This is a genomic window from Pseudomonas sp. A, assembly GCF_056270345.1.
In genome coordinates this window covers 439,898-494,584 of sequence record NZ_CM149873.1, presented here as the reverse complement: position 1 = coordinate 494,584, position 54,687 = coordinate 439,898, and the positions used below count along the sequence as shown (strand labels likewise).

General features: G+C 64.3%; 52 protein-coding genes and 1 tRNA gene (1 of these 53 running past the window's edge). 34 read left to right on the top strand and 19 right to left on the bottom strand.

Going from position 1 to position 54,687, the window contains the following annotated elements:
* The 3 genes in view from potA to AC0MAZ_RS02265 are tightly spaced (each overlapping or abutting the next) and all read left to right on the top strand, a layout consistent with a single transcriptional unit that may run on beyond the window.
* Positions 1–767, top strand: partial view of a polyamine ABC transporter ATP-binding protein gene (gene potA / locus AC0MAZ_RS02275; RefSeq protein WP_110734228.1) — the 3' portion only. 376 nt of this gene lie to the left of the window's left edge; the window shows 767 of its 1,143 coding nt (coding positions 377–1,143); its start codon lies off the left edge, out of view; its stop codon occupies positions 765–767.
* Positions 764–1,684: an ABC transporter permease subunit gene (locus AC0MAZ_RS02270; protein ID WP_203649591.1), complete on the top strand. Its 921-nt coding sequence runs from the start codon at positions 764–766 to the stop codon at positions 1,682–1,684. Before potA ends, AC0MAZ_RS02270 begins: the two co-directional genes overlap by 4 nt.
* A complete protein-coding gene (locus AC0MAZ_RS02265; protein ID WP_028688537.1) occupies positions 1,681–2,574 on the top strand; it encodes an ABC transporter permease subunit in 894 nt (297 codons plus the stop codon). Before AC0MAZ_RS02270 ends, AC0MAZ_RS02265 begins: the two co-directional genes overlap by 4 nt.
* A 318-nt stretch (positions 2,575–2,892) precedes the next feature.
* On the opposite strand, the gene AC0MAZ_RS02260 is transcribed toward AC0MAZ_RS02265, so the two are convergent.
* Positions 2,893–3,348, bottom strand: coding sequence for an REP-associated tyrosine transposase (locus tag AC0MAZ_RS02260; RefSeq protein WP_475860036.1), 456 nt, complete (start codon positions 3,346–3,348; stop codon positions 2,893–2,895).
* Between the two features lie 293 nt (positions 3,349–3,641).
* On the opposite strand from AC0MAZ_RS02260, the gene AC0MAZ_RS02255 reads away from it, so the two are divergent.
* From AC0MAZ_RS02255 to AC0MAZ_RS02170, 18 genes are all read left to right on the top strand, one after another.
* Positions 3,642–4,730, top strand: coding sequence for an efflux RND transporter periplasmic adaptor subunit (locus AC0MAZ_RS02255; RefSeq protein WP_475860034.1), 1,089 nt, complete (start codon positions 3,642–3,644; stop codon positions 4,728–4,730).
* Positions 4,727–5,794, top strand: coding sequence for an efflux RND transporter periplasmic adaptor subunit (locus AC0MAZ_RS02250; RefSeq protein WP_232854993.1), 1,068 nt, complete (start codon positions 4,727–4,729; stop codon positions 5,792–5,794). Before AC0MAZ_RS02255 ends, AC0MAZ_RS02250 begins: the two co-directional genes overlap by 4 nt.
* Positions 5,791–8,856, top strand: coding sequence for an efflux RND transporter permease subunit (locus AC0MAZ_RS02245; RefSeq protein WP_475860032.1), 3,066 nt, complete (start codon positions 5,791–5,793; stop codon positions 8,854–8,856). Before AC0MAZ_RS02250 ends, AC0MAZ_RS02245 begins: the two co-directional genes overlap by 4 nt.
* Positions 8,857–9,083: 227 nt before the next feature.
* A complete protein-coding gene (gene oscA / locus AC0MAZ_RS02240; protein ID WP_016489716.1) occupies positions 9,084–9,266 on the top strand; it encodes a sulfur starvation response protein OscA in 183 nt (60 codons plus the stop codon).
* Positions 9,267–9,314: 48 nt separating this feature from the next.
* On the top strand, positions 9,315–10,322 hold the full coding sequence (locus AC0MAZ_RS02235; RefSeq protein WP_186732399.1) for a sulfate ABC transporter substrate-binding protein: 1,008 nt from the start codon (positions 9,315–9,317) through the stop codon (positions 10,320–10,322).
* Between the two features lie 185 nt (positions 10,323–10,507).
* Entirely contained in the window at positions 10,508–11,326 is an 819-nt protein-coding gene (gene cysT / locus AC0MAZ_RS02230; RefSeq protein ID WP_110734244.1) for a sulfate ABC transporter permease subunit CysT, read from the top strand.
* A 27-nt stretch (positions 11,327–11,353) separates the two neighbouring features.
* Positions 11,354–12,211, top strand: coding sequence for a sulfate ABC transporter permease subunit CysW (gene cysW, locus AC0MAZ_RS02225; protein ID WP_442964118.1), 858 nt, complete (start codon positions 11,354–11,356; stop codon positions 12,209–12,211).
* 3 nt (positions 12,212–12,214) lie between these two features.
* Positions 12,215–13,204, top strand: a complete 990-nt coding sequence (locus AC0MAZ_RS02220; RefSeq protein WP_011536261.1) for a sulfate/molybdate ABC transporter ATP-binding protein — start codon at positions 12,215–12,217, stop codon at positions 13,202–13,204.
* Positions 13,205–13,590: 386 nt separating this feature from the next.
* The gene (locus tag AC0MAZ_RS02215; protein WP_234560614.1) at positions 13,591–14,388 is read left to right on the top strand and encodes an energy transducer TonB; all 798 of its coding nucleotides are present in this window, start codon (positions 13,591–13,593) and stop codon (positions 14,386–14,388) included.
* A 30-nt stretch (positions 14,389–14,418) separates the two neighbouring features.
* A complete protein-coding gene (locus AC0MAZ_RS02210) occupies positions 14,419–15,141 on the top strand; it encodes a MotA/TolQ/ExbB proton channel family protein (RefSeq protein WP_028688527.1) in 723 nt (240 codons plus the stop codon).
* A 1-nt stretch (position 15,142) separates the two neighbouring features.
* Positions 15,143–15,544 (top strand): ExbD/TolR family protein, encoded by a 402-nt coding sequence (locus AC0MAZ_RS02205; RefSeq protein WP_232854997.1) that lies wholly within the window; start codon positions 15,143–15,145, stop codon positions 15,542–15,544.
* Positions 15,545–15,885: 341 nt separating this feature from the next.
* Positions 15,886–16,467, top strand: coding sequence for an alpha/beta hydrolase (locus AC0MAZ_RS02200; RefSeq protein ID WP_234560615.1), 582 nt, complete (start codon positions 15,886–15,888; stop codon positions 16,465–16,467).
* A 63-nt stretch (positions 16,468–16,530) separates the two neighbouring features.
* Positions 16,531–17,478, top strand: a complete 948-nt coding sequence (locus AC0MAZ_RS02195; RefSeq protein ID WP_475860029.1) for a sigma 54-interacting transcriptional regulator — start codon at positions 16,531–16,533, stop codon at positions 17,476–17,478.
* A 216-nt stretch (positions 17,479–17,694) separates the two neighbouring features.
* Entirely contained in the window at positions 17,695–18,480 is a 786-nt protein-coding gene (locus AC0MAZ_RS02190) for a MetQ/NlpA family ABC transporter substrate-binding protein (protein ID WP_050707418.1), read from the top strand.
* A gap of 553 nt (positions 18,481–19,033) precedes the next feature.
* A complete protein-coding gene (locus tag AC0MAZ_RS02185) occupies positions 19,034–19,699 on the top strand; it encodes an amino acid ABC transporter permease (RefSeq protein WP_203649614.1) in 666 nt (221 codons plus the stop codon).
* Positions 19,680–20,339, top strand: coding sequence for an amino acid ABC transporter permease (locus AC0MAZ_RS02180; RefSeq protein ID WP_232855000.1), 660 nt, complete (start codon positions 19,680–19,682; stop codon positions 20,337–20,339). Before AC0MAZ_RS02185 ends, AC0MAZ_RS02180 begins: the two co-directional genes overlap by 20 nt.
* Positions 20,336–21,109 (top strand): amino acid ABC transporter ATP-binding protein, encoded by a 774-nt coding sequence (locus AC0MAZ_RS02175; protein ID WP_254464430.1) that lies wholly within the window; start codon positions 20,336–20,338, stop codon positions 21,107–21,109. Before AC0MAZ_RS02180 ends, AC0MAZ_RS02175 begins: the two co-directional genes overlap by 4 nt.
* The gene (locus AC0MAZ_RS02170; protein WP_203649622.1) at positions 21,106–21,978 is read left to right on the top strand and encodes a transporter substrate-binding domain-containing protein; all 873 of its coding nucleotides are present in this window, start codon (positions 21,106–21,108) and stop codon (positions 21,976–21,978) included. Before AC0MAZ_RS02175 ends, AC0MAZ_RS02170 begins: the two co-directional genes overlap by 4 nt.
* A gap of 207 nt (positions 21,979–22,185) precedes the next feature.
* On the opposite strand, the gene AC0MAZ_RS02165 is transcribed toward AC0MAZ_RS02170, so the two are convergent.
* Positions 22,186–24,552, bottom strand: coding sequence for a penicillin acylase family protein (locus AC0MAZ_RS02165; protein ID WP_475860027.1), 2,367 nt, complete (start codon positions 24,550–24,552; stop codon positions 22,186–22,188).
* Between the two features lie 118 nt (positions 24,553–24,670).
* Entirely contained in the window at positions 24,671–25,240 is a 570-nt protein-coding gene (locus AC0MAZ_RS02160; protein WP_475860025.1) for a DUF6436 domain-containing protein, read from the bottom strand.
* Between the two features lie 205 nt (positions 25,241–25,445).
* On the opposite strand from AC0MAZ_RS02160, the gene bipL reads away from it, so the two are divergent.
* Positions 25,446–26,372 carry a phospholipase BipL gene (gene bipL, locus AC0MAZ_RS02155; RefSeq protein WP_475860023.1) on the top strand — a complete coding sequence of 309 codons (927 nt, stop codon included), beginning with the start codon at positions 25,446–25,448 and terminating at the stop codon, positions 26,370–26,372.
* Here the strand turns inward: bipL and AC0MAZ_RS02150 are convergent, their stop codons facing one another.
* Positions 26,373–27,125, bottom strand: a complete 753-nt coding sequence (locus AC0MAZ_RS02150; protein ID WP_475860022.1) for a DUF2059 domain-containing protein — start codon at positions 27,123–27,125, stop codon at positions 26,373–26,375.
* A gap of 121 nt (positions 27,126–27,246) precedes the next feature.
* Between AC0MAZ_RS02150 and AC0MAZ_RS02145 the strand changes: the two genes are divergently transcribed.
* Together AC0MAZ_RS02145 and AC0MAZ_RS02140 are read left to right on the top strand one after the other, a co-directional pair.
* A complete protein-coding gene (locus tag AC0MAZ_RS02145; RefSeq protein ID WP_232855005.1) occupies positions 27,247–27,870 on the top strand; it encodes a 2OG-Fe(II) oxygenase in 624 nt (207 codons plus the stop codon).
* A complete protein-coding gene (locus AC0MAZ_RS02140) occupies positions 27,857–28,360 on the top strand; it encodes a 2-thiouracil desulfurase family protein (RefSeq protein WP_475860020.1) in 504 nt (167 codons plus the stop codon). The genes AC0MAZ_RS02145 and AC0MAZ_RS02140 overlap by 14 nt, the downstream gene beginning before the upstream one ends.
* Positions 28,361–28,585: 225 nt before the next feature.
* Here the strand turns inward: AC0MAZ_RS02140 and AC0MAZ_RS02135 are convergent, their stop codons facing one another.
* Complete coding sequence (locus AC0MAZ_RS02135) at positions 28,586–29,068, bottom strand: transporter substrate-binding domain-containing protein (RefSeq protein WP_232855006.1); 483 nt, start codon at positions 29,066–29,068, stop codon at positions 28,586–28,588.
* A gap of 227 nt (positions 29,069–29,295) precedes the next feature.
* On the opposite strand from AC0MAZ_RS02135, the gene AC0MAZ_RS02130 reads away from it, so the two are divergent.
* Positions 29,296–29,772, top strand: a complete 477-nt coding sequence (locus AC0MAZ_RS02130; RefSeq protein ID WP_475860018.1) for a DUF4399 domain-containing protein — start codon at positions 29,296–29,298, stop codon at positions 29,770–29,772.
* A 58-nt stretch (positions 29,773–29,830) separates the two neighbouring features.
* On the opposite strand, the gene AC0MAZ_RS02125 is transcribed toward AC0MAZ_RS02130, so the two are convergent.
* Both AC0MAZ_RS02125 and AC0MAZ_RS02120 read right to left on the bottom strand, forming a co-directional pair.
* Positions 29,831–30,700 carry a LysR family transcriptional regulator gene (locus AC0MAZ_RS02125; protein WP_203649644.1) on the bottom strand — a complete coding sequence of 290 codons (870 nt, stop codon included), beginning with the start codon at positions 30,698–30,700 and terminating at the stop codon, positions 29,831–29,833.
* Positions 30,701–30,870: 170 nt separating this feature from the next.
* Positions 30,871–33,102: a heavy metal translocating P-type ATPase gene (locus AC0MAZ_RS02120; RefSeq protein WP_234560624.1), complete on the bottom strand. Its 2,232-nt coding sequence runs from the start codon at positions 33,100–33,102 to the stop codon at positions 30,871–30,873.
* A 111-nt stretch (positions 33,103–33,213) separates the two neighbouring features.
* Here AC0MAZ_RS02120 and cadR point away from each other — a divergent pair, with 111 nt between their 5' ends.
* Positions 33,214–33,657, top strand: coding sequence for a cadmium resistance transcriptional regulator CadR (cadR, locus tag AC0MAZ_RS02115; RefSeq protein ID WP_475860017.1), 444 nt, complete (start codon positions 33,214–33,216; stop codon positions 33,655–33,657).
* Between the two features lie 99 nt (positions 33,658–33,756).
* On the opposite strand, the gene AC0MAZ_RS02110 is transcribed toward cadR, so the two are convergent.
* Genes AC0MAZ_RS02110 through AC0MAZ_RS02100 form a run of 3 tightly spaced genes read right to left on the bottom strand, consistent with a single transcriptional unit; the run spans position 33,757 to position 36,384 of the window.
* Positions 33,757–34,728, bottom strand: a complete 972-nt coding sequence (locus tag AC0MAZ_RS02110) for a thymidylate synthase (RefSeq protein ID WP_475860016.1) — start codon at positions 34,726–34,728, stop codon at positions 33,757–33,759.
* Between the two features lie 47 nt (positions 34,729–34,775).
* On the bottom strand, positions 34,776–35,585 hold the full coding sequence (gene lgt / locus AC0MAZ_RS02105) for a prolipoprotein diacylglyceryl transferase (protein ID WP_186732418.1): 810 nt from the start codon (positions 35,583–35,585) through the stop codon (positions 34,776–34,778).
* Between the two features lie 16 nt (positions 35,586–35,601).
* Positions 35,602–36,384, bottom strand: coding sequence for a sulfite exporter TauE/SafE family protein (locus AC0MAZ_RS02100; RefSeq protein WP_050707397.1), 783 nt, complete (start codon positions 36,382–36,384; stop codon positions 35,602–35,604).
* Between the two features lie 131 nt (positions 36,385–36,515).
* Between AC0MAZ_RS02100 and AC0MAZ_RS02095 the strand changes: the two genes are divergently transcribed.
* Positions 36,516–37,262 carry an NRDE family protein gene (locus tag AC0MAZ_RS02095; RefSeq protein WP_232855011.1) on the top strand — a complete coding sequence of 249 codons (747 nt, stop codon included), beginning with the start codon at positions 36,516–36,518 and terminating at the stop codon, positions 37,260–37,262.
* 115 nt (positions 37,263–37,377) lie between these two features.
* Here the strand turns inward: AC0MAZ_RS02095 and ppk2 are convergent, their stop codons facing one another.
* The 5 genes from ppk2 to AC0MAZ_RS02070 all read right to left on the bottom strand — a co-directional run bounded on the left by ppk2 (position 37,378) and on the right by AC0MAZ_RS02070 (position 42,325).
* Entirely contained in the window at positions 37,378–38,388 is a 1,011-nt protein-coding gene (gene ppk2, locus AC0MAZ_RS02090; RefSeq protein ID WP_232855012.1) for a polyphosphate kinase 2, read from the bottom strand.
* 188 nt (positions 38,389–38,576) lie between these two features.
* Positions 38,577–38,652: transfer RNA gene (locus AC0MAZ_RS02085), tRNA-Phe, on the bottom strand.
* Positions 38,653–38,742: 90 nt separating this feature from the next.
* Positions 38,743–39,015 (bottom strand): oxidative damage protection protein, encoded by a 273-nt coding sequence (locus AC0MAZ_RS02080; protein ID WP_110734368.1) that lies wholly within the window; start codon positions 39,013–39,015, stop codon positions 38,743–38,745.
* Positions 39,012–40,079, bottom strand: coding sequence for an A/G-specific adenine glycosylase (gene mutY / locus AC0MAZ_RS02075; RefSeq protein WP_232855013.1), 1,068 nt, complete (start codon positions 40,077–40,079; stop codon positions 39,012–39,014). Before mutY ends, AC0MAZ_RS02080 begins: the two co-directional genes overlap by 4 nt.
* Positions 40,076–42,325, bottom strand: a complete 2,250-nt coding sequence (locus AC0MAZ_RS02070) for an AsmA family protein (protein WP_475860014.1) — start codon at positions 42,323–42,325, stop codon at positions 40,076–40,078. Before AC0MAZ_RS02070 ends, mutY begins: the two co-directional genes overlap by 4 nt.
* 436 nt (positions 42,326–42,761) lie before the next feature.
* On the opposite strand from AC0MAZ_RS02070, the gene AC0MAZ_RS02065 reads away from it, so the two are divergent.
* The 6 genes from AC0MAZ_RS02065 (at position 42,762) to hisF (ending at position 47,714) form a co-directional block, all read left to right on the top strand.
* Positions 42,762–44,420, top strand: a complete 1,659-nt coding sequence (locus AC0MAZ_RS02065) for an OFA family MFS transporter (RefSeq protein WP_203649679.1) — start codon at positions 42,762–42,764, stop codon at positions 44,418–44,420.
* A gap of 255 nt (positions 44,421–44,675) precedes the next feature.
* Positions 44,676–45,269, top strand: coding sequence for an imidazoleglycerol-phosphate dehydratase HisB (gene hisB / locus AC0MAZ_RS02060; RefSeq protein WP_028688464.1), 594 nt, complete (start codon positions 44,676–44,678; stop codon positions 45,267–45,269).
* The gene (gene hisH, locus AC0MAZ_RS02055; RefSeq protein WP_203649682.1) at positions 45,270–45,908 is read left to right on the top strand and encodes an imidazole glycerol phosphate synthase subunit HisH; all 639 of its coding nucleotides are present in this window, start codon (positions 45,270–45,272) and stop codon (positions 45,906–45,908) included. It begins immediately after the preceding gene.
* Positions 45,909–46,169 carry a DUF2164 domain-containing protein gene (locus AC0MAZ_RS02050; RefSeq protein ID WP_050703409.1) on the top strand — a complete coding sequence of 87 codons (261 nt, stop codon included), beginning with the start codon at positions 45,909–45,911 and terminating at the stop codon, positions 46,167–46,169.
* A 27-nt stretch (positions 46,170–46,196) separates the two neighbouring features.
* A complete protein-coding gene (gene hisA, locus AC0MAZ_RS02045) occupies positions 46,197–46,934 on the top strand; it encodes a 1-(5-phosphoribosyl)-5-[(5-phosphoribosylamino)methylideneamino]imidazole-4-carboxamide isomerase (protein ID WP_203649684.1) in 738 nt (245 codons plus the stop codon).
* A 9-nt stretch (positions 46,935–46,943) separates the two neighbouring features.
* Positions 46,944–47,714 carry an imidazole glycerol phosphate synthase subunit HisF gene (gene hisF, locus AC0MAZ_RS02040; RefSeq protein ID WP_008091498.1) on the top strand — a complete coding sequence of 257 codons (771 nt, stop codon included), beginning with the start codon at positions 46,944–46,946 and terminating at the stop codon, positions 47,712–47,714.
* 68 nt (positions 47,715–47,782) lie between these two features.
* Here the strand turns inward: hisF and AC0MAZ_RS02035 are convergent, their stop codons facing one another.
* From AC0MAZ_RS02035 to choX, 4 genes are all read right to left on the bottom strand, one after another.
* Positions 47,783–49,396, bottom strand: coding sequence for a hypothetical protein (locus AC0MAZ_RS02035; protein ID WP_475860012.1), 1,614 nt, complete (start codon positions 49,394–49,396; stop codon positions 47,783–47,785).
* Positions 49,397–49,650: 254 nt separating this feature from the next.
* Entirely contained in the window at positions 49,651–50,829 is a 1,179-nt protein-coding gene (gene choV, locus AC0MAZ_RS02030) for a choline ABC transporter ATP-binding protein (RefSeq protein WP_475860010.1), read from the bottom strand.
* Positions 50,826–51,674 carry a choline ABC transporter permease subunit gene (choW, locus tag AC0MAZ_RS02025; RefSeq protein WP_232855097.1) on the bottom strand — a complete coding sequence of 283 codons (849 nt, stop codon included), beginning with the start codon at positions 51,672–51,674 and terminating at the stop codon, positions 50,826–50,828. The genes choV and choW overlap by 4 nt, the downstream gene beginning before the upstream one ends.
* A gap of 81 nt (positions 51,675–51,755) precedes the next feature.
* Positions 51,756–52,703 (bottom strand): choline ABC transporter substrate-binding protein, encoded by a 948-nt coding sequence (gene choX / locus AC0MAZ_RS02020; RefSeq protein WP_232855017.1) that lies wholly within the window; start codon positions 52,701–52,703, stop codon positions 51,756–51,758.
* A gap of 444 nt (positions 52,704–53,147) precedes the next feature.
* On the opposite strand from choX, the gene AC0MAZ_RS02015 reads away from it, so the two are divergent.
* Positions 53,148–54,524, top strand: coding sequence for an L-serine ammonia-lyase (locus AC0MAZ_RS02015; protein ID WP_475860008.1), 1,377 nt, complete (start codon positions 53,148–53,150; stop codon positions 54,522–54,524).
* The last annotated feature ends 163 nt before the right edge of the window (positions 54,525–54,687 follow it).

Here is a 54,687-nt window from a genome sequence, read left to right as displayed (position 1 = left end):
AGGCCGAGATCGACGCCCGCGTGGCCGAGATGCTCAAGCTGGTGCACATGACCCAGTACGCCAAGCGCAAGCCGCACCAGCTGTCCGGTGGCCAGCGCCAGCGCGTGGCCCTGGCCCGTTCGCTGGCCAAGCGTCCGAAATTGCTGCTGCTCGACGAGCCCATGGGCGCGCTGGACAAGAAGCTGCGCTCGCAGATGCAGCTGGAACTGGTGGAGATCATCGAGCGCGTGGGCGTGACCTGCGTGATGGTGACCCACGACCAGGAAGAGGCCATGACCATGGCCCAGCGCATCGCCATCATGCACCTGGGCTGGATCGCCCAGATTGGCAGCCCGATTGATATCTATGAAACCCCGACCAGCCGCCTGGTCTGCGAGTTCATCGGCAACGTCAACCTGTTCGAAGGCGAAGTGGTCGACGACGCCGAAGGCCATGCGGTCATCGCCAGCCCGGAGCTGGAGCGCAAGATCTACGTCGGCCATGGCGTCACCACCTCGGTCGAGGACAAGCACATCACCTACGCCCTGCGTCCGGAGAAGCTGCTGGTCACCACCGAGCAGCCGACCTGCGAACACAACTGGTCGCGCGGCAAGGTCCACGACATCGCCTACCTCGGCGGTCACTCGGTGTTCTACGTCGAGCTGCCCGGCGGCAAGATCGTCCAGTCGTTCGTTGCCAACGCCGAGCGCCAGGGCACCCGCCCGACCTGGGATGACGAAGTCTACGTGTGGTGGGAAGACGACAGCGGCGTGGTACTGCGGTCATGAAACTTCGCAAGCTCAAGCGAGCGTTCCAGCGCCTTGTTCCCGAGGGGCGGCACCTGGTGATCGGTGTGCCGTTCATCTGGCTGTTCCTGTTCTTCATGCTGCCGTTCTTCATCGTCCTGAAGATCAGCTTCGCCGAAGCCGACGTGGCGATTCCGCCGTACACCGAGATCTATACCTATCTCGAAGGCAAGGTGCAGCTGGTGCTGAACCTGGCCAACTACGGCCTGCTGACCGAGGACGAGCTGTACATCGCGGCCTACCTCGGCTCGTTGAAGGTGGCCTTCTTCAGCACTTTGCTGTGCCTGCTGATTGGCTACCCGATGGCCTACGCCATCTCCAAGGCCAGGAAGGAGTCGCAGACCGTCCTGCTGCTGCTGATCATGATGCCGACCTGGACCGCGATCCTGATCCGCGTCTATGCCTGGATGGGCATCCTCAGCAACAACGGGCTGCTCAACAGCTTCCTGCTGTGGCTGGGCCTGATCGACCAGCCGCTGCAGATCCTCAACACCAACCTGGCGGTGTATATCGGCGTGGTCTATTCGTACCTGCCGTTCATGATCCTGCCGCTGTACGCCAACCTGGTGAAACACGACGAGAGCCTGCTCGAGGCCGCATCGGACCTGGGTTCGAGCACCTTCAACAGCTTCTGGAAGATCACCGTGCCGCTGTCGAAGAACGGCATCATCGCCGGCTGCATGCTGGTGTTCATCCCGGTGGTGGGCGAGTTCGTCATCCCTGAACTGCTGGGCGGCCCGGAAACCCTGATGATCGGTAAAGTGCTGTGGCAGGAGTTCTTCAACAACCGCGACTGGCCGGTGGCGTCCGCCCTGGCGGTGGTGATGCTGGCGATCCTGATCGTGCCGATCCTGCTGTTCAACCGTAGCCAGGCCAAAGAGATGGAGGGCCGCGCATGAAACGCTTCAGTTTCTCCAAGCTGATGCTGGTGCTCGGCTTGCTGTTCATCTACCTGCCGATGCTGATCCTGGTGATCTACTCGTTCAACGCCTCGAAGCTGGTGACGGTGTGGGGCGGCTGGTCGGTGAAGTGGTACGTCGGCCTGCTCGACAACACCCAGCTGATGGGGTCGGTGATGCGCTCGTTGGAGATCGCCTGCTATACGGCGGTCGCCGCCGTGGCGCTGGGTACCCTGGCGGCTTTCGTGCTGACCCGGGTCACCCGCTTCAAGGGCCGCACCCTGTTCGGTGGCCTGGTCACCGCGCCGCTGGTGATGCCCGAGGTGATCACCGGTCTGTCGCTGCTGCTGCTGTTCGTGGCCATGGCACAGATGATCGGCTGGCCGCAGGAACGGGGCATCGTCACCATCTGGATCGCCCACACCACGTTCTGCGCCGCCTATGTGGCGGTGGTGGTGTCGGCGCGCCTGCGCGAGCTGGACCTGTCCATCGAGGAGGCGGCCATGGACCTGGGCGCCAAGCCGTGGAAGGTGTTCTTCCTGATCACCATCCCGATGATCGCGCCATCGCTGGCGGCGGGTGGCATGATGTCGTTCGCCCTGTCGCTTGATGACCTGGTGCTGGCCAGCTTCGTCTCCGGCCCGGGCTCGACCACCCTGCCGATGGAAGTGTTCTCGGCCGTGCGCCTGGGCGTGAAGCCGGAGATCAACGCCGTGGCCAGCCTGATCCTGCTGTCGGTGTCGTTGGTGACCTTCCTGGTCTGGTACTTCAGCCGCCAGGCCGAAGAGCGTCGCCGCCGGGCGATCCAGCAGGCCATCGAAGAGGGCGCCGCGGCGAACGTCTCGCAGCCGCAGGTTCGTCGCCCGGCCCAGGCTACCGCGCAGGCCTGAGCCCTTCGCGGGCAAGCCCGCTCCCACAGGATCTGTGTGCTTCACGGTCCCTGTGGGAGCAACTGTCTTGCTCAATTTTTAGAATCTGGCGCGATCCCTGTGGGAGCGGGTTTATCGGACCGCCGCACCGCCGCGAAGCAGGCGACGCGGTACCTGGCACCGGCTATGCCGGTGTTCGCGGCTGAAGCCGCTCCCACAGCGACCGTGCAGCCCTCAAGCCACGCGCCACGCCTGTGGGAGCAACTGTCTTGCTCAATTTTTAGAATCTGGCGCGATCCCTGTGGGAGCGGGTTTACCCGCGAATGCTCCCCCGCCGAATCAAAGCCAGACCGCGTCCCAATGCGGATAGTCCCTGATACTGCTGACCAGTCCTGCCCGCAACGGATTGGCAACGATGTACCTGGCGACATGGACCACATTCTCTTCCCGGCGCAATGCATGGTCCTGATATCCGGTCTGCCAGATCGGATGATGCCTGACACCAGCCTTGTGCAGTTCAAGGCTGGAGCGCGACTTGAACCTGCGCATCAGTGTTCCGAGCGTTACCGACTTCAACTCGATCAACCAATGCAGATGATCCGGCATCACGACCCAGGCCAGTGATCGGCATGCCTGTTCCTGATCGGACCGTCGCAATTGCTGAATGAGCAGGCGCGCGTTATGGAAATCGCCGAACAACGGTTTGCGTTGGTGGGTGATAGTGGTCAGCAGGTAGAGCCTTCCAGGCTCGGAGAAGCGGCCGCGACGCAGCAGATGGGATTGGGCGACAGGCATTCGAGTCATTCCTTGAAAATACATCTCTTCTGAACGGTAGCGGTCGGAATGAAGAGCCTTGGCTGCGGATGGTTTCTGGATATGGCAAGAAGTGGTGCTGGCTTTGATGGCCCTTTCGCGGGTAAACCCGCTCCCACAGGGGCCAAGGTGCACTCGATACCTGTGGGAGCGGGTTCACCCGCGAAAGGGCCCTTCCAGCCACCACAAATTCCAGCCCAGTACCCTTTTCCAATCCCTGATCTACGCTAACAGTCGCATCCCACGAATCATCTGCGTGCAAGCAAGGAGCCCGAATGACGTTGACACGTCCATCGTCGGTCGTTTGCCTGGGGCTGCTGTTCATGCTTTCGGGCTGTGGCAAGGAAGAAGCTGCCCCGGTATTGCCCAGGGTCGCGGTGCAACAGGTGCAGCCCACCGACTTTGCCGCCCGGGTCACCTTGACCGGTGACGTGCAGGCGCGGGTGCAGACCGACCTTTCGTTCCGCGTGGGCGGCAAGATCATCGCCCGCGGCGTCGATGTCGGCGACCACGTCAAGGCCAACCAGGTGCTGGCGCGCCTGGACCCCAAGGACCTGCAGAACAACGTCGACTCGGCCAAGGCCGAGGTGTTCGCCGAGCAGGCGCGGGTCACCCAGACCAGCGCCGCATTCGTGCGCCAGCAGAAGCTCCTGCCCAAGGGCTACACCAGCCAGAGCGAGTACGATTCCGCCGAAGCCGCGCTGCGCAGCAGCCAGAGCGCGCTGAAGGCCGCTCAGGCGCAGTTGGCCAACGCCAATGAGCAGTTGAGCTACACGGCGCTGGTGTCCGAAGCCGACGGGGTGATCACCGCGCGCCAGGCCGAGGTCGGCCAGGTGGTACAGGCGACCATGCCGATCTTCAGCCTGGCGGTCGATGGCGACCGTGACGCGGTGTTCAATGTCTACGAATCGCTGCTGGTGAAGTCCCCCAGTGATGAGGGCGTCGTCGTCAGCCTGCTGGACAACCCGACGATCAAGGCCGAGGGCCGGGTCCGCGAGATCACCCCGACGGTGTCCGCCGAGAGCGGCACGGTGCAGGTCAAGGTCGCGCTGCGCAACGTGCCGGCCGGGATGCAGCTGGGTTCGCCGGTCACGGCCACCGGCAACACCCAGGGCCGGCCCAGCATCGAACTGCCGTGGGCGGCCTTGACCAAGGCGCTGAAGGAACCGGCGGTGTGGGTGGTGGGTGAGGGCGACAAGGTCGAATTGCGCAAGGTCCAGGTGGCGCGCTACCTCACCGGCAAGGTGGTGATCGCCGACGGTATCAAGGGCGGCGAGACCGTGGTGGTGGGCGGTGGGCAGTTGCTGCACCCGGGCATGCAGGTCGAGAAGGTCAGCGCCAAGGACGGAGGGGCCGCGCCATGAACCGCCAGTTGCTGATAGTGTCCGCCAGCCTGATGCTGGCTGCCTGCGGGGGCGATGAGGCGCCGCCTGAGGCGATACGCCCGGTGCTGTCGACGCTGGTCGAGCCGCAGGTACAGTCGCAGCTGGGCCGCTTTGCCGGCGCCATCCAGGCCCGCTACGAAAGCACCCTGGGGTTCCGGGTGTCCGGACGCATTGCCCGACGCTGGCTGGATGTCGGCGCCCGGGTAAGCCCTGGCGACACCCTGGCCACCCTCGACCCTACCGACCAGCAAAACCAGCTGCGCGCCGCCGAAGGCGACCTGGCCAAGGTCCAGGCGCAATGGATCAACGCCCAGGCCAATGCCCGCCGCCAGCAGCAGCTGTACGACCGTGGAGTCGGCGCCCAGGCCCAGCTGGACATCGCCCAGACCGACCTGAAGACCACCGGCGCCGCGTTGGAGCAGGCACGCTCGGCGGTCAGCCAGGCCCGCGACCAGCTCGGCTACAGCACCCTGCGCAGTGATCATGCGGCGGTGGTCACCGCCTGGCAGGCCGAGGCGGGGCAGACCGTCAGCGCCGGTCAGGCCGTGGTCACCCTGGCCCGTCCGGACGTCAAGGAGGCGGTGATCGACCTGCCGATTCCGCTCGCCGAACAGTTGAACAAGGACCTCACCTTCACCGTCGCCTCGCAGCTCGACCCAGCCATCAATACCACCGCCACGCTGCGCGAGCTCGAGCCACAGGCCGACGCCACCACCCGTACCCGTCGCGCCCGCTTGACCCTGACCAGCACGCCCGATGCCTTCCACCTGGGCACCGCGGTCAGCGTCACCCTGACCTCGGCGGTGAGCCCGCGCAGCGAGTTGCCGCTGACCGCGCTGCTCGAACGTGACGGCAAGACCCAGGTGTGGGTGGTCGATCCGCAGCAGAAAACCGTGGCCACCCGTGACGTCGCGTTGATCGAGCGTACCGCCGACAGCATCGTCCTGGCCTCCGGCGTGCAGCCCGGCGAGCGCGTGGTGACCGCTGGAGTGAACAGCCTCAAGCCCGGCCAGAAGGTCACCTTCGACGAGGACGCGCAATGAAAGGAAGCTTCAACCTCTCGGAGTGGGCGCTGAAGCACCAGTCCTTCGTCTGGTACCTGATGTTCGTCGGCCTGCTGATGGGGATCTTCTCCTACTTCAACCTCGGCCGTGAGGAAGACCCGTCCTTTACCATCAAGACCATGGTCATCCAGACCCGCTGGCCCGGCGCCACCCAGGACGAGACCCTGTATCAGGTCACCGACCGCATCGAGAAGAAGCTCGAAGAGCTCGATTCGCTCGACTACGTGAAAAGCTATACCCGCCCGGGCGAATCCACGGTCTACGTCTACCTGCGCGACACCACCAAGGCCAAGGACATCCCCGAGATCTGGTACCAGGTGCGCAAGAAGATCCAGGACATCCGCGGACAGTTCCCCGCAGGCATCCAGGGGCCCGCCTTCAACGATGAGTTCGGTGACGTGTTCGGTTCGATCTACGCCTTCACCGCCGACGGCCTCACCCTGCGCCAGCTGCGCGACTATGTCGAGGTGGCGCGGGCCGAAGTGCGCGAAGTGCCCAATATCGGCAAGGTCGAGCTGATCGGTACCCAGGACGAAGTGCTGTACCTGAATTTCTCCACCCGCAAGCTGGCCGCGCTGGGCATCGACCAGGGCCAGGCCATGCAGGCCCTGCAGCAGCAGAACGCGGTGACCCCGGCCGGGGTGATCGAGGCCGGGCCCGAGCGCATCTCGGTGCGCACCACCGGGCAGTTCGCCTCGGAGAAGGACCTGCAGACGGTGAACCTGCGCATCAACGACCGCTTCTTCCGCCTGGCCGACATCGCCGATATCGAGCGCGGCTATGTCGATCCGCCGTCGCCGATGTTCCGCTTCAACGGCCAGACCGCCATCGGCCTGGCGATCGGCATGAAGGCCGGCGCCAACATCGAGGTGTTCGGCGCGGCCCTGAAGGCGCGGATGGACCGCGTCGTCCGCGACCTGCCGGTGGGCGTTGGCGTGCACAACGTGTCCGACCAGGCGGTGGTGGTCAAGCAGGCGGTCGGCGGCTTCACCAGCGCGTTGTTCGAAGCCGTGGTGATCGTCCTGGCGGTGAGCTTCGTCAGCCTCGGCATCCGCGCGGGGCTGGTGGTGGCCTGCTCGATCCCGCTGGTGCTGGCCATGGTCTTCGTGTTCATGGAATACAGCGACATCACCATGCAGCGGATCTCGCTTGGTGCGCTGATCATCGCCCTGGGCCTGCTGGTGGATGACGCGATGATCACCGTCGAGGTGATGGTCACGCGCCTGGAGATGGGCGAGACCAAGGAGCAGGCGGCCACCTTCGCCTACACCTCCACGGCGTTCCCCATGCTCACCGGCACCCTGGTGACGGTGGCCGGCTTCGTGCCGATCGGTCTTAATGCCAGCTCCGCGGGCGAGTACACCTACACCCTGTTCGCGGTGATCGCCGTGGCCTTGCTGGTGTCCTGGGTGGTGGCGGTGTTCTTCGCACCGGTGCTGGGTGTGCACATTCTCAGCAGCAGCAAGCTCAAGGCGCACGAGGCCGAGCCCGGGCGTGTCGGCCGGGCATTCGAGGGCGGGTTGCTGTGGTGCATGCGCCACCGCTGGCTGACCATCATCGGCACGGTGCTGCTGTTCGCCCTGTCGATCTTCAGCATGCGTTTCGTGCAGAACCAGTTCTTCCCGTCGTCGGACCGGCCGGAGATCCTGGTCGACCTGAACCTGCCGCAGAACGCCTCGATCGAGGAAACGCGCAAGGTCGTCGACCGCCTGGAGGCGAGGATCAAGGACGACCCGGACCTGGTGCGCTGGAGTACCTACATCGGCCAGGGCGCGATTCGCTTCTACCTGCCCCTCGACCAGCAGTTGCAGAACCCGTACTACGCCCAGCTGGTGATCGTCAGCAAGGGCTTCGAGGAGCGCGAGGGCATGATGCAGCGCCTGCAGAAGCTGCTGCACGAGGAGTTCGTCGGTATCGGTACCAACGTCCAGTCGCTGGAGATGGGTCCACCGGTGGGTCGACCGATCCAGTACCGGGTCAGCGGCAAGGATATCGACCAGGTGCGCCGGCATGCCATCGAGCTGGCGACCCTGCTCGACAGCAACGAACACATCGGCGAGATGATCTACGACTGGAACGAGCCCGGCAAGGTGCTGCGCATCGAGATCGCCCAGGACAAGGCGCGCCAGCTGGGCCTGTCGTCCGAGGACGTGGCCAATGTGATGAACAGCATCGTCAGCGGCGTGCCGGTCACCCAGGTCAACGACAACATCTACCTGGTCAACGTGGTGGCCCGCGCCGAGGACAGCGAACGCGGCTCGCCGGATACCTTGCAGAACCTGCAGATCGTCACGCCCAGCGGCGCCTCGATCCCGCTGCTGGCCTTCGCCACCGTGCGCTACGAGCAGGAGCAGCCGCTGGTGTGGCGCCGCGACCGCAAGCCGACCATCACCATCAAGGCCTCGGTGGTCGGTGACATCCAGCCCACCGACCTGGTGGCCGAACTCAAGCCCGGCATCGATGACTTCGCCGGCAAGCTGCCGGTGGGCTACGACGTGGCCACCGGTGGTACGGTGGAAGAGAGCGCCAAGGCCCAGGGGCCGATCGCCGCCGTGATCCCGCTGATGCTGTTCCTGATGGCGACCTTCCTGATGATCCAGCTGCACAGCGTGCAGAAGCTGTTCCTGGTGGTCAGCGTCGCGCCCCTGGGGTTGATCGGCGTGGTGCTGGCATTGGTGCCCACGGGCACGCCGATGGGCTTTGTGGCGATCCTCGGGATTCTTGCCCTGGCCGGTATCATCATCCGCAACTCGGTGATCCTGGTGACCCAGATCGACGAGTTCGAGGAGCAGGGCTATTCGCCCTGGGATGCGGTGGTGGAGGCGACCAATCACCGCCGTCGGCCGATCCTGCTGACGGCGGCGGCGGCGAGCCTGGGCATGATCCCGATCGCCCGGGAAGTGTTCTGGGGGCCGATGGCCTACGCCATGATTGGCGGCATCATCAGTGCAACGCTGCTGACGCTGCTGTTCCTGCCGGCGCTGTATGTGGCCTGGTACAAGATCCGCGAGCCGCAGGAGCATTCTGCGAAAACCCAATGAGGCCCTGTGGGAGCGGGTTTACCCGCGAATGCGATGGTGCGGCCACCGCCGCATTCGCGGGTAAACCCGCTCCCACAGGCAACCTGCACGTCATTGGAAATCCGGTTATATAAACATTCTTAAACAGTATTTTTAAGAATATCCGCGCCTCACTACTATTGCCTTCAAGCCAGGCGCTAATCCCCTTCAAACCTCTGCCCGGCACCCTTACTCACAGGAGAACGAGCATGAGTGCATCTCTGCGCAGCATCGACGGTCAGGACGAAGCCACCATTCTGCGTGAAATCCAGAGCGCGCTGCGCGACCTGCGCTTCGGCGCGGTGGAGATCACCGTGCACAACGCCCAGGTGGTGCAGATCGAACGCAAGGAGAAGTTCCGCCTGCAGCAGCCCGGCAACAAGTCCGGCTGACACCGCATCACTTCAAAAACTAGAAAAATGTCAATCGGGAGCTTCACCATGTCCATCCGCCGTTATGCGCTTGCCGCCCTGGCCAGTGCCGTTTTTGCCGGTTCCGCGATCGCCAAGGACTACGAACTGCTGAACGTGTCCTATGACCCGACCCGCGAGCTGTACCAGCAGTACAACGCCGAGTTCATCAAGCACTGGCAAGCCGCTCACCCGGGCGACAAGGTGAAGATCCAGCAGTCCCACGGTGGTTCGGGCAAGCAGGGGCGCGCGGTGATCGACGGCCTGCGCGCCGATGTGGTGACCCTGGCCCTGGCCGGCGACATCGACGAGATCGCCAAGCTCGGCAAGACCCTGCCGGAGGACTGGCAGAAGCGCCTGCCGGACGCCAGCACCCCCTATACCTCGACCATCGTGTTCCTGGTGCGCAAGGGCAACCCGAAAGGCATCAAGGACTGGGGCGACCTGATCAAGAAGGACGTCTCGGTCATCACCCCCAACCCGAAAACCTCCGGCGGCGCCCGCTGGAACTTCCTCGCCGCCTGGGCCTATGGCCTCAAGGCCGGCGGCAATGAAGACAAGGCCAAGGCCTACGTGCAGGAGCTGTTCAAGCACGTGCCGGTGCTCGATACCGGTGCCCGTGGCTCGACCATCACCTTCGTCAACAACGGCCAGGGCGATGTGTTGCTGGCCTGGGAGAACGAGGCCTTCCTGGCGCTGAAGGAGGACGGCGGCGCCGACAAGTTCGAGATCGTCGTGCCTTCGCTGTCGATCCTGGCCGAGCCACCAGTGGCGGTGGTCGACAAGAACGCCGAGAAGAAGGGCAACGAAAAGATCGCCGAGGAATACCTCAAGCACCTGTACAGCCCGGCTGGCCAGAAGATCGCCGCAGAAAACTTCTACCGTCCGCGTGACGCCAAGGTCGCCGCCGAATTCGGCAAGCAGTTCCCGAAACTGGACCTGGTGACCATCGACAAGGACTTCGGGGGCTGGAAGACTGCACAGCCGAAGTTCTTCAATGATGGTGGGGTGTTCGACCAGATCTATCAGGCGCAGTAAACGCCAGGGAAAAGCGGGGCCGCTATGCGGCCCTTTCGCGGCGCAAGGCCGCTCCTACAGGAGATCGCGTGCCGTTGTAGGAGCGGCCTTGCGCCGCGAAAGGGCTGCGCAGCAGCCCCGGGATTCAGAAGCTAGCACCAGCCCGGGAGCCTTTCCGGGCTTCGTGCGTTCAACCAGGGACCTTTATGTCACGTCGCATTTCCCCCGTCATACCCGGCTTCGGGCTGACGCTGGGTTACACCTTGGTGTACCTCAGCCTGATCGTGCTGATACCGCTGGCGGCCATGTTCATCCATGCCTCGCAGCTCACCTGGGAGCAGTTCTGGAATATCGTCAGCGCGCCACGGGTCATCGCCGCGCTGAAACTGAGTTTCGGCACCGCCCTGTTCGCCGCCATCATCAACGGTGTGATCGGCACCCTGCTGGCCTGGGTGCTGGTGCGCTATACCTTCCCCGGGCGCAAGATCATCGATGCGATGATCGACCTGCCGTTCGCCTTGCCCACTGCCGTCGCCGGCATCGCCCTGACCGCCCTGTACGCTCCGGCGGGCTGGGTCGGCCAGTTCGCCACCGACCTTGGCTTCAAAATCGCCTACACCCCCCTGGGCATCACCCTGGCGCTGACCTTCGTCACCCTGCCGTTCGTGGTGCGTACGGTGCAGCCGGTGCTGGCCGACATCCCACGTGAAGTGGAAGAGGCCGCCGCCTGCCTGGGTGCGAAGCCCTTGCAGGTGTTCCGTCATGTGCTGGCGCCGGCTTTGCTGCCAGCCTGGCTGACCGGTTTCGCCCTGGCCTTCGCCCGGGGCGTGGGCGAGTACGGTTCGGTGATCTTCATCGCCGGCAACATGCCGATGAAGACCGAGATCCTGCCGCTGCTGATCATGGTCAAGCTCGACCAGTACGACTACACCGGCGCCACCGCCATCGGCGTGCTGATGCTGGTGGTTTCCTTCATCCTGCTGCTGCTGATCAACCTGCTGCAGCGGCGCATCGAAACCCCTTGAAGGAGGCCGGCAATGTCTAGTCAACCCATGAACGCAACCGCCGCCGCCAACGCCGCCCGACGCAGCAGCGCCACCTCGCGCCGGGTGCTGATCACCCTGGCCTGGATCGTCTTCGCGCTGTTCCTGGCGCTGCCGCTGGTGATCGTGGTGTCACAGGCGCTGAAGAACGGCTTCGGCACCTTCTTCGAGGCGATCTTCGAGGCCGACGCGTTGTCGGCATTGAAGCTGACCCTGCTGGCCGTGGCCATCTCGGTGCCGCTGAACCTGGTGTTCGGCGTGTCCGCCGCCTGGTGCGTGAGCAAGTACACGTTCCGCGGCAAGAGCGTGCTGGTAACCCTGATCGACCTGCCGTTCTCGGTGTCACCGGTGATCGCCGGCCTGGTCTACGTGCTGATGTTCGGCGCGCAAGGCCTGTTCGGGCCGTGGCTGCAGGATCACGATATCCAGATCGTCTTCGCCCTGCCGGGCATCGTCCTGGCGACCATCTTCGTCACCGTGCCGTTTGTCGCTCGTGAACTGATCCCGCTGATGCAGGAGCAGGGCACGCAAGAAGAGGAGGCCGCGCGCCTGCTCGGCGCCAACGGCTGGCAGATGTTCTGGCACGTCACCCTGCCGAACATCAAATGGGGCCTGATCTACGGCGTGGTGCTGTGCACCGCCCGGGCCATGGGCGAGTTCGGCGCGGTGTCGGTGGTGTCGGGCCATATCCGCGGCGTCACCAACACCTTGCCGCTGCACGTGGAGATCCTCTACAACGAGTACAACCACGTCGCGGCCTTCAGCGTGGCCAGCCTGCTGCTGATCCTGGCGCTCTTCATCCTGCTGCTCAAGCAGTGGAGCGAGAACCGTATTAACCGCCTGCGCCACAGCGCCGCGGAGGAATGATTCATGTCGATCGAAGTTCGTAACGTCAGCAAGCGCTTCAACAGCTTCCAGGCCCTGGACAATATCAACCTGGATATCCACAGCGGCGAGCTGGTGGCTCTGCTCGGCCCGTCCGGCTGCGGCAAGACCACCCTTTTGCGCATCATCGCCGGCCTCGAGACCCCGGACAACGGCAGCATCGTGTTCCACGGCGAGGACGTGTCCGGCCATGATGTGCGCGATCGCAACGTCGGTTTCGTGTTCCAGCACTACGCGTTGTTCCGCCACATGAGCGTGTTCGACAACGTCGCCTTCGGCCTGCGCATGAAGCCCAAGGGCGAGCGCCCGAGCGAGAGCAAGATCGCCGAGAAGGTCCATGAACTGTTGAACATGGTCCAGCTCGACTGGTTGTCCGACCGCTACCCCGAGCAGCTGTCCGGTGGCCAGCGCCAGCGTATCGCCCTGGCCCGTGCCCTGGCGGTGGAGCCCAAGGTACTGCTGCTCGACGAGCCGTTCGGGGCGCTGGATGCCAAGGTGCGCAAGGAGCTGCGCCGTTGGCTGGCGCGGCTGCACGAGGACATCAACCTGACCTCGGTGTTCGTCACCCACGACCAGGAAGAGGCCATGGAAGTCGCCGACCGCATCGTGGTGATGAACAAGGGCGTGATCGAGCAGATCGGTTCGCCCGGCGAGGTGTACGAGAAACCGGCCAACGACTTCGTCTATCACTTCCTTGGCGATTCCAACCGCCTGGCGCTGAGCGAAGGGCACCACGTGCTGTTCCGTCCGCACGAGGTGTCGCTGTCGCGCCATGAGACTGAGGGGCATCATGCCGCCGAAGTGCGTGATATCCGTCCGCTGGGTGCGACCACGCGGGTGACGCTGAAGGTGGAAGGGCAGAGCGAGCTGATCGAGGCCGAGGTGGTCAAGGATCACGACAGCCTCACCGGGCTGGCGCGGGGGGAGACGTTGTTCTTCCGGCCGAAGGTGTGGCAGAAGGTGGCGGATATCTGAGCCGGCGCTTGTGATGGTGAACCCGGGCATGGTCCCGGGTTTTTTATTGCCTGCGAGATTGCCGGGGCTGCTGCGCAGCCCATCGCGGCACAAGGCCGCTCCTACAGGGCACCGCGATCTCTTGTGTAGGAGCGGCCTTGTGCCGCGATCGAGGGCGAAGCCCTCGCGGTGAATTGATGCCTTGAACGAATATTTTGAATGCCTATAAGGCATCATTCTTGAGCTGTTCTGCGGCAGGCCGCGAACGACGCGGGCTATGGACAGACCATGAAAATCATTATTCCATTAAGGTCTAATTTTAAGTTTAAACATTTCTTTATGAGCTAAGCACCTGGCACCGATGATTCAGCCACACACCTGAATCAAGAACCCCAGGAGTTTTAGCAATGGGCAATGTCCAGACGGCCGTCAGGGCCTACGACCAGCCATGGCGCCCGGCATCGGGTGACCTGGTCGAGCTCGGACGCACGCTGCGCCTGCCGCTGGGCCAGTTGCGCCTGCAACGCACGCCGGTCAGCGGCCTCAAGCGTCGCGACAAGCTGGTGCTGGGCCTGCTGGTGCTGGTGCTGCACGGCGCGGCGGCGTACTGGGTCAGCCACCAGCCGACCCCCGAGCTGCCGGTCATCCCGCCGAAGATTCCGCCCATGACCATCGAGTTCGCCGCGCCCGCACCACCGGTAGTCGAACCGCCGCCACCGGCCCCTGTGGTCCAGCCGCCGCCACCGCCACCAGTGGTCGACGAACTGGCCGCCAAGCCCGCGCCCAAGCCGGTCCCGAAACCCAAGCCAGTGCCCAAGCCCGTGGCCAAGCCGCAGCCCAAGCCAGTCGAGGCGCCACCGCCGACACCGGTTGCCGCGCCAGCACCCCCGGCGCCGGCACCTGCGCCACCCGCGCCTGCGCCAGTGACCCCGGCCTCGGCCAACGCCGCGTACCTGAAGAATCCGGCGCCGGAGTATCCGCAGATGGCCCAGCGCCGTGGCTGGGAAGGCACCGTGCTGCTGCGCGTGGAAGTGCTGCCCAGTGGCAAGCCAGGGCAGATCCAGGTCCAGAAGAGCAGTGGCCGCGACGCCCTGGACGCCGCCGCGCTGGCCGCGGTGAAGCGCTGGAGCTTCGTCCCGGCCAAGCAGGGCGACGTGGCCCAGGTGGGCTGGGTCAGCGTACCGATCGATTTCAAGCTTCGTTAACTTGCGACCGCATACAGGAAGGACTTCATCATGAGCTTGTTGGCATCTCCCCTCGAATCCGTTGAAAGCGCGGTCATCTGGCTGCTGGTCGGCTTCTCCGTCGCCACCTGGGCGCTGGCCCTGGTCAAGGTCGTGCAGTTCGTGCGCTTGAAGAACCAGGACAAGCGCTTCCACCAGCAGTTCTGGGCCGCGTCCAGCCTCGACTCCGCCGCCGAGCCCGCCCACGATCTGCCCGGCCCGGCTGCCCGTGTCGCCCAGGCGGGTTTTGCGGCGATCGCGGTTGGCGAGCCAGGCCAGGCCAGTGACCTCAGCCAGGCCATCAACCACCAGGATCGCCTGGAGCGCGCCCTGCGCCAGCAGATCGTCCGCGAGCGCCGTTCGCTGGAGACCGGCCTGGCAGTGGTTGCCAGTATCGGCAGCACCTCGCCGTTCATCGGCCTGTTCGGCACCGTGTGGGGCATCATGGAGGCGCTCAAGGGCATCAGCGCGGCGGGCTCGGCGAGCCTGGAAACCGTGGCCGGCCCGATCGGCGCGGCGCTGGTCGCCACCGGCGTGGGTATCGCCGTCGCGGTGCCGGCGGTGCTGGTCTACAACTACTTCCTCCGTCGCCTGAAGCTGACTGCGGCGGACCTCGACGACTTCGCCCACGATTTCTACAGCCTGGCGCAGAAGAGTGCCTTCCGCGTGCTGGTGCACCCGGCGGTGCAGCGCCAGCACACCGGCTTCACCCAGCCTGTGAAGGAGGCCTCCTGACATGGCCTTCTCGACCCAGGACAGCGATGAAGTGTTGAGTGAAATCAACGTCACGCCATTGGTGGACGTCATGCTGGTGCTGTTGGTGGTGTTCATCGTCACCGCGCCATTGCTGACCAATGCCATCCCGATCAACCTGCCCAAGACCGAGGCCGTCGCCCCGGTGGAGCAGAAGGATCCGCTGGTGGTGAGCATCGACGGCAGCGGCAAGCTGTTCATCAACAAGGACGAGATCCAGGCCGACTTGCTGGAGACCAACCTCAAGGCTGCCAAGGACAAGGACGCCGAGCTGCGTGTGCAGCTGCAGGCCGACGATGGTGTGAACTACGGCGAGGTCGCCCGCGCGATGGCGGCGATCGAGCGGGCCGGGATCAGCAAGCTGGCGGTGATCACCGCCCGCTGACCGGCGATACCCTCTTCAGGCAAGTGCTTAGGGGCCATTTTCCTTGGCAGGGGATGGCCCTTTTTTTATGCCCGCTGAAAGCCATGCATACCCCTGTAGGAGCGGCCTTGTGCCGCGAAAGGGCCGCAAAGCGGCCCCAATGTATTGGCGACATGCACAGATCGCGGGGCCGCTACGCAGCCCTTTCGCGGCACAAGGCCGCTCCTACAGGGGAGAGGCGCAGGGCTCGAACACTGTGGCTTTGAATTTATAGTTATTAATAAATAGCTTCTTATTCCTTTACGAATATAACCCCCTCCCTATACTTGCACCCAAGCACGCAAACTTCCGGAGGCGTCCCCATGCGCAATGAGTCGATTCGTTACCTGATTGTGCCGGGCTGGCAAGGATCGCCAGACAACCATTGGCAGAGTCACTGGCAGCGCAGCCTGCCCAACAGCGCCCGGGTCGAGCAGCATGACTGGCTGACCCCGCAGCGGCGCGACTGGGTCCAGGCGCTGGAGCAGGCGATTGCCGCTGAACGCTCGCCGGTGATTCTCATTGCCCACAGTCTGGGCTGTATCACGGTCGCCCATTGGGCCGCCCAGGCCAGCCCCGAGCTGCTGCGCCGGGTGCGCGGTGCGCTGCTGGTGGCGCCGGCGGATGTCGAACGGCCGACCTGCGCACCGGCCCTGCGCAACTTCGCGCCGATTCCACTGCAGGCCTTGCCGTTCCCCAGCCAGGTGGTCAGCTCCGACAACGACCCGGCGGTGAGCGTGCCGCGTGCGCTGTACCTGGCCCAGGCCTGGGGCGCCGAGGCCGGACTGCTGGCCGACGCCGGACATATCAACGTCAAGTCGGGCCACGAGCGTTGGGAACAGGGTTTTGCCTACCTCTACCGCTTGCAGGCCCGTATCGATCAGCGCGCGCTGCGCCGCGCCTGATCCGCCGGTTTTCATCGAACGAATCGAATCCCCGGCCGCCTGCGGCCGGGGCGGGAGTATTCCATGACATTCCACACTGCTTTCGGCCAGCCGCTGCTGACCTTCCCCGAACTGGACAAGAGCCCGTTGAGCATCCGCGCCAAGGCGCTGGTGTTCGTCGATCCGCGTTCCCAGTCGCTGCGCCAGGCCCTGGAGCGATTGGCGCCACAACCGCTGCCGGTGCTGATCCGTGGCGAAACCGGCACTGGCAAGGAACTGCTGGCCCGGCAGATCCACCGCGCCAGTGACCGCGGCGGGTTGTTCGTGTCGGTCAACTGCGCGGCCATCAGCCCGACCTACGCCGATGCCGAATTGTTCGGCTACAGCGCCGGCACCCAGGGCGGCACCGCCAGCAGTCGAGCCGGCTGGTTCGGCTCGGCCAACGGCGGCACGCTATACCTGGACGAGATCGCCGACCTGCCCCTGGCGATCCAGGGCAAGCTGCTGGCGGCCCTGGAGAACCGCGAGGTAACCCGGGTCGGCGCCACCCAGCCGCAGGCGGTCGATGTGCGGCTGGTGGCCGCGTCCAGCATCGACCTGGCCCAGGCCGTGCGCGCCGGGCGCTTCAACGAGCGGCTCTACCATTACCTGCACGAGGGTGAACTCGAGCTGCCGGCATTGCGTGATCGGGTCGGCGATATCCTGCCGCTGGCCGAGTACTTCGTCGGCATCTACAGCGTGCGCCTGGATCGGCCGCTGCCCTTGATCAGCGAGGCGGCCCAGCAGGCGCTGGAGGCCCATGCCTGGCCGGGCAATACCCGTGAGCTGGAGAACGTCATCCATTTTGCCCTGCTGGTCAGTGATGGTGAGGAGATCCTTCCCGCGCATCTCGACCTTCCGGATACGAGCCCTCTGGCCAACCTGGCGCGACAGCTGGAACAGTTACGTCGTGGTGGTGAAGCGCAAACCCTTGGTGAACTGCGGCGGCTGTTGGGCGAAGCCCTGGCGCGACTGGACAAAAGCGCGTCCTAGACGACCGTCTTGCAGTGCTCTTGAGATCGAGCGCCGCGCGGGCGGCGCTCGATCTAATAGGCGCTGCAAATCTCCAATTCATAATTGGAATAAGCAGCTAATCAAAAGATATTGTTACGGAATAAAAAATCTCGGTATTGTCCGTTCACGCCCACCCGAACGGATGGGCACCCGACTCGCCATCTGCGATGGCCCAGCTTTAGAACAAGGATCACCATGAAAAAGACCCTGCTGACCACCGCCCTGGCCGCCGCCCTGTCGTTCGCTGGCCTGGCCAATGCCGCCGAGAAACTGGTGGTCGCCGCCACGCCCGTGCCGCATGCCGAAATCCTCGAACTGATCAAGCCGACCCTGGCCAAGGAAGGCGTGGACCTGCAGATCAAGGTCTTCACCGACTACGTCCAGCCTAACGTGCAGGTCGACCAGAAGCGCCTGGATGCCAACTACTTCCAGACCCTGCCGTACCTGAAGAACTTCAACGAAGGCAAGGGCACCCACCTGGAAACCGTGATCGGCGTGCACGTCGAGCCGTTCGGTGGCTACTCGAAGAAGGTCAAGAGCCTGGCCGAGCTGAAGGACGGCGCCACCGTCGCCATCCCCAACGAAGGCAGCAACAGCGGCCGCGCCCTGCTTCTGCTGCAGAAGGCTGGCCTGATCACCCTGAAGGATCCGAAGAACGCCCTGGCCACGCCGAAAGACATCGCCGAGAACCCGAAGAAGCTCAAGTTCCGCGAGCTGGAATCGGCCATGCTGCCGCGTGTGCTGGACCAGGTCGACCTGGACATGATCAACACCAACTACGCCCTTGAAGCCGGCCTGAATCCGGCCAAGGACGCCCTGGTGATCGAAGGCAGCGACTCGCCTTACGTTAACTTCCTGGTCGCCCGCCCGGACAACAAGGACAGCGAGGCTATCCAGAAGTTGGCCAAGGCGCTGACCAGCCCGGAGGTGAAGGCGTTCATCGAGAAGAAGTACAGCGGTGCGGTACTGCCGGCGTTCTGATACGCGGCCTGGTACGAGAAACGCCGACGCATTTTGCGTCGGCGTTTTTGTTTGGGCTGGCTTGATGAGGGGGCGGCAGGTCCGGCCCTAATCGCGGGGCAAGCCCGCTCCCACAGGTGCCTCACATTTGTGAGAACAAGCTGCGTGGGAGCGGGCTTGCCCCGCGATGGCGTCTTCAGCGCTGACTGGCCAGCGCCCGGCGCAGGGCCAGGAGCCACAGCAGTTGTTCATTCGAGGCAGGCAAGCAGGGGCTGTTCATCGTTGTCTTCCTTGTTGAATGTGATGGGCCGTGCAAGTCACAGTTTGAAACCCCTTGGAGGGGGATTTATTCGGAAAGATCCGTATGTCATGAAGGAAATTTCCGAACGTCACGAAGCGGTGATATAGATATGCAATAAAGATATTTATAAAAATATTTTTATACCTTTAGAGTCTAGGAATCGTGCTTACCGGCACAGCGCCACTATTGGTGAAACGACGCCGAGCCACCCTCGTGCCGATCCTGGACCTGCCCCATGCCGTACCTTCGTGACCTCGTGTCGAGGCCCCTTCCATGAGCTTCGACACCGCTTTCATGCTTAGCACACTGCCGGCCTTCTTCAAGGCCGTTGGTGTCACCCTGCAAGTCGGGGCGATCGCCATCGTCACCTCGTTGCTGGTGGCCCTGCTCAACGCGACGATCCTGGTGCTGCGCACGCCGTACCTGTGGCGCCTGGTCAAGGGCTACGTGGAACTGGCCCGCAACACACCGCTGCTGATCCAGCTGTTCTTCGTCTATTTCGCCTTGCCCGGCCTGGGCGTGAAAGTGTCGGGCTTTGCCGCCGCGATCATCACCATGACCTTCATGGGCGGTGCCTATCTCACCGAGGTGCTGCGCGCCGGGGTCGAGGCCGTGCCACGGGCGCAGCTGGAGTCCGGGCGCTCCATCGGGCTCTCCGAGGGCCAGTTGCTGCGCCATGTGATCCTGCCCCAGGCCGGCATCCTCAGCCTGCCGGCGCTGTTCGCCAACTTCATCTTCCTGCTCAAGGAGACCACCGTGGTGTCGGCGGTGGCGGTGCCGGAGATCCTCTACACCACCAAGAACTACATCGCCCTGTACTACAAGACCTACGAAATGCTCGCCGTGCTGACCCTGCTCTGCGTGCTGATCTTCCTGCCGCTGTCGCTGCTGCTGCGCTACCTGGAACGGAGGCTGCAACATGGCCAGTTCGGGCATTGAGCTGTTGCTGGTTTCGCTGCCGCAACTGGCCACGGGCGCCTGGCAGACCCTGGCGATCTCGGCCCTGGGCATCCTGTTCGCCACCTTGGGCGGCGTGCTCTACGGCGTGCTGGCGACCCTCGGCAACCGTTGGCTGAACATCCTGCTGCAGGTGTACCTGGAACTGTTCCGGGCAATCCCGGTGCTGGTCTGGCTGTACCTGGTGTTCTTCGGCTTGCCGATCTTCTTCGGCCTGAGCATTCCCAGCTTCTGGTGCGCGGTGCTGGTGCTGGGCCTGTGGGGTGCCAGCGAGGTCGGCGAGGTGGTGCGCGGCGCCTTGCAGTCGCTGCCACGCGGGCAGCGTGAGGCGGGGTTGTCGATCGGCCTTGGCGGCTGGCAGCTGTATGGCTACGTGCTGCTGCCCCAGGCGCTCAAGCGCATGACCCCGCCGACCATCAACATCTACACGCGGATCATCAAGACCAGCTCGCTGGCGGTGCTGATCGGCGTGGTCGAAGTGATCAAGGCGGGGCAGCAGATCATCGAGCGCACCTACGAATCGGTGCTGATCTACGGCGCACTGTTGTTGTTCTTCTTTCTTGTCTGCTATCCGCTGTCGGCCGCTTCCCGCGTGCTGGAGCGTCGCTGGGCCCACGCATGAATCCATTGATCGAATTCCAAGGCTTCAACAAGTTCTTCGGCCAGCACCAGGTGCTCGCGGACGTCGACCTCAAGGTCCAGGCCGGCGAGGTGGTGGTGATTCTCGGCCCCAGCGGCTGCGGCAAGAGCACCCTGCTGCGCTGCCTCAATGGCCTGGAGGAGGCCCAGGGCGGCAGCCTGCGCCTCGACGGCCAGGAGCTGCTCGGCCCCGGCACCGACTGGCGCCAGGTGCGCCAGCGGGTCGGCATGGTGTTCCAGAGCTACCACCTGTTCGGCCACATGAGCGTGATCGACAACCTGCTGCTGGGCCCGCTGAAGGTGCAGAAGCGCGAACGCCGCGAGGCCCAGGCCCAGGCCGAGGCGCTGTTGGCCCGGGTAGGCCTGCTGGACAAGCGCGACGCCTTTCCCCGCCAGCTTTCCGGTGGCCAGCAGCAACGCATCGCCATCGTCCGCTCGCTGTGCATGAACCCCCAGGTGATGCTGTTCGACGAGGTCACCGCCGCCCTCGACCCGGAAATGGTCAAGGAAGTGCTGCAGGTGATCCAGGGCCTGGCCCGCGAAGGCATGACCCTGCTCATCGTCACCCACGAAATGGCCTTCGCCCGCGCGGTGGCCGATCGCATCGTGTTCATGGAGGCCGGCAGGATCCTTGAACAGAACCACCCTGAGCGCTTCTTCACCCAACCGCAGACCGCACGCGCGCAGCAGTTCCTGGAGAAATTCTCGTTCGTCGAAAGCCTGCCCAAGACACTGCACAAGGAACTGTCATGAAGACTGCCCCGTTCGCCAAACTGCTCGCTCCACTGCTTGGCCTGGCCCTGCTGGTCGGCTGCAACAAGTCCGAAGACCCGGCCAAGCCCGCCGCGGCCTCGCCGGCCACCAGCTACCTGGAAACCATCAAGGCCCGCGACAAGCTGATCGTCGGCGTGTTCACCGACAAGCCACCGTTCGGCTTCGTCGATGAAAGCGGCCGCTACGTGGGCTTTGACACCGACATCGGCCGCCGCTTCGCCAAGGACCTGCTGGGCGATGAAAGCAAGGTCGAGTTCGTCGCCGTCGAGCCCGCCAGCCGCATTCCGTTCCTGCAGAGCGACAAGGTTGACCTGATCCTCGCCAACATGACCGTCACCCCCGAGCGCAAGGACGCGGTGGACTTCACCAACCCCAACCTGCGCGTGGCGGTGCAGGCAATCGTCGCCGACGGCAGCCCGGTACAGAAGCTCGACGACCTGGCCGACAAGACCATCATCGTCACCACCGGCACCACCGCCGATATCTGGCTGACCAAGAATCACCCGGACTGGAAGCTGCTCAAGTTCGAGAAGAACACCGAGTCGCTGGCCGCCCTGGCCAATGGTCGTGGCGATGCCTATGCCCAGGACAACCTGATCCTGTTCAGCTGGGCCAAGCAGAACCCAGGCTACCGCGTGCTGCCGCAGCTGCTGGGCGACGAGGCGCCGATTGCTCCGGCAGTGAAGAAGGGCAACACCGAGCTGCGTGACTGGGTGAACAGCGAGCTGGCCAAGCTGGGCGAGGAGAAATTCCTGCTCAAGCTGTACGACCAGTACGTGCGCAAGGAACTGAGCGACGACACCAAGCCTGAGAGCGTCATCGTCGAAGGCGGCAAGTGGCAGGGTTGAGCCTCGTCTGCTGATCGCGGGACAAGCCCGCTCCCACAACTGGCAAAGGTCAAGCGTGGGAGCGGGCTTGCCCCCACAGATGGCAAAGGTCACGCGTGGGAGCGGGCTTGCCCCCACAGGTGGCAAAGGTCGTACGTGGGAGCGGGCTTGCCCCAACAGGTGGCAAAGGTCATGCGTGGGAGCGGGCTTGCCCCGCGATGGGGCGAATCAATTACCCGGCACTAGCCGCAACGTACTCTGCGCCGGAATCACCCCCATCCGCGCCTTGTGATAGCGCCCCTCGATATAGTCCTCGGCCTGATCGCCGTAATGCCGGTCGAACGGCACGCCACTCTGCCCTACCGGGTTGATGGTCAGCGCGGCGCCTGCGTCGGCAAAGTCGATCACTCGGCGGGTTGAAGGCCCATAGGTGACCGGCCAGGGCGCCGGGCCGATCTTCGCCGACAGGTTGTTCGGCACCTCGTGGGTGCCGGGGGCGGCGAACGGGCCGACATTGAACAGCAGGTTGAGCGGCTTCTTCACCCCCAGCGGATGGTTGTGGGTGAGGGTGTGGGCCTTGCCCCATTGCCAGCTGGCCGGATCCTTGCCGAACGTCTCGCGCAGGTGCTTGAGGCTGCGTTGCCAGGCCTGGCGCACGATGGCGCCACGGTCGGTGCGTTCGCTGGCGCCGCGCTGGTTCCACCAGGGCGATGTCGGGTCCGCGGCAAGGCGCGGCAGGGCGGCGTCGATGGCGCGGGTGCTGATCAGCACCGGGAACCAGGTGTCGCCCAGCTCGTCGTGCAGGGCGGCGAACGCCAGTTCGTAGAGGAACTGGTTGAACAGCGTGGCACTGGTGGAGTCCAGCGGATAATCACCGCGCCAGGCAGCCAACTGCTCGACCAGCTCCTTCTCCTCGTCGTCCTGGGCGATATTGCGCAAGGTGCCGAGCAGCGGCGCCAGGGTGCGCGGGCCATAGTCGGTGCTGGTGTCCAGTTGCAGGGCCTGGCTGTTCTGGGTGTCCCACTTGATGTCCGGGTCGCTCAACTGGCGATCGAGCTGACGACCGCGATCGGCCAGGTTGTAGTAGCCGGGCACGGGGATTGCGCCGGGTGGCTGGTAGTTGGCCGAGACGATGTAGCCGCTGGCCGGATTCTCCTGCTGCGGATTGGCGCTGAACGGGTAGAAGCCCGGCTTGGCGGCCTGGCCGCTGGCGCCATCGAGAATGAACGCCGGGTTGACGCCGTCCGGGCGGATCGGCAGGCGCGCCGCTGCCCACCAGCCAATGTCACCCCGGGCGTTGGCCCATACCAGGTTCAATCCAGGCGCCTGGACCTTGGCCGCCGCCTCGCGCATCTTGCCCAGGGTGTCGGCGCGGTTGATCTGGTAGAAGCCTTCGAGGATCGGGTTGTCGGTTTCCAGGAACGCCCACCACATGGCGATGGGCGTCGGGCCTGCGGTATCGCCGAGCACGCTGTTGACGATCGGGCCGTGGGGTGAACGACGCAGGGTGATACTGGCGGGCTCAGCGCCCTTGACCGCGATCTTCTGCTCGGTCTTTTCCAGTGGCTGCCAGCGGCCATCGACCATCACCTGCTCGGGGTCCTGCGGATGGGCCCGCTCCGCAACCAGGTCGACGTCGTCGTTCTGGAACATGGTCAGGCTCCAGCCGAAGTCGCGATTGTGACCGAGCAGGGCGAACGGGTTGAGTGCCTGGAAGTAGCCATACAGGTTGAACCCCGGCGCCGACAGCTGCGCCTCGTACCAGATTGCCGGTACGGCAAAGCTGATATGCGGGTCGCCCGCCAGCAGCGGCCGGCCACTGCGGGTGCGACTGCCGGCCACGGCCCAGGCGTTGCTGCCTTCGAACTGCGGGATGCCGGCGTCGCCCAGGGCGTCGTGACTCAGCCGCGCCAGCTGCTCGAGGCTGCGCCAGTCGGCGGCGGCCAGGGGCGTGGCCACGGCGCCGTCGGGCTGCCAGTCGAGGTCGAAGATCTTCAGGTAGTCAGGACCGAGCTGGTCGCGGATGTAGGTCAGCGCAGGGTCGGTACGGAATGCCGCGGCGAAGCTGTAGGCGAGGTAGCCGGCGATGCTCAGGGTGTCCTCGGCGGTGAAGGGGCGTGGCGGGATGCCGAGCAGGTCGAACTCCATCGGTTTGGGATGGCCGGCCTGCCACTGGTTGATGCCGTCCAGGTACGCCTGCAGCGCCTGCCAGGCCGGCGACTGGCGGTCCTGGCGCTGCGCCATCAGGGCCGCCTGGTCGCGGATGCGCAGGCTGCGGAACAGGGTGTCGGTGGGCAGCAGCTTCTCGCCCAGCACCTCGGCCAGCTCGCCGCGGGCCAGGCGGCGCATGATCTCCATCTGGAACAGGCGGTCCTGGGCATGCACGTAGCCCAGGGCGCGGTACAGGTCCTGCTCGTTCTGCGCCTGCAGGTGCGGCACGCCGCGGGCATCGAAACGCACGCTGACCGGCGCCTGCAATCCGCCGACGGCCACCTCGCCGTCACGTTGCGGCTGTTTGCCTTGCACGTACCAGAAACCGGCGCCTGCGGCGGCCACGGCGATCACCACCGCCAGCAAGGTCAGGCTGCGCTTCATCGAGACTCCTTGTACGTTCGAGCGAAAAATGTGCGCCGATCATCGGCGGATGCGCGAACTGAGCATAGCCCCGGAAGGCACTTTCATGTCCCTCGGCGGAAAACAGCGCGTGGGCGCTTCATTCGGTCCAGGGGCAATAGCAGCCGACTGCCAGGGTATTGGACGCCTGCACCCGGCGGCCTTCATTCAGCGCCGTGAGGATCGGCTCGATGAAGCTGTTGCTGGAGTTGCACACCGCGCCTTCGCTGTAGGGGCCGAAGTAGGCGAGGTTGCCGTCGCGGTCCCAGATCGCCACGGCGGGGGTGGCCGGCAGTTGCTCGCTGCCGGGCAGGCTGGTCAGGGGCTTGAGCGCGGCGAGGTTGGCCGGCAACTGGCCGTGGCTGCCCGGGCGCTGCACGACATGGAAGCTGACGCCTTGCGGCGCGAAGTGCTCGACCAGTTCGCCCAGGTGCTGCTGGTTGCCGACGTTGCAGGGGCAGGCCGGGTCCCAGAAGTGCACCACGCGGATCGGGCCCGGGCCTGCCAGCTCGGGGGGCAGGCGCAGTTGGCTGCCGTCGAAGAAGGTGGTCTGGTTGTCGAAGGTGCGCAGGTAGCGGGACTGGAAGCTGTCGTAGGCCCACCAGAGGACGGTGGCGCAGAGTAGAGCGCAGAGTGTGGCGAATAAAGTCCTGGTGTTTCGGGTTGGCATGGGCGGTCCGCAGAGCCTTGGAGCGACACAGGCTTCTGTGGGAGCGGGTTTACCCGCGAATGCGGCGGTGGCTGTACCATCGTATTCGCGGGTAAACCCGCTCCCACAGGAGCCGGGCTGCCCGATGAGTGGGGGTGCAGCTTGCCATGACGCGGCCCAGAGCTGAATATCGCAGATCAATACTTGCTGCACACTGGATGTACCGATGCCCGCCAGCTTCAATCCCGACCCGCTGCGTACCAGCCTGTCGCCCCTCGTCGATCGCCAGCCATTGTCCGCCCAGGGCCAGGCCTACCAGCGCTTCTACGGCCTGGATCTGCCCGCGCACAGTTGGCTGGGCGGCTTCCAGGTGGCGGGCTTCGATCTGGTCGGCCAGCTCTGGCTGCCGGAGCAACCGGTGGCGACATTGTTCCTGCTGCACGGCTACTACGATCACATGGGTTTGTACCGGCATGTGATCGCGTGGGCATTGGGCCAGGGTTACGCGGTGATCGGCTGCGACCTGCCCGGCCATGGGTTGTCCAGCGGCGAGCGGGCCAGTATCGACGACTTCGGCATCTACCAGCAGGTGCTTGATGCACTGTTCGAGCAGGCCCGCCTGCTGGAACTGCCACGCCCCTGGCATCTGTGTGGACAGAGCACCGGCGGGGCGATCGCGGTTGATCACCTGTTGCATCAGGGCGAGCGCAGCCCGGTCGACGGCCAGGTGATCTTGCTGGCGCCCCTGGTGCGCCCGCGTGCCTGGCACTGGTCGAAACTGAGCTATCGGGTGCTGCGTCACTTCGTCAATGGCATCGAGCGGCGCTTCAGCGAGAACACCAACGACCCGGCATTCCTGCTCTTTCTCGAGGCCGATCCGCTGCAGCCCCGGCGTCTGCCGACTGCCTGGGTCGGGGCGCTGATGAAGTGGGTCCGGCGTATCGAAGCCGCGCCACGCAGCACGCGCCAGCCCCTGATCGTGCAGGGCGAGGCGGACGGCACGGTGGACTGGCCCTACAACCTCAAGGTGCTCAAGGCCAAGTTCGCCGAGCCGCAGATCCTCATGCTGCCCGAGGCGCGGCATCACCTGGCCAACGAGCTGCCAGGCATCCGTCAGCGCTATTTTGACTTCATCGCCCAGCGCCTGGGCTGATCACTTCAGCTCGGCGGCGTTCTGGCCCACGGCCAGGGCCGCGCGTACCGCCGCTACCGCCGCCTTGTAGTAGGCCTGGCCGTCGGTGGATTCGGCGAAGGTGGCAAATTGCTCCAGCTCGGCATCCGACAGGTCGCGATAGACGTACAGCAGGGTATTGTTCAGGTCTTCGCCGACCTGGTTCATCAGGTGTTGGCGCTGGCCATCGAGCAGGTTCTGCGCCTGACCGCCGCCGAACAGGCCGGGCAGCATCGAGCTCAGGCTGTCGGCCGCCACCCCGGCAATTGCCAGGCTGACCTCGGCCCCGGCTTCGCGGGCCGGCAAGGCCTGGGCCAGATGGCCGACGATCAGCAGGCGGTTGTCGCTGGCCTGGACCTTCGGCAGGCCCTTGGCGTTCTTGGCCAGCTGGTCCTTGCGCGTGGCCAGCAGCTCGGCGGCCACCACCTTGCGCCCCAGCGGCGACTGAAAGAACGCCAGGGCCGGCGAGGGGTTCGCCAGGTTGGTGCGCAACTGCGCCTGGGCCCGGCGGTCCATGGCCTGGGCCTGGAAGCGCTGGTTGCTGTTGTTGACCAGCGCCTGGTAGACGGCAGGCGGCAGGCTGTTGCGGTAGCGCTGCTGGGCGGCGCTCACGGCATCGTTGAAATGGGCGCGCTGGTCGGGCCAGCCGGCGGCCTTGTACAGCTGATCGAGACTGTCTGCCCAGACAGGCATGGTGCAGATCATCAGCAGAAGCAGGGAAAACAGACGGCGCATTCAGGACTCCTGTCGGCAGGCCGCTATTGTCCTAGGCGTGGCGGGGCTTTGTCGAGTCGCCAGCGGCGCTTCCTGACCAAGTGGCGCTGTGCGAGCGATTGCCGAATGGCTATGATGCGCCATGCACACTCCTTTCGAACATCCGCTGCTGTCGACGATCGTCGACGACCTGGCCACCCGTGGCTGGTCGCAGCAACCTCTCTTCCTGCCCGACGAGCTGTCGCGCGCGCTGGCGGCCGAATGCCGCCGCCGTCACGCCGAAGGCGAGCTCAACCCTGCCAGCATTGGTCGCGGTGCCGCGCAGGAGATACGCGAGGCGATCCGTGGCGACCAGATCCAGTGGCTCGACCCCGGCGAGTCGGCGGTCTGCGACCGCTACCTGGGCGCGATGGACAGCCTGCGCCAGGCCATCAACCAGGGCTTGTTCCTGGGGCTGGAGGACTTCGAGTGCCATTTTGCCCTGTATCCGCCGGGGGCTTTCTACAAGCGTCATCTCGACCGTTTCCGTGACGACGACCGGCGCATGGTGTCGGCCGTGTTCTACCTCAATGAAGGCTGGCAGCCGGAGGATGGCGGGCAGTTGCGGATGTTCCTGCAGGACGGTGTCGAACACGACGTGCAGCCGGTGGCGGGCAGCCTGGTGGTGTTCCTGTCGGGTGAAGTCCCGCATGAAGTGCTCCCGGCAGGGCGTGAGCGCCTGTCGTTGACCGGCTGGTTCCGGCGCCGTGGCAATGACCCGTTCTGAGCGGCCGAAGGTGCTGGTCAGCGCCTGCCTGCTGGGCCAGCCGGTACGCTATGACGGACGTGCCAGCGGCCATCCCGACATCTTGCAGCGCTGGCAGGCCGAAGGCCGGGTGGTGCCGCTGTGCCCGGAGGTGGCCGGTGGCTTGCCGACGCCGCGACCGCCTGCGGAGATTCCGGGCGGGCAGGGCGGCCAGGTACTGGATGGGCAGGCACAGGTGCTGACGGTGACCGGCGACGATGTCAGCGAGGCGTTTCTGGCCGGGGCCCGACTGGCGCTGGAGCTGGTGCGCCGGCATGGCATCCGTGTGGCGGTGCTCAAGTCCGGCAGCCCGTCGTGTGGCAACCTGCAGACCTATGACGGCAGCTTCAGCGGTGTAAAGGTGGCGGGGGAAGGGGTGACCACGGCCTTGCTGCGTAGAGAAGGGGTGCAGGTGTTCAGCGAGCTGGAGCTGGAAGACGCGCAGCGAGCGTTGCTTGAAAGCTGCTTGTAGTCAGCCGATTTTGCGGGTGAATCCATTCTTCAGGCCATGCGCAATCCCTGTAGGAGCGGCCTCGTGCCGCGAAAGGGCCGCAAAGCGGCCCCGGCTATCTCTGCGTCAACACTGAAATCCTGGGGCTGCTACGCAGCCCTTTCCGGCCGGTCCGACGCCTCGGCAAGGCCGCTCCTACAGGTCAGTGCGAGCTTGCATGAAAGGTGTCCGAGACAGATCGCATGATTACTGTTCGGCGCTAGTCTCGCGCGCAGCCGTAAGCCATTTGCTTTCCAGCTCAGCCAACCGCCCATCGTCTTTGATCCGCTGCAGGGCATTGGTCACCGCCGTCTCGAAGGCTGGATTACCCTTCTGGTACGGGATCACCAGTTTCTGGTTGGCCGGGGTACGAATGGCGTCGAGCTTATCGCTCAGTTTGGCGTCTTGCTGGTTGAAGGTCATGTCGAACTTGCCGCTCTCCACTCCAGGAAGCACCTCTTCGGCGGCGATCTCGACGAACTCGGCCCGCACATCCAGCTCCTTGGCCAGGGCCTGGCCCAACTCGATCTCGAAGCCGGTCAGGTGTTCGTTCTCCTTGAACGCATAGGGTGGCGCGTCGCCAAGCACGGCGATGCGCAGTTCGCCACGGTCATTGATTTCGTCGATCAGTTCGGCCTGGGCCAGTGGGCTGAACAGTACCGCCAGCAGTATGCCAATGGTCAAACGCATGGGTGCCCCTTTCTTGTTCGGCAGATGAAGTGCATTCGCCGTGGCTTTCTCGTCTGCCAGGTCGAACGCAGCCTATGACCTCCAGGTCGCGGCAAGGTTTTCTTCTGCCCTGAAATATTTCTGTCCCTGTTTTTGAACCTCTGCCGGTCGCGTTGGACTATGGTGAAGTACCGCCACACCTCGTTTAAGTGATAGCGGTCAATTGAAGTGAATCACAGGAGAAGTGAATGAAAAGCCTATTTTCGCGTGCTGCCGTCGCCGGTCTGCTGATGGGGGCGTCGGTGTTCGCCAGTGCCGCGGATGCCCTGAAGAGCCAGCAGCCACCGGAAGGCGCCAAGGTCTTCATCGTTTCCCCCGCTGACGGGGCCACGGTCGACAAGACCTTCACCGTCAAGTTCGGCATCGAAGGCATGGACCTCAAGCCTGCGGGTGACCAGACCCCGCACTCTGGCCATCACCACCTGCTGGTGGACGTGGACAAGGCCCCCCTGGCCGACCAGCCGCTGCCCACCAGCCTGATGCCGGAGAACAACGCGCCGTTGCCGGCAGGTCCGCAAGTGCTGCACTTCGGCAAGGCGCAGACCGAGGCGAGCATCACTCTCACGCCGGGCAAGCACACCCTGCAACTGGTGCTGGGTGACAAGTACCACGTGCCGTTCAAGCCGAGCGTCGAGTCGCAGAAGATCACCGTCAACGTGAAATAACCCACTGCGCCATCGCCGGCAGGCCAGCTTGCCGGCGATGAGGTCATTGCAGGCCGTTTCAGAACTGCGAGCCAACCACTTCCTGCGCCACGCCCAGAAAAGCCGCCGGCAACCGCGCCTGGCGCCGCTCCTTCAGGCAATACAGGTACTCGTGCATCACCGGCGCATCCTCCAGCACCAGCACCCGTAGCTCCGGGTTATGCGGCACCTCGTGGCGGGCAATGATGCTGATGCCGATGTTGCGTAGCACCGCCTCGCGTATTGATTCGCGGCTGCCGATCTCTAGTTGCGCTCCAGCCTTCACGTTGGCCTCCTGCATCATCTGCTCGGTCAGCTTGCGCGTGGTCGAGCCCTGCTCGCGCATCAGCAGGCAATGCCCGGCCACCACGTCGATGGACACCGCCTGACGCTGGGCCAGCGGATGATTGCGGTGCACCGCCACCACCAGCGGGTCGGTGCCCAGCACCCGGCGCACCAGGCGTGCATCGTCGAGCAGTTGCGAGGACGCGGCGATATCCACCCGGTAATCCTCGAGCATCTCCAGCACCTGCTGCGAGTTGCCGATCTCCACCGCCACCTCCACCTGGGGCAGGCGCTCGCGGAAGATCTTCACCAGGTCGAGGATGTAGTAGGGCGCCGTGGCGGCGATGCGCAGGCTGCCCTGGGCCTGGCCGCTGTTGCGCAGCTCGAACTCGATGTCGGCCTCCTGCTGCAACAGTGCCTTGACCATCGGCAGAAGGCGCACGCCTTCCTCGCTCAGCACCAGGCGCCGGCCACCGCGGTAGAACAGCTCGACGTTGTACTGACCCTCGAGATTGCGGATCTGCGTGGTCACCGTCGGCTGGCTGAGCCCGAGCTTCTTCGCCGCCAGGGTGATGCTGCCCAGGCGGGCCACCATGTAGAAGGCTTTGAGCTCGGCGCTCAGCATTGTGGATAACCTCTGGTTGAAAGATTCGCTGTGTACTCTGTAGGAGCGGCCTTGCCGAGGCGTCGGACCGGCCGGAAAGGGCTGCATGGCAGCCCCAGGATCTCGGCATCATGCAAGATCGCCGAGGCCGCATTGCGGCCCTTTCGCGGCACAAGGCCGCTCCTACAACGCTACTTGCGCAACAACCGCAGACCGTTGAACACCACCAGCAGGCTCACGCCCATGTCGGCGAACACCGCCATCCACATTGTGGCCATGCCGGCAAAGGTGATCGCCAGGAAGATCGCCTTGATCCCCAGGGCCAGGACGATGTTCTGGGTGAGGATCGCCGCGCTTTGGCGCGACAGCCTGACGAACGCCGGGATTTTGCGCAAGTCATCGTCCATCAGCGCCACGTCGGCGGTCTCGATGGCGGTGTCGGTGCCGGCGGCGGCCATGGCGAAGCCGATTTCGGCACGGGCCAGGGCCGGTGCGTCGTTGATGCCGTCTCCGACCATGCCGACCCGGTGGCCCTCGCCGTACAGGCGCTCGATGCTGGCCAGCTTGTCCGCCGGCAGCAGGTTGCCCTCGGCGCGATCGATCCCCACCTGGGCGGCGATGGCCTGGGCGGTGTGGGGATTGTCGCCGGTCAGCATGACAGTCTTGATGCCCAGCGCGTGCAGTTCGGCGATGGCCTGGCGGCTGCTGTCCTTGACCGTATCGGCCACGGCGAACAGCGCCAGCGGGCCGGAGCGGTCGAGCAACAGCACCACGGTCTTGCCCTGGCGCTCCAGCACATCCAATTGCGCCTCGAGCTGCGGGGAGCACAGGCCGAGCTCTTCCACCAGACGATGGTTGCCCAGGTGGTAGGTCTGGCCCTCGATATCACCGCGCACACCGCGACCGGCCAGGGCGGCGAACTCGCTGACCTCGCTCAAGGCCAGGCCCTGGTCCTTGGCGAACAGGGCGATGGCACCGGACACCGGATGGTCGGAGCGGGCAGCCAGGCTGGCGGCCAGGGCCTGGGCCCGACCTTCGAACAGCGGGTCGAGGACCTTGCTGTCGGTCTGCACCGGCTTGCCGTGGGTGATGGTGCCGGTCTTGTCCAGGGCGATGAAGTCCAGCTTGCGCCCGCCTTCGAGGTACACGCCACCCTTGATCAGGATGCCCTTGCGCGCCGCCGCGGCCAGGCCGCTGACGATGGTCACCGGGGTCGAGATCACCAGCGCGCACGGGCAGGCCACCACCAGCAGCACCAGGGCGCGGTAGATCCAGTCGAACCAGGCGCCGGCCATGAACAGCGGTGGGATCACCGCCACGGCCAGGGCCACGGCGAACACCACCGGGGTGTAGATGCGCGAGAACTGGTCGACGAAGCGCTGGGTCGGCGCACGGGCGCCCTGGGCCTCCTCGACGGCCTTGATGATCCGCGCCAGGGTCGACTGGCCGGCGGCGGCGGTGACACGGTACTCCAACGCGCCGGCCTGGTTGATGGTGCCGGCGAACAGCTTGTCGCCCACGGCCTTCTCGACCGGCAGGCTCTCGCCGGTGATCGGCGCCTGGTCGACGCTGGACTGGCCACTGACCACCTCGCCATCCAGGCCGATACGCTCGCCCGGCCGTACCCGCACCAGGGCACCGATCGGCACCTCGCGCACGTCGAGCTCGCGCCACTGGCCGTCAGCCTGTTGCACGGTGGCCAGGTCCGGCGCCAGTTGCATCAAGCCGCCGATGGCATTGCGCGCACGATCCAGCGAACGCGCCTCGATCAGCTCGGCGATGGTGAACAGCACCATGACCATGGCCGCTTCCGGCCACTGGCCGATCAGCACGGCGCCGGTCACGGCGATGCTCATCAGGGCATTGATGTTGAGGTTGCGGTTCTTCAGGGCGATCCAGCCCTTCTTGTAGGTGCCCAGGCCGCAGCCGAGGATCGCCGCCAATGCCAGGGCGGCAACCACCCACTCCGGCGCCTTGCCGGAGAAGTGCACGATTTCTGCGGCGATCGCCGCGATACCCGACAAGGCCAGCGGCCACCAGCGGGTCTTGGCTGCCTGCGGCGCAACGGCGCTGCCGTCGTCCTCGGCGGCCAGCGGCTCGGCCTTCATGCCCAGGCTGTCGATGGCCCGCTCGATCTCGGCGGTGCCGGCCAGCGTGTGGCGCACGCCGAGCACGCGGTTGATCAGGTTGAACTCCAGTTGCTCGATGCCGGCCAGCTTGCCCAGCTTGTCCTGGATCAGCGTCTGTTCGGTAGGGCAGTCCATGGCCTCGATGCGAAAGCGGCTGAGCTGCGCCTGGGCGCTGGCCTTTTCGGTCAGCTGCACCAGGGCCGGGGCAGCCTTGCTGGAGCAGCAGCTGTGGGCGTGGGGCTCGTGGCCATGCGCGTGGTCATGCTTGTGGTCGGGGCTGACAGGCTGGTTCATGGAATCATCCTTAACTGAGCACTGGCCTCTGCAGTTATCCGCAGAGTGGGTTGTTGCCAAGTGAACACCCTGTAGCCACTATAGGGTCAAGCCCTCTGCTGGAGATTTGCCATGAAGATCGGAGAACTGGCCAAGGCCACCGACTGCGCCGTGGAGACCATCCGCTACTACGAACGTGAGCAACTACTGCCCGAGCCTGCCCGCAGCGACGGCAACTATCGGCTCTACACCCAGGCCCATGTCGAACGGCTGACCTTCATCCGCAACTGCCGCACCCTGGACATGACTCTCGATGAAATCCGCAGCCTGTTGGGCCTGCGCGACAGCCCCGACGGCTCATGCGGCAGCGTCAATGCGCTGATCGACGCGCACATCGAGCATGTGCAGGCGAGGATCGACGGGCTGGTGGCGCTGCAGGCGCAGCTGGTGGAATTGAGGCAGCAGTGCAATGCGCAGGGGGCGGAGTGCGCAATTCTGCAGCAGCTGGAAACCAATGGGGCGGTGACGGTGCCGGAGATAGAGCATTCCCATGTGGGGCGCAGTCACGGGCATTGACCTGATGAAAAGCATTCGCGGGTAAACCCGCTCCCACAGGTGCGGTGCATGGCCTGTGGGAGCGGGTTTACCCGCGAAAAGGGCGATTCGATCTCTGGATCAGACCGCCATCGGCGCCGTCATCGGCGCATGGTGCTCATAGCCTTCCAGCCAGAAGTCGCTTGGCTCGATCTTCTCCAGCCACTCCGGCTCGTACCTGCCGGTCTCGGCGAACGCCGGCACCCGGTCGCTGATCACCAGCTTCGGCGCGGCCAGCGGTTCGCGCTTCATCTGCTCGCCCAGCATGTCCAGGTGGTTCTCGTACACATGGGCGTCGCCGATGAAGTAGGTGAACCAGCGCGGGGTGTAGCCGGTCAGGCGGCCGAACAGCGACAGCAGCGCCGCGCCTTCGGTGAGGTTGAACGGCGTGCCCAGGCCCAGGTCGTTGGAGCGGATGTAGAGGGTCAGGGAAATTTCCTTGGTCTCGACATTCGGGTGGAACTGGTACAGCAGGTGGCACGGCGGCAGGGCCATTTCATCCAGTTGGGCGCAGTTCCAGCCGTGGAACAGGATGCGGCGGCTGCCCGGGTCGTTGGCGATGGTGTCCAGGCACTGGCGCACCTGGTCGATGGCCTTGTACAGGATGACGAACGCCTGGCCGTCCTCTTCGTCCTGGGCGATGCGGCGAAAACCTGCCTGCTCGGCCATCTCGATGGCTGCCGGGTTGCTCAGCGGGATGCGCTTGTAGCCCGGCCACTGGCGCCATTGCACGCCGTAGATCTCGCCGAGGTCGTCATGGCCCTGGCGGAACGGGTTGGCCAGCCACTGGGCGTTCTCGTTGGCGTTCTGGTCCCAGACCTTGCAGCCCAACTCGCGGAACTCGCCGGCGTTCTTCACGCTGCGCAAAAAGCCCACCATCTCGCCGATCGCCGACTTGAACGCCAGCTTGCGCGTGGTGATGGCCGGGAAGCCTTTCTGCAGGTCGAACTTGAGCATGGCGCCCGGCAGGCTGATGGTGCGGATGCCGGTGCGGTTTTCCTGCAGCGTGCCGTTGTCGATGACGTCACGGACCAGATCTAGATACTGTTTCATGGCTTACCTGTAGCAAAAACGGCAGGGAATCACCCCTGCCGTGGAAATCAGACGGTGGCCTTGGCCGACGGTTTACGGTTGTAGGCCCACCAGATCAGGAAGATGCCGCCGACGACCATCGGCACGCAGAGCAACTGACCCATGGTCAACCAGCCGAAGGCGATGTAGCCCAGCTGGGCGTCGGGTACCCGCACGAACTCCACGATGAAGCGGAAGATGCCGTAGAACAGCGCGAACATGCCGGAAACGGCCATGGTCGGACGCGGCTTGCGCGAGTACAGCCAAAGGATGACGAATAATGCCACACCTTCGAGGGCGAACTGATACAGCTGCGACGGGTGACGCGGCAGCTGGGCCGGGTCGCTGAACGGCGGGAACACCATCGCCCACGGCACGTCGGTGGCCTTGCCCCACAGTTCGGCGTTGATGAAGTTGCCGATGCGTCCGGCACCCAGGCCGATCGGCACCAGCGGCGCGACGAAGTCCATCAGCTCGAAGAACGACTTGTTGTTGCGCTTGCCGAACCACAGCGCAGCCAGCATCACGCCGATGAAACCGCCGTGGAACGACATGCCGCCTTTCCACACCTCGAAGATCAGCGTCGGATTGGCCAGGTACTGGTGCAGGTCGTAGAACAGCACGTAGCCCAGGCGCCCGCCAACGATCACCCCCATCGACAGCCAGAACACCAGGTCGGAGAGTTTCTCGCGGCTCCAGGTCGGATCGAAGCGGTTCAACCGGCGCGAGGCCAGCAGCCAGGCGCCGCCGATGCCGATCAGGTACATCAGGCCGTACCAGTGGATTTTCAGTGGACCGAGGGCCACGGCCACCGGGTCGATCTGCGGGTAAGGCAGCATTGTCTTTCCTCTAGGTTCAGATAAGGAAGCTGAGTCCGACGCAGAACAGCAGCGCGGCGAACAGGCGCTTGAGCACACGCGGCGACAGCTTGTGCGCCAGACGCGCGCCGTAGCGGGCGAAGAACATGCTGGTGGCCGCGATGCCGACCAGCGCCGGAAGGTAGACGTAGCCCAGGCTGTGGGCCGGCAGGTGTTCCTCGTGCCAGCCCAGCCAGATGAAGCCCAGGGCACTGGCCAGGGCGATCGGCAGGCCGCAGGCCGACGAGGTGGCCACCGCCTGCTGCATGGGCAGGCTGCGCCAGGTGAGGAACGGCACGGTCAGCGAACCGCCACCGATGCCGAAGATCGCCGAGGCCCAGCCGATCACCCCGCCGGCGGCGGTCAACCCAGGCTTTCCGGGGATGCCGCGGCTGGCCTTGGGCTTGAGGTCCAGGGCCATCTGCGCGGCGATCACCAGGGCGAACACGCCGATGATCTTCTGCAGCATCGGACCCTGGATCAGCGAGGCGGTCTTGGCCCCGACCAGCGCGCCGAGCAGGATGCCCACGGTCATCCAGGCGAAGATCGGCCATTGCACCGCGCCCTTGCGCTGGTGCTCGCGCACGGCATTGATCGAGGTGAAGACGATGGTCGCCAGCGACGTGCCGACCGCCAGGTGGGTCAGCACCGAAGGGTCAAAGCCCTGCAGGGTGAAGCTGAACACCAGCACCGGCACGATGATGATGCCGCCACCGACGCCGAACAGCCCGGCCAGCACCCCGGCGCAGGCGCCCAACAGCAGATAGAGAGCGAATTCCATTCGTGGCCCCAGTGGAAAACAATCCGGCATGGTAACGGAAGCCAAGCCCGGCGCTCTAGTGAACTCTGTGTCAGATGATGGATAGCGGTCGGCGGCGCGGGTAGAGTGGCCGAAAACACAGGGGACAACCTATGTGCCTGATCGTATTCGCCTGGCGGCCGGGGACGGCCCGGCCGCTGATCGTCGCAGCCAACCGCGACGAGTTCTATGCCCGGCCAACCCAGGCCCTGGCCGCCTGGGAGGATGCCCCAGGCGTGCATGCCGGGCGGGACCTGGAGGCTGGCGGAACCTGGCTTGGCGTGGGGCCGAACGGGCGCTTCGCCGCGCTGACCAACATCCGCGACCCGCGCCAGCCACCGGGGCCGCGCTCACGGGGCGAGCTGGTGGCGGCGTACCTGCAGGGCGAACTGGGGGTCGAGGCCTACCTGGACCAGGTGGCCAGCCGCAGCGAGCAGTACTCGGGGTTCAACCTGTTGGTGGGCGATGGCGGGCGGCTGGGCTACCTGCATGCCCGCGAGGCCGCGCCGCGCTTGCTGGAGCCTGGTGTCTACGGGCTGTCGAATGCCGGGCTGGATACGCCGTGGCCGAAGCTGGTCAAGGCGCGCAGTGGGCTTGAGGGATTGCTCGAGGCCGCCGATCCGCAACGGCTATTGGCCCTGCTGGGCGATGCGCAGCCCGCGCCGGACGGCGAGTTGCCGGAGACCGGCGTGGGGCTGGCCACCGAAAGGCTGCTGTCGAGCGTGTTCATCGCCAGCCAGAACTATGGGACGCGGGCGAGCACGGTGCTGATCGTCGATGACCAGGGGCGGCGGCAGATGGTCGAGCGCAGTTTCGGACCGTATGGTGGGCACTTGGGCGAGGTGGATATAGACGTTTGAAAGCATGGGGCGCTTTGCGCCCCTTTCGCGGCACAAGGCCGCTCCTACAGGGGGCGCGTATGATTTGTAGGAGCGGCCTTGCGCCGCGAAAGGGCTGCGCAGCAGCCCCAGCGATTCAGCCTGCCAGCACCGCCGGCTCATCCTCCTCGAACCCCCGCGAAGCCCGCCCGACCAGCAGCGGATCCGGCGCATGCGCCACGCTGTGGTCCTTGCCCGGATAATCCAGCGAATGCAGGAAGTGGCGAATGCAGTTGATCCGCGCCCGCTTCTTGTCGTCCGACTTGATCACCGTCCATGGCGCATCGGCGGTGTCAGTATGGAAGAACATCGCCTCCTTGGCCGCGGTGTAGTCCTCCCACTTGTCCAGCGACTTGATGTCGATGGGCGACAGCTTCCAGTGCTTGAGTGGATCGTCACGACGGGAGATGAAGCGGCGCAACTGCTCCTCGCGGTTCACCGAGAACCAGAACTTGAACAGCAGGATGCCGCTGTTGCACAGCATGCGCTCCAGCTCCGGCGCCTGGCGCATGAACTCCAGGTATTGCAGGGGCGAGCAGAAGTCCATGACCTTCTCGACCCCGGCGCGGTTGTACCAGGAGCGGTCGAAGAACACCATTTCACCGGCCGTGGGCAGGTGCTGGACATAGCGCTGGAAGTACCACTGGCCCTTCTCCTGCTCGGAGGGCTTCTCCAGTGCGACGATGCGCGCGCCGCGCGGGTTCAGGTGCTCCATGAAGCGCTTGATGGTGCCGCCCTTGCCGGCGGCGTCACGGCCCTCGAACAGCACGACGATGCGCTGGCCGGTTTCCTTCACCCAGTTCTGCACCTTGAGCAGCTCGATCTGCAGGTCATGCTTGGCCTTCTCGTAGTCCTGGCGGCGCATGCGCGTGCGATAGGGGTAGTTGGCCGGCAGGCGGGCCGAGGTGCTGTCTTCGTTGCTGCCTTTGCGGGCATTGGCCACTTCCAGGGCGGCGGGCTGCTGGCTGACCTGGGTGATGGTCTCTTGCGCGGCGGTGCTGGTGGCCGGCTTGCGCTGGCGTGGGCGACGAGGGCGAGGGGCTGGCTTGGGGCTGCTGTCGGCCTCGGCGGGCGCTGGCAGGAGGAGGGTGGCGGATTCTTCGCTCATGGAGGTCCTTGCGGGGGTCGGTCGAATGTCCACCTTCCATCCTATGCAGGCGCGAAGGGAGGCATTTTGATATCGATCAACCAGGGGCGAAGGATTCCTGGGGTAAAACTGAAGACAACAAAAAACCCGCACTAGGCGGGTTTTTTGTGTCGCTTCGGGTAACTTTGCAACCACCAGAAGCTTGAAGGTGGTGCCCAGAGACGGAGTCGAACCGCCGACACGAGGATTTTCAATCCTCTGCTCTACCGACTGAGCTATCTGGGCGACGGGGTGAATTAAATAGATTTTCTCAGAGGCCGTCAACGACTTTTTTCTAAAAAATTTAAATTAATTCCGTCGCTTACGATTCGTGGGTCAATTCGAGGGCGGAACGTAGCCTTCGGCCTGGGCGTAATCCTCACCGGCGAAGAACTTGTCCATCTCGGCCTGGATGAATTTGCGGTCCTCGGCATTCATCATGTTCAGGCGCTTCTCGTTGATCAGCATGGTCTGGTGGTCCTGCCACTCCTTCCAGGCCTTCTGCGAGATGTTTTCGAAGATGTCCTGGCCCTTGGCGCCCGGATAGGGCGGGCGGTCCAGGCCGGGGAGTTCTTCGTTGTACTTGCGGCACTTCACGGTGCGGGTCATGGCTTCTCTCCTGCAATCAATTCGTCGGCCGCGCGTTGCAGCAGCTTCTTGACCGGGGCGGCGAGGCCCAGGCGCGGCGGGGTGGCGAGGTTATACCAGAGCCAGTCGGGCTCGGCCACGTGCGAGCCGACGGGCTCGACACGCACCAGCCAGGGTTCGATGGCCAGCTGGAAATGGCTGAAGGTGTGGGTCAGACCGTCCAGGGCCTGGCTGGCGCTCAGGCGCAGGCCGTGCTGGTAGGCGAGGTCGTCGAGCTGTTCCAGGCTGTCCAGCTCCGGCAGGCTCCACAGGCCGCCCCACAGGCCGGTGGAGGGCCGGCGATAGAGCAGGATCGCGCCTTCGTGGTTGGTCAGCAGCGGCATCAGGGTCTTGCGCTGGGGCAGGGCCTTGCGCGGCTTGGGCTCGGGATAGCGGGTCTCCTCGCCGTGCAGGTGGGCTTCGCAGCCGCGCTGCAACGGGCAGATCAGGCAACTGGGCTTGCTGCGGGTGCACAGCGTGGCGCCCATGTCCATCATCGCCTGGGTGAAGTGGTTGACCCGGGTCATCGGTGTGAAGCGCTCGGCGGTGGCCCATAGCTGGTTGGCTACTTTCGGCTCGCCGGGGTAGCCTGCCTGCGCGGTAAAGCGGGCCAGCACGCGCTTGACGTTGCCGTCGAGGATCGGCGCGCGGATGCCCATGCTGATACTGGCGATGGCGCCTGCCGTGGAGCGCCCGATGCCGGGCAATTCGGTGAGTTGCTCGACGCTGCGCGGGAACTCGCCGCCATGCTGCTCGACGACGATCTTCGCGGCTTTTTGCAGGTTACGGGCGCGGGTGTAGTAGCCCAGGCCCGTCCACAGGTGCAGCACCTCGTCCTCCGGCGCCTCGGCCAGGGCCTGCACGGTCGGCAGGGCCTGCATGAAACGGTCGAAGTAGTTGAGCACGGTGCTGACTTGCGTCTGCTGCAGCATGATTTCGGAGACCCACACCCGATACGGGTTGATGCCCTGTTGCCAGGGCAGGTCGTGGCGGCCGTGCTGGTCGTACCAGTCCAGCACGGCGCTGGAGAACTGCTGGGGGCTCATCGTTTGAACAGCCCCTTGAGCGCATCTTTGAGTTCCGGGCTCACCTTGTCTCCGAGTTTCTCTTCGAGTTTTTCATCGATCTTGTCCTTCAGGCGGTTGCCGGCCAGCTTCGCGGCGACCTTGCCCAGGCCGTCCTGGTCCAGGCGACAGGCCTTGGCGCCCAGCTCCAGTGGGCCGCGGCAGCGCAGCGGCACTTCGACGCCGGTGAAGCGCTCGTTGACCTGGCAAGCCGGGTCGGGCATGGCGCGCTGGTCGCCCTCGACGATCACGCCGACGTTGTAGTCCATGCCCAGCACGCGCAGGTCGAGGTCGCCATGGCCGTTGACGGTCAGGCCCGGGATGCGCGCCTTGAGGTCCGGGTTGCTGGCCACGCCGTTACGCACCACCAGGCTGCCGCGCAGTTCCTGGAACGGTGTGTCCTTGCCCCGCTGTTCGCCGCTGAGCTGCTTGCGGTTGAGGGTGGCGATGGCCTGGCACAGTTGCTGTTCCAGGTTGGCGTTGACCAGCACGCCGTCGTTGATGGTGAAGCTGGCGTTGCCGTTGAGCGTATCGACCAGGGCCTTCTGGCTGTTGCCGGTGGCGGTGAGGTCGCTGTTCAGGGTCAGCAGGCCCTTGACCGGCGGCGCCTGGTCCGGGCTTTCGCGCTTGATGAAGTGCTCCACCGGCACGCGATTGATCTTGGTGTTCACGCCGATCTGCGGCACGGCGGGGCGCACATCGACAGTGCCCTTGGCCTCGAAGGTGCCGTTGTACAGGCCGCCGCGCAGGGTCTGCAGGGTGACCAGGCCGGCCTGGCCGCTGGCGGTCAGCTGTGCGTCGCTGATCGGCAGTTTGTCCAGGGTCAGCGCGCCGAACGACAGGTCGGCCTGCAGGTCCAGGGCGCGCAGGCGGTCGACCGGCAACAGCTTGTCGTTGCTCCAGGCCACCTGGGTCGGTGCGTCGGGCAGCGGTGTGGTGCCCGCGCCAGCGACGGCGGTGGCCTCCTGCTGCTTGACCTCGGCCTGGCGTGCCGCCGTGGCGCCCTTGGCCTCTTCGCTTTTGGCCGGCAGGTAGCGATCGGCGTTGAACGTGTCGGCTTTGAGGCGCACACGCAACGCTTGCTTGGCGAAATCGTCCACGGCGACACGGCCGGTGAAGGTGCTGTCGTCCAGCTTCACTGCCAGGTCTTCCAGGGCCAGGCTGCTCTGCGTGCCCTGCAGGCGGGTGACCAGCTCCAGTTTCTTGAACGCCGCCGGGTCGGCGGTGGCCGGCAGCGGGTGGCCGATGCCGTCGAGGAAGGTGCGCAGGTCGAACTGGGCGATGGACAGGCCGCCGCTGACCTGCGGGGCCTTGTCCAGATCACGCACGTTCAGCTCGCCCAGGGCGCGCAGCTGGTTGGCCGAGACCTTCAGGCCGCTCCAGGACGCGACATTGGCCGCCAGGTCGACCAGCACCTGCCCTTGGGCGACGAAGGTCAGGGTCTTGCCGGCCAGCGGCTCGCCCGAGGTCTCGCCGGACAGGCGCATGTCTTCCAGGTTGTAGCGCTTGAGCTTGCGGTCGAAGCGCAGCTCGCCGGTCAGCTCGGTGCGCGCCTTGATGTTCGGCTGGCTGGCACTGAGGAAGGCGCTGGCCTTTAGTGCGATGTTCGCGCCTTCGTGCACGGGGCCGGTGCTCAGCTGGATGCTTTCGGCGCCGTAGGTCTGCCCGGCCTTCTCGTCGGTGTAGAGCACGCGGGCGTTGTTGACGGTCAGGCTGTCGATATCAAGCTTGACCGAACGTTCGCTGGCCTCTGGTTTGGCGGGTGCGGTGTCCGACGCCTCGGCGGGCGTGCTGGCAGGTGCGCCGGCGACGGTCGGCTGCGGCAGTGGCTTGCCGATGTCTTCCCAGTTGCCGTGACCATTGGCGTCGCGGGTCAGGGTCAGGTTGAGGCCTTCGACCCGCACATCGCTCATCTGCACTTCGCGGCGCAGCAGCGGCAGCACGCGCACCGACAGGCCGAGCATCTGCAGGTCGGCGAACGGCACCTTGGGGTTGTTCAGCGTGGCGATGCTCGCCTCGTGCAGCTCCAGGCCCAGCCAGGGGAACAGGCTCCAGCCGATGTCGCCGTTGAGGGTCAGCTCCACATGGGCCTTGTCGCGGGCCAGCTTGCGGATTTCGTCTTTGTAGTCGTTGGGATCGAAGAGGTGGCTCAGGGCGAAGCCCAGCGCCACGATGATCAGCAACAACCCGAGAAGCCCCAGCCCCAGGATTTTGCCGAACGCTTTCATGGGCGAGTCCTTGTAGTCCGATTTAGAAATTCAGCGGCGAGTATAGCGCCGTGGCACTTGGCTCTGCGTATCCGACATTTCGACAGTGGCAATGGCGACAGTTCATTTATTGCCTGCTCGGGCCTTATCGCGGGGCAAGCCCGCTCCCACGCATGACCGAGAGCGGCATGGACTTGCGTGGGAGCGGGCTTGCCCCGCGATGAGGCCCGAACAGGCGACACAACCTCACCTGAATACACGAAATACCGATTCAGCTAGCGAAAAAAACACGATATCAGATTGCTTTCATGTCACCCCCTGCTGGTAATCTTGCGCCCGCCCGTGGAGCCCCCGCGACCCATTGTCGCGGGGTGCCAGCCCAAGCGGCCGGGCTGCCTTGCGTGCAGCCAAAGCAGAGCCGTCCACGCGCACAGCCCACCTACAAAAGGAACAATCCATGAACAGCAGTATCACGGCGGGGGCGGCGGCAAGCGCGCCGGGCTTCCTGTCGAAGGAGCGCATCATCGCCCGCCCGGGCTTCAACCGCTGGCTGGTGCCGCCGGCGGCCCTGGCGATCCACCTGTGCATTGGCATGGCCTATGGCTTCTCGGTGTTCTGGTTGCCGCTGTCCCAGGCCCTGGGTGTCAGCGCGCCAGTGGCATGCGCCGCTGACATGGGCTTCATCGCCCGTCTGTTCAGCGCCGAGTGCGACTGGCCGATTTCCATGCTCAGCTGGATCTACACCCTGTTCTTCGTGTTCCTCGGCTGCTCGGCCGCAGTGCTCGGCGGCTGGCTGGAACACGCCGGCCCGCGCAAGGCCGGCCTGGTATCGGCACTGTGCTGGTGCGGCGGCCTGCTGATCTCGGCGATCGGCGTGAAGACCCACCAGCTGTGGCTGATGTGGCTGGGCTCGGGGGTGATCGGCGGGATCGGCCTGGGGCTGGGCTACATCTCGCCGGTGTCGACGCTGATCAAGTGGTTCCCGGACAAGCGCGGCATGGCCACCGGCATGGCGATCATGGGCTTTGGCGGGGGTGCCATGGTGGGCGCGCCGCTGGCCACCGCGCTGATGGGCCATTTCTCCAGCCCGACCGAAGTGGGCGTATGGCAGAGCTTCGTCGCCATGGCCGCGATCTACTTCGTGTTCATGACCGCTGGCGCCCTGGCCTACCGCGTGCCGCCGACCGGCTGGAAGCCTGAGGGCTGGACGCCGCCGGCGAAGAAGGCCAACGCCATGGTCACCGACCGTCACGTGCACGTCAGCGTGGCCTGGAAGACCCCGCAATTTGCCTTGGTGTGGTTGGTGCTGTGCCTGAACGTGTCGGCCGGTATCGGCATTCTCGGCATGGCCTCGCCGCTGCTGCAGGAAGTGTTCGCCGGCAAGCTGCTGGGCAACGAGTTGACCTTCAGCGAGCTGAACGCCGCGCAGCTGGCGCAGATTGCCGCCATTGCCGCCGGCTTCACCGGCCTTTTGAGCCTGTTCAACATCGGCGGACGCTTCTTCTGGGCGTCGTTCTCCGACTACATCGGCCGCAAGAACACCTACTTCGCCTTCTTCGCCCTGGGCGTGGGCCTCTACAGCCTGGTGCCGAACATGGGGCACATCGGCAACGTGGCGCTGTTCGTGGCGGCGTTCTGCATCATCCTGTCGATGTATGGCGGCGGCTTCGCCACCGTGCCGGCGTACCTGGCCGACCTGTTCGGCACGCAGATGGTCGGCGCCATCCATGGTCGCCTGCTGACTGCCTGGGCGGCGGCCGGCGTGCTCGGTCCTGTACTGATCACCTACCTGCGCGAGGCGCAGCTGGCGGCGGGGGTGGAGCGGGCCGCGGCCTACGACATGACCCTGTACATCCTCGCCGGCCTGCTGGTGCTGGGCTTCATCTGCAACATGCTGGTGCGGCCGGTGGCGGACAAGTACTTCATGACCGATGCCGAACTGGCTGCCGAGCGGGCGCTGAGCCATGACAAAGGTGTCGATTCGGCACGCTCGCTGGAGTGGCATGCGGCGCCGGGCAGTCTGCCATTGGTGCTGCTGGCCTGGGCGGTGGTGGTGATTCCGCTGGGCTGGGGGGTTTGGATCACCTTGCAGAAGACGGCGGTACTGTTTCACTGATTGAGATCGTCGGGGGCGCCTTGCGCCCCTTTCGCGGCACAAGGCCGCTCCTACAGAGGTGCGCGGTGCCATTGTAGGAGCGGCCTTGTGCCGCGAAAGGGCTGCAACGCAGCCCCGGGGCTCGGTTGTATAGACCTGTAGACCCGTCCCACCCCCGCAATTACTAGCCTTGCCATATGTCATCCGCGTTTCAAGCCGGCGCATTCTGGGCCTATAATGGAGCCCTTTTCGCCCAATGATTTTGCGGAGCTGGTGATGGTCGAACGTAAGGCTTCCGTCGAGCGCAATACCCTGGAAACCCAGGTCAAGTGCTCGATCAACCTCGATGGCAGCGGCAAGGCCCGATTTGAAATCGGCGTGCCTTTCCTTGAACACATGCTCGACCAGATCGCCCGACATGGGCTGATCGACCTGGACATCGAGTGCAAGGGCGACCTGCATATCGACGATCACCATACCGTCGAGGACGTCGGCATCACCCTGGGCATGGCGTTCGCCCAGGCCATTGGCGACAAGAAAGGCATCTTCCGCTACGGCCATGCCTATGTGCCGCTGGACGAAGCGCTGTCGCGCGTGGTCATCGATTTCTCTGGCCGGCCGGGCCTGCAGATGCATGTGCCCTACACCCGCGCCACCGTCGGCGGCTTCGATGTCGACCTGTTCCAGGAGTTCTTCCAGGGCTTCGTCAACCACGCCCTGGTGACCCTGCACATCGACAACCTGCGTGGCCACAACACCCACCACCAGATCGAGACCGTGTTCAAGGCCTTCGGCCGCGCGCTGCGCATGGCCGTTACCCTCGACGAGCGCATGGCCGGGCAGATGCCGTCCACCAAAGGGTGCCTGTAAATGCAGACGGTAGCCGTAATCGACTATGGCATGGGCAACCTGCACTCGGTGGCCAAGGCACTGGAGCACGTGGGCGCCGGCAAGGTGCTGGTGACCAGCGACGCCGCGGTGATTCGTGAGGCCGACCGCGTGGTGTTTCCCGGCGTCGGCGCGATCCGCGACTGCATGGCCGAGATCCGCCGCCTGGGCTTCGACAGCCTGGTCCGCGAGGTCAGCCAGGATCGCCCGTTCCTCGGCATCTGTGTCGGCATGCAGGCGCTGCTCGACCACAGCGAAGAGAACGAAGGCGTCGACTGCATCGGCCTGTTCCCAGGCCAGGTACGCTTCTTCGGTAAAGACCTGAAGGAAGACGGCGAGCACCTGAAGGTGCCGCACATGGGCTGGAACGAGGTCGGCCAGACCAATGACCACCCGTTGTGGCACGACATCCCCGACCGGGCGCGTTTCTACTTCGTGCACAGCTACTACATCAACGCCGGCAAGCCAGGCCAGGTGGTCGGTCGCGGCCACTATGGCGTCGATTTCGCCGCCGCGCTGGCCGATGGCTCACGCTTTGCCGTGCAGTTCCACCCGGAGAAGAGCCATACCCATGGCCTGCAGCTGCTGCAGAACTTCGTCGCCTGGGACGGGCGCTGGTAAATGAGCCGATCGAAGACCAAGGCCCCCGTCATCACGCTGGCCCCGGAGCAGGAGCGCGACGCGCTCGACACGCTCAAGCGCTTCCTCGAAGACCGCTTCGAGCTGGAGCTGGGGTCGTTCGAGGTGGCCGAGGTCCTCGAGCTGTTCAGCAAGGAAATTGCACCCCATTACTACAACAGGGCGATTGCCGATGTTCAGCTGCACCTCAAGGAGCGGTTCGAGAGCATCGAAAGCGACCTGTGGGCGCTCGAGAAGCCCTGAACCCAACGAACAAGACAGGTTGCCAAGATGCTGATTATCCCCGCTATCGATCTCAAGGACGGTGCCTGCGTACGCCTGCGCCAAGGCCGCATGGAAGACTCCACCGTATTCTCCGACGACCCGGTGAGCATGGCCGCCAAATGGGTCGAGGGTGGCTGCCGTCGCCTGCACCTGGTCGATCTGAACGGCGCCTTCGAAGGCCAGCCGGTCAATGGTGAGGTGGTCACCGCCATCGCCCGGCGCTACCCGAACCTGCCGATCCAGATCGGCGGCGGCATCCGCTCGCTGGAAACCATCGAGCACTACGTCAAGGCCGGCGTCAGCCACGTGATCATCGGCACCAAGGCGGTCAAGCAGCCCGAGTTCGTCGCCGAAGCCTGCAAGGCCTTCCCGGGCAAGGTCATCGTCGGCCTGGATGCCAAGGACGGCTTCGTCGCCACCGACGGCTGGGCCGAAGTGAGCTCGGTGCAGGTCATCGACCTGGCCAAGCGTTTCGAGGCCGATGGTGTCTCGGCGATCGTCTACACCGACATCGCCAAGGACGGCATGATGCAGGGCTGCAACGTGCCGTTCACCAAGGCCCTGGCCGAAGCCACCCGCATTCCGGTAATCGCCTCCGGTGGCATCCACAACCTGGGTGACATCAAGGCCCTGCTGGACGCGAAAGCCCCTGGCATCATCGGCGCCATCACCGGCCGCGCGATCTACGAAGGCACCCTCGACGTCGCCGAGGCCCAGGCCTTCTGCGACAACTACCAAGGCTGAGGAACGACCATGGCATTGGCCAAGCGCATCATCCCTTGCCTGGACGTGGATAACGGCCGGGTGGTCAAGGGCGTCAAGTTCGAGAACATCCGCGATGCCGGCGACCCGGTGGAGATCGCCCGCCGCTACAACGAGCAGGGCGCGGACGAGATCACCTTCCTGGATATCACCGCCAGCGTCGATGGCCGTGACACCACCCTGCATACCGTCGAGCGCATGGCCAGCCAGGTGTTCATCCCGCTGACCGTCGGCGGCGGCGTGCGCACTGTGCAGGACATCCGCAACCTGCTCAATGCCGGTGCCGACAAGGTGTCGATCAACACCGCCGCGGTGTTCAACCCGGAGTTCGTCGGCGAGGCGGCGGACCGTTTCGGTTCGCAGTGCATCGTGGTTGCCATCGACGCCAAGAAAGTCTCCGGCCCGGGCGAAACGCCGCGCTGGGAGATCTTCACCCACGGCGGTCGCAAGCCGACCGGGCTGGATGCCGTCGAGTGGGCGAAGAAGATGGAAGGCCTGGGGGCCGGCGAGATCCTGCTGACCAGCATGGACCAGGATGGTATGAAGAACGGCTTCGACCTGGGGGTTACCCGGGCGATCAGCGATGCGCTGGGGATTCCGGTGATTGCCTCGGGTGGGGTGGGTAACCTGCAGCACCTGGCTGACGGCATTCTGGAAGGGCATGCCAGCGCGGTGCTGGCGGCGAGTATCTTCCACTTTGGCGAGTACACGGTGCCTGAGGCGAAGGCCTATATGGCTTCGCGTGGGATTGTCGTTCGATAGCTGTAGTGTTGGGGCCGTTCAACGGCCCCGCTGATCTACCCACAAGAAACGTACCGAGTCGGCGAAAATCAATCAAACGAAATTCGGTGAATTTCACCGACGCCTCGTTTGGTGAAAGTGAGCGCATCAGGTTTTCCCGCACCTGTTTGCAAGTCGTCGATTTTAAAGTCTTCGCCATTAAGTCTGCCTGAGTAGCAGATCATTAATGTTTTGGGTAAGTTGGCAAAGCACAGTTTTCCTACTCCCTGCCAGTCGGCAATTTCAACACTTTTTCCGACGATTTTATTGTCCTTGCGTTCTTCACGTGATTGTATGATCAGCATAGTGCCGTCATCATTTCCGCGAATTAGCGGTATGTAGCAGTGCTTGTTGTTCGTTCCGGTGACCCAGGCCCGGATGGAATGTGAACGAGGGTCAGGGTAGAAGTTTTCCACAACCTCCCTGCGGTCATTCAACTGGCGGGACGCGTCATTATATTCCGCTGTGCCTATTGGGGTATTCTCATAGCGTAGGCGTGGATTGGAGAAAAATGGTATAGACCCATTTGGGCTTATCATCCTGGTGTGGAATTTTGGTGAAGTGCTTCTATAACCGTATGCATAGCGGGGAATAGCGCCTTCACCCTCTGGGTAGCCATGACCCACTCCCAGAATATGTCCGATTTCATGGGCTAATGCAGTGGGGTAGAAAACTAGCGCATAAGCGAATTCTTTTGTGGCTTTGAGTCTTGTATAGCCAGAGTACTCAAGATGTGATGGGTACATAACCACTACGTCTGAACGTAATTCTTCGCGACTTTTGATGACTTCTGTCCAGAGCGCTTTCCCTTCTGTTCTCAGGTCATTGAGTTGCTCCACAGCGGTTTTGTTGCTGTCACTATAGTTGGCGTCATGAAAGCCAGCTAATTCAACCTTGATGTTGGTCTGGCTATTGCTGAAAACCAGGTTGGTCTCTGCCAGTGCCTGCGTTAAGACCTGCCGAAGGTTCGGATTCTTTGCCCTCGACTCATTTGTGGTTACGAAAAGTAACCTGATGGTGCTACCTGGATTCGTAGGTGCTTTGCTTACGTCTGTGCTGGGTCGACTACCCCCTGTTACAGATTCAGGTATCCCTACGGGAGGCAGTTTTGATTCATCAACTTTGACCAAAACATGCTGGCTGGCTCCGATGGCCTCCAACCGATAGAGCTGACCGTCTACATGAATGCTGCCTATTAGCTGATCGCCATTGCGAACAATTGAAACCCAGTTGAAGGGATCAAAATCAACTTCGGCGCTCGAAGGGTAGCGTTGCTTGCGGTCTGAAGCGGCATCACCGTACCAGCTGACCATACCGTCATTTTCAGGGCTGGCCCCCTTCTTCTGGAACCTTGCCGTCTTGCCGTCTGGCAGCGTAACGGAAAATACCTCGGTACCCGTGGTGATCAAGTTTGGGTTTACAGTAACTGGGTGCACCTCAACGGTAGCAGGGTCGTTGAACAGGGTTGTCAGGTAGGGATGAATACCCTGATGCGCCTGCAGGACCTGTAGTGCTGGTTTATCCAGTTTGGGTTGCATTTGGAATAGCGCTACAGAGGGCTCAGCCGGTTTGTTGGCCGTTTGGCTTGGTGCCGTTGAATTGCAGGCTGAGACAAGTGTGATGCCAGCAATCAAAACTAATCTCTTCCAGCTGATACTTTCCATAAGTCGGCTCCCAGAGGTGAGCTCATAATGAAACGTACTCGGAAGATGGGAGCAACTGGCAATAATGATAGGTAGGGATTTAACGGGTTATGTTAATAACTTGCAGCACCTGACCGACAACATTCTGAAAGGACGATGCTAACGGCCCGTATCTTGGCGAATACACGGTGCCAGAAGCCAAGGCCTACATAGGTTTGCGCGGGATCGTGGTTCGCTGATGCATTGATTGGGGCCGCAACGCGGCCCCAATTGCCTCAACCGTGATTCTTGCCGAGCAGCGCGTGATAAAGCTCGGTATCCCCAAGAATCCCCACCACCCTGTCGTTATCCTGCAACACCAGCTTGTTGCCAGTCTGATAACGAATCTGCAACGCCTCGCGCATGCCGATATCGGCGTGCACCACGGTCGGTCTGCGCTCCAGCAGCTCCACATCCTGCCCCGGTACCCAGTTCTGCATGTCCAGCCCGTTCTGGCCCTGGCGTGCACGCTTGATCGAATTGCCTTCGCCAAGGTCCAGCCATGAGTCGATCCCCGGGTCCAGGCATACCGAGCCGTTGACCCGCCTGCACTGGTCCAGGCTGCGCATCAGGCTGCGACCGCACAGCACGTTGAGCGGGTTGGTGTGGGCGACGAAGGTGCGCACATACTCGTCGGCCGGGTTGAGCACGATGTCTTCCGGCTTGCTGTACTGGATGATCCGCCCGTCCTTCATGATTGCGATGCGGCTGCCCAGCTTCAGCGCCTCGTCGAGGTCGTGGCTGACGAACACGATGGTCTTGCTCAGCTTGCTCTGCAGGGCCAGCAACTCGTCCTGCAGGCCCTGGCGGATCAGCGGGTCGAGGGCCGAGAACGGCTCGTCCATCAGCAGGATGTCGGCGTCCATCGCCAGCGCCCGGGCCAGGCCCACGCGCTGCTGCATGCCGCCGGAGAGTTCGTCCGGCTTCTTGTTGCGCCATTGGGTCAGGCCTACCAGCTCGAGCTTTTCGTCGACCAGCTTGCGCCGTTCCTTCTCCGGGCGGCCCTGCATCTCCAGGCCGAAACTGATGTTCTCGCGCACCGTCAGCCAGGGCATCAGGGCGAACTTCTGGAACACCATGGCGATGCGCTTGGTGCGCATCATCTTAAGTTCCGCCGGGGTGCAGTGGGCGATGTCGATGTGCTTGCCTTCGTGCTCGACGAACAGTTTGCCGCGGCTCACGGTGTTGAGGCCGTTGATGCAGCGCAGCAGGCTGGATTTGCCCGAGCCCGACAGGCCCATCAGCACGCAGATCTCGCCCTTGTTGATGTCCAGGTTGGCCTTCTCGACGCCGACCACAAGGCCCGTCTGCTTGAGGATCTGCTCGCGTGTCTTGCCCTGGTCGAGCAGGGAAAGCGCTTCGCGCGGCTTGCTGGAGAAGATGACGTCGACGTCTTCGAAACGAATGATGCTCATGCCTCACCCCTTACCGGCAGTTCCGGTTGCTTGCAGATACGGTCGAGCATGATCGCCAGCAGCACGATCGCCAGGCCCGCTTCGAAGCCCAGGGAGATATCAGCGGTGTTCAGTGCGTTGACCACAGGTTTGCCCAGGCCGTCAGCGCCGACCAGGGCGGCGATTACCACCATCGACAGCGACAGCATGATGCACTGGGTGACGCCGGCAGCGATGCTTGGCATGGCGTGCGGCAGTTCGATGCGGGTGAGCAGCTGGCGGCGCGAGCAGCCAAACGCCTTGCCCGCGTCCATCAGCTCTTGCGGCACATCGCAGATGCCCAGGTAGGTGAGGCGGATAGGCGCGGCGATGGCGAACACCACGGTAGAGATCAGCCCCGGTACCACGCCCAGGCCAAACAGGGTCAGGGTTGGGATCAGGTAGACGAAGGTGGGTACCGTCTGCATCAGGTCCAGCACCGGGCGCATGGCGGTATAGAACATCGGCTTGTGCGCGGCGAGGATGCCCAGCGGCACGCCGATGACAACGCACACCACCGTGGCGAAGGTGACCTGCGCCAGGGTTTCCATGGTTTCCTGCCAGTAGCCCAGGTTGAGGATGAGCAGGAACGACAGGGCGACGAAGACGGTGAGCGCCCACTTGCGCTGGATCAGGTGCGCGAGGGCGGCGAACAGGGCGATGAGTACGAACGGGTTGAACCAGGTCAGGGCGCTGGTGACCCCATGGATCATGAATTCCAGGCCTGCGGCGATGGCGTCGAAATAGCTGGCGCCGTTCTGGGTCAACCATTCGACGAATGAGGCGATGTACTGCCCCAGGGGTATTTTCTGATCGATAAGCATGATAGCGAGCTTCCACCTGCAAAGATTGAAATCAGTCCGGGGCGGGCACGGTCCCGCCCCGCGGTGTTGCCATGGCGTCTTGCGTTATTGCGTCAGTTTGGCCTTGGCCGCCTCGAGGCCGGGTTTGCCGTCCACGGTGCTTACGCCGGCCAGCCAGGCATCCAGCTTGCCGGGGTTGTCCTTGAGCCACTTCTTGGCCGCCGCCTCGGGTTTCATCTTGTCGTCCAGGACATAGCCCATCATGGTGCTTTCATCCTTGAGCTCGAACGACAGGTTCTTCAGCAGCTGGCCGACGTTGGCGCATTCCTGCGCATAGCCCTTGCGGGTGTTGGTGAGCACGGTGGCCTTGCCGAAATCGGGACCGAAATAGGCGTCCCCGCCGGTCAGGTACTGCATCTTGAAGCGGGTGTTCATCGGGTGTGGTTCCCAACCGAGGAACACGATCGCCTCGTCGCGCTTCTGCGCCCGGTCGACCTGGGCGAGCATGCCGGCCTCGCTGGACTGCACGATCTGGAAACCGGCGTCCTTCAGGCCGAAGGCGTTGTCGTCGATCATCTTCTGGATGGTGCGGTTGCCGTCGTTGCCCGGTTCGATGCCGTAGATCTTGCCCTTGAGGTCCTGCTTGAACTTGGGCAGGTCGGCGAAGTCCTTCAGACCCTTGTCATACAGGGCCTGGGGCACGGCCAGGGTGTACTTGGCGTTCTCCAGGTTGGCGCGCACGGTCTCGACAGTGCCGGCGTCGCGGTACTGCTTGATGTCGTTCTCCATGGTCGGCATCCAGTTGCCGAGAAACACGTCCAGGTCCTTGCCGGTGGCCAGCGACTTGTAGGTCACCGGTACCGAGATCATGGTGGTGTGGGTCTTGTAGCCCAGGGCTTGGAGCACGACGCTGGTGGTCGCGGTGGTGACCGTGATGTCGGTCCAGCCGACATCCGAGAAACGCACCGTTTGACACTGCTCGGGTTCGGCGGCCTGGGCCAGCAGCGGAGCGGACAGCAACGCGACCAGCAACAGCGAGGGTGAACCTTTCATGGATGGACTCCTGTGATTTTATCTTCGGGTTCGCGTGGGTCGCCGGGCGTTCTCAGGGCTCCGGTCGACCAGGCCTGCAGAGGGCAGGATGCGAGGCCGTGCAATACGAGTCGCTTTCGATAATCCTCCAGCGTTCGGCAATCGCCTACTGGTGGCGTCGTATCCAGTACAGGACGGGTCGCATCCAGTACGGACGATGTCGCAACTGGATTTTTCCACCCCCCGGCCTCGGTTTTTACGGCGTCCCGGCGCTGGAAAACGGCGCACGCAGGGCCGGTGCAGTGGCGGCGCTGCTGGACAAAAGTACGTCGGTTGCAGACGGCGAGGGGGTGGGCAAAAGCCCGATGATGCGAGCATTCCAAGGCGGCTCGAGCTTTCAGCCTAGCAGTTGCGCAAGGCGGTGTTCGGCGCTGCGAGACAAGCCCATCAAGAGGTGATGCGACAATGGCCATCAGCGTGTTCGACCTGTTCAAGATCGGTGTCGGGCCTTCCAGCTCACACACCGTCGGCCCCATGCGCGCCGGCGCGCTGTTCGTCCAGGGGCTGCGCGAACGCGGCGAGCTGGAGCGGGTTCGGCGCATCGAGGTACGGCTGTATGGCTCGCTGTCGGCCACCGGCGTCGGCCACGGTACTGACAACGCCACGATCATGGGCCTGATGGGCGAATGGCCCGACGCCATCGACCCCAGCCAGATCACCCCGCGCATCGCCGACCTGCGCGAAACCGGCGTGCTCAAGCTCGACAACCGCCTGCCCATCGAATTCGTCTGGGCCCGCGACATGCTGCTGCTGGACGAGAACCTGCCGTACCACCCCAACGCCATGACCCTGATCGCCGAAGGCGAGGGCGGCGAGCTGCATCGCGACACCTACTATTCGGTGGGCGGCGGCTTCGTGGTCGATGCCGCCCAGGCCGCCAGCGGTGTGCTCGACGCCGACCAGACCGTGCTGCCCTACGACTTCAACAGCGCCGCCGAGCTGCTGCAGCTGTGCAAGCAAAACGACCTGAGCGTGTCGCAATTGATGCTGGCCAACGAGAAGGTCTGGCGCAACGAAGCAGAGATCCGCGCCGGCCTGATCAGGCTCTGGAATGCCATGCAGGAGTGCGTGAACAACGGCCTCAAGCACGAGGGCATCTTGCCTGGCGGGTTGAATGTGCGCCGTCGCGCCGCCCGCCTGCACCGCAGCCTGCAGGAGCTGGGCAAACCCAATGTGATCGGCTCGACCATGAGCGCCATGGAGTGGGTCAACCTCTACGCCCTGGCGGTCAACGAGGAGAACGCCGCCGGCGGGCGCATGGTCACCGCGCCCACCAACGGCGCGGCCGGGATCATTCCGGCGGTGCTGCACTACTACATGCGTTTCTCCGATGTGGTGGACGAATCCAACGTGGTGGACTTCTTCCTCGGCGCGGCGGCGGTGGGCATCCTGTGCAAGAAGAACGCCTCGATCTCCGGCGCCGAGGTCGGTTGCCAGGGCGAGGTCGGTTCGGCCTGCGCCATGGCCGCGGCGGGCCTGGCCGAAGTGCTGGGCGCGACGCCCGCGCAGTTGGAAAATGCCGCCGAGATCGCCCTGGAGCACAACCTCGGGCTGACCTGCGACCCGGTCGGCGGCCTGGTCCAGGTGCCGTGCATCGAGCGCAACGCCATCGCCGCGGTGAAGGCGATCAACGCCGTGCAGATGGCCCTGCGCGGCGATGGCGAGCACTTCATCTCCCTCGACCAGGTGATCCGCACCATGCGCGACACCGGCGCCGACATGCACGACAAGTACAAGGAAACCTCGCGCGGCGGCCTTGCGGTCAGCGTCATCGAGTGCTGATGCGCCGTTCTGGCCCACGCCTGACCGATGCGCCACATTCTGGCGCATCGGTTGTCATCTACCGGCCGTCGCCTGTCGTTACCAGCAGGGTCATTGTCGGTGACACTCAAGTCTGTCGCATCTGGGCAACCTTCCCACAAGTGCTACCGAATTGCTCAGCGGT

What these genes read in the sequence shown, in the direction of transcription:
- bipL (WP_475860023.1), top strand. Translation starts at nt 25,446, where the DNA reads ATGCCCGCCAGCTTCAATCCCGACCCGCTGCGTACCAGCCTGTCGCCC.
- AC0MAZ_RS02160 (WP_475860025.1), bottom strand. Translation starts at nt 25,240, where the DNA reads ATGCCAACCCGAAACACCAGGACTTTATTCGCCACACTCTGCGCTCTA.
- ppk2 (WP_232855012.1), bottom strand. Translation starts at nt 38,388, where the DNA reads ATGAGCGAAGAATCCGCCACCCTCCTCCTGCCAGCGCCCGCCGAGGCC.
- AC0MAZ_RS02265 (WP_028688537.1), top strand. Translation starts at nt 1,681, where the DNA reads ATGAAACGCTTCAGTTTCTCCAAGCTGATGCTGGTGCTCGGCTTGCTG.
- AC0MAZ_RS02145 (WP_232855005.1), top strand. Translation starts at nt 27,247, where the DNA reads ATGCACACTCCTTTCGAACATCCGCTGCTGTCGACGATCGTCGACGAC.
- cysW (WP_442964118.1), top strand. Translation starts at nt 11,354, where the DNA reads ATGAACGCAACCGCCGCCGCCAACGCCGCCCGACGCAGCAGCGCCACC.
- AC0MAZ_RS02190 (WP_050707418.1), top strand. Translation starts at nt 17,695, where the DNA reads ATGAAAAAGACCCTGCTGACCACCGCCCTGGCCGCCGCCCTGTCGTTC.
- hisB (WP_028688464.1), top strand. Translation starts at nt 44,676, where the DNA reads ATGGTCGAACGTAAGGCTTCCGTCGAGCGCAATACCCTGGAAACCCAG.
- AC0MAZ_RS02205 (WP_232854997.1), top strand. Translation starts at nt 15,143, where the DNA reads ATGGCCTTCTCGACCCAGGACAGCGATGAAGTGTTGAGTGAAATCAAC.
- choX (WP_232855017.1), bottom strand. Translation starts at nt 52,703, where the DNA reads ATGAAAGGTTCACCCTCGCTGTTGCTGGTCGCGTTGCTGTCCGCTCCG.
- AC0MAZ_RS02180 (WP_232855000.1), top strand. Translation starts at nt 19,680, where the DNA reads ATGGCCAGTTCGGGCATTGAGCTGTTGCTGGTTTCGCTGCCGCAACTG.
- AC0MAZ_RS02270 (WP_203649591.1), top strand. Translation starts at nt 764, where the DNA reads ATGAAACTTCGCAAGCTCAAGCGAGCGTTCCAGCGCCTTGTTCCCGAG.
- AC0MAZ_RS02130 (WP_475860018.1), top strand. Translation starts at nt 29,296, where the DNA reads ATGAAAAGCCTATTTTCGCGTGCTGCCGTCGCCGGTCTGCTGATGGGG.
- AC0MAZ_RS02220 (WP_011536261.1), top strand. Translation starts at nt 12,215, where the DNA reads ATGTCGATCGAAGTTCGTAACGTCAGCAAGCGCTTCAACAGCTTCCAG.
- AC0MAZ_RS02170 (WP_203649622.1), top strand. Translation starts at nt 21,106, where the DNA reads ATGAAGACTGCCCCGTTCGCCAAACTGCTCGCTCCACTGCTTGGCCTG.
- cysT (WP_110734244.1), top strand. Translation starts at nt 10,508, where the DNA reads ATGTCACGTCGCATTTCCCCCGTCATACCCGGCTTCGGGCTGACGCTG.
- AC0MAZ_RS02135 (WP_232855006.1), bottom strand. Translation starts at nt 29,068, where the DNA reads ATGCGTTTGACCATTGGCATACTGCTGGCGGTACTGTTCAGCCCACTG.
- AC0MAZ_RS02195 (WP_475860029.1), top strand. Translation starts at nt 16,531, where the DNA reads ATGACATTCCACACTGCTTTCGGCCAGCCGCTGCTGACCTTCCCCGAA.
- hisF (WP_008091498.1), top strand. Translation starts at nt 46,944, where the DNA reads ATGGCATTGGCCAAGCGCATCATCCCTTGCCTGGACGTGGATAACGGC.
- AC0MAZ_RS02140 (WP_475860020.1), top strand. Translation starts at nt 27,857, where the DNA reads ATGACCCGTTCTGAGCGGCCGAAGGTGCTGGTCAGCGCCTGCCTGCTG.
- AC0MAZ_RS02250 (WP_232854993.1), top strand. Translation starts at nt 4,727, where the DNA reads ATGAACCGCCAGTTGCTGATAGTGTCCGCCAGCCTGATGCTGGCTGCC.
- AC0MAZ_RS02150 (WP_475860022.1), bottom strand. Translation starts at nt 27,125, where the DNA reads ATGCGCCGTCTGTTTTCCCTGCTTCTGCTGATGATCTGCACCATGCCT.
- AC0MAZ_RS02185 (WP_203649614.1), top strand. Translation starts at nt 19,034, where the DNA reads ATGAGCTTCGACACCGCTTTCATGCTTAGCACACTGCCGGCCTTCTTC.
- AC0MAZ_RS02065 (WP_203649679.1), top strand. Translation starts at nt 42,762, where the DNA reads ATGAACAGCAGTATCACGGCGGGGGCGGCGGCAAGCGCGCCGGGCTTC.
- hisA (WP_203649684.1), top strand. Translation starts at nt 46,197, where the DNA reads ATGCTGATTATCCCCGCTATCGATCTCAAGGACGGTGCCTGCGTACGC.
- AC0MAZ_RS02175 (WP_254464430.1), top strand. Translation starts at nt 20,336, where the DNA reads ATGAATCCATTGATCGAATTCCAAGGCTTCAACAAGTTCTTCGGCCAG.
- AC0MAZ_RS02125 (WP_203649644.1), bottom strand. Translation starts at nt 30,700, where the DNA reads ATGCTGAGCGCCGAGCTCAAAGCCTTCTACATGGTGGCCCGCCTGGGC.
- AC0MAZ_RS02080 (WP_110734368.1), bottom strand. Translation starts at nt 39,015, where the DNA reads ATGACCCGCACCGTGAAGTGCCGCAAGTACAACGAAGAACTCCCCGGC.
- AC0MAZ_RS02235 (WP_186732399.1), top strand. Translation starts at nt 9,315, where the DNA reads ATGTCCATCCGCCGTTATGCGCTTGCCGCCCTGGCCAGTGCCGTTTTT.
- hisH (WP_203649682.1), top strand. Translation starts at nt 45,270, where the DNA reads ATGCAGACGGTAGCCGTAATCGACTATGGCATGGGCAACCTGCACTCG.
- AC0MAZ_RS02245 (WP_475860032.1), top strand. Translation starts at nt 5,791, where the DNA reads ATGAAAGGAAGCTTCAACCTCTCGGAGTGGGCGCTGAAGCACCAGTCC.
- AC0MAZ_RS02215 (WP_234560614.1), top strand. Translation starts at nt 13,591, where the DNA reads ATGGGCAATGTCCAGACGGCCGTCAGGGCCTACGACCAGCCATGGCGC.
- AC0MAZ_RS02210 (WP_028688527.1), top strand. Translation starts at nt 14,419, where the DNA reads ATGAGCTTGTTGGCATCTCCCCTCGAATCCGTTGAAAGCGCGGTCATC.
- AC0MAZ_RS02260 (WP_475860036.1), bottom strand. Translation starts at nt 3,348, where the DNA reads ATGCCTGTCGCCCAATCCCATCTGCTGCGTCGCGGCCGCTTCTCCGAG.
- AC0MAZ_RS02070 (WP_475860014.1), bottom strand. Translation starts at nt 42,325, where the DNA reads ATGAAAGCGTTCGGCAAAATCCTGGGGCTGGGGCTTCTCGGGTTGTTG.
- AC0MAZ_RS02050 (WP_050703409.1), top strand. Translation starts at nt 45,909, where the DNA reads ATGAGCCGATCGAAGACCAAGGCCCCCGTCATCACGCTGGCCCCGGAG.
- AC0MAZ_RS02120 (WP_234560624.1), bottom strand. Translation starts at nt 33,102, where the DNA reads ATGAACCAGCCTGTCAGCCCCGACCACAAGCATGACCACGCGCATGGC.
- choV (WP_475860010.1), bottom strand. Translation starts at nt 50,829, where the DNA reads ATGAGCATCATTCGTTTCGAAGACGTCGACGTCATCTTCTCCAGCAAG.
- cadR (WP_475860017.1), top strand. Translation starts at nt 33,214, where the DNA reads ATGAAGATCGGAGAACTGGCCAAGGCCACCGACTGCGCCGTGGAGACC.
- AC0MAZ_RS02035 (WP_475860012.1), bottom strand. Translation starts at nt 49,396, where the DNA reads ATGGAAAGTATCAGCTGGAAGAGATTAGTTTTGATTGCTGGCATCACA.
- AC0MAZ_RS02110 (WP_475860016.1), bottom strand. Translation starts at nt 34,728, where the DNA reads ATGAAACAGTATCTAGATCTGGTCCGTGACGTCATCGACAACGGCACG.
- AC0MAZ_RS02095 (WP_232855011.1), top strand. Translation starts at nt 36,516, where the DNA reads ATGTGCCTGATCGTATTCGCCTGGCGGCCGGGGACGGCCCGGCCGCTG.
- AC0MAZ_RS02165 (WP_475860027.1), bottom strand. Translation starts at nt 24,552, where the DNA reads ATGAAGCGCAGCCTGACCTTGCTGGCGGTGGTGATCGCCGTGGCCGCC.
- lgt (WP_186732418.1), bottom strand. Translation starts at nt 35,585, where the DNA reads ATGCTGCCTTACCCGCAGATCGACCCGGTGGCCGTGGCCCTCGGTCCA.
- oscA (WP_016489716.1), top strand. Translation starts at nt 9,084, where the DNA reads ATGAGTGCATCTCTGCGCAGCATCGACGGTCAGGACGAAGCCACCATT.
- AC0MAZ_RS02015 (WP_475860008.1), top strand. Translation starts at nt 53,148, where the DNA reads ATGGCCATCAGCGTGTTCGACCTGTTCAAGATCGGTGTCGGGCCTTCC.
- AC0MAZ_RS02100 (WP_050707397.1), bottom strand. Translation starts at nt 36,384, where the DNA reads ATGGAATTCGCTCTCTATCTGCTGTTGGGCGCCTGCGCCGGGGTGCTG.
- AC0MAZ_RS02200 (WP_234560615.1), top strand. Translation starts at nt 15,886, where the DNA reads ATGCGCAATGAGTCGATTCGTTACCTGATTGTGCCGGGCTGGCAAGGA.
- mutY (WP_232855013.1), bottom strand. Translation starts at nt 40,079, where the DNA reads ATGAGCCCCCAGCAGTTCTCCAGCGCCGTGCTGGACTGGTACGACCAG.
- AC0MAZ_RS02255 (WP_475860034.1), top strand. Translation starts at nt 3,642, where the DNA reads ATGACGTTGACACGTCCATCGTCGGTCGTTTGCCTGGGGCTGCTGTTC.